Origin of the sequence: Porphyromonas sp. COT-239 OH1446, assembly GCF_000768875.1 — a bacterium.
Lineage (GTDB): Bacteria > Bacteroidota > Bacteroidia > Bacteroidales > Porphyromonadaceae > Porphyromonas.
Genome location: NZ_JRAO01000030.1, coordinates 57672 through 115342 on the forward strand (window position 1 = coordinate 57672; position 57671 = coordinate 115342).

A 57671-nucleotide genomic window follows, 5' to 3' on the forward strand; every position below is an offset into this window, starting at 1 on the left:
GCAAAGAGGGTGTTGTGAACGACCGTTCACAACACCCTCTTTGTTTCTTCTCGTTTTATAGGCCGAAGTGCTCTCGTACTCGGTCTACATAGTCGAGCTTCTCCCAGGTGAAGAGCTCCACCTCCCGCTCGATGATGCCCTGGTGATATGAGGGGTAATGCTTCACGACCGTCTGAGGCTCACGCCCGAAGTGTCCGTAGGCAGCCGTCTCCTCATAGATCGGGTTGCGCAGTTTGAGACGCTGCTCGATGGCGAAGGGACGCAGGTCAAAGAGTTCGCCGATCTTGCGGGCGATCTCTCCATCGCTCAGACCACACTTGCCAGAGCCATGTGTATTGACGAAGATGTTGATGGGCTGTGCCACCCCGATGGCGTAGGAGAGCTGTACGAGCAGCTCGTCCGCTACGCCTGCGGCTACGAGGTTCTTGGCGATGTGGCGGGCAGCATAGGCGGCCGAGCGGTCTACTTTGCTCGGGTCCTTGCCCGAGAATGCCCCTCCGCCGTGAGAAGCCCTACCACCATAGGTGTCGACGATGATCTTGCGTCCGGTGAGGCCCGTGTCGCCGTGAGGCCCACCGATGACGAACTTACCCGTAGGGTTCACCAGTAGCTTGAGTTCGGCGTCGAAGAGCTTGCTCACCTCTTCGGAGTAGGCTGCCAGGGTGCGGGGTAGGAGGATCTCCCGTACATCTCTCAAGATCTGTGCTTGCATGGCCTCCTCTGCACGGGCAATGGCCTCCGAGCTATCGTTCTCCGCCCGGACGAACTCGTCGTGCTGTGTACTAATGACGATCGTATCGATGCGTAGAGGCTTGCCATCGTTGTTGTACTCGATGGTTACCTGACTCTTGGCATCGGGTCGTAGGTAAGGCATCAGATGGGGTTCGCTCTTGCGGATGGCAGCTAGCTCTCGCAGCAGGGCATGTGCCAGGTCGATGGCCAGTGGCATATAGCTGGGGGTCTCACGACAGGCATAGCCGAACATGATCCCTTGGTCGCCTGCCCCCTGATCCTCGGCGCAGGCACGCTCGACACCTCGGTTGATATCTGCGCTCTGCTCGTGGATAGCCGAGAGGATGCCGCAGCTGTCGGCGTCGAAGCAGTATTCACTCTTCGTATAGCCCACACGACGGATAACCTCACGTGCGGTGCTCTGTACGTCTACATAGCTATTGCTTTTGACCTCGCCAGCCAGGATCACTTGCCCCGTGGTGGTGAGGGTTTCGCAGGCGACCTTGCTCGATGGGTCAAAGGCCATGAAGCGGTCGAGGACGGCATCCGAGATCTGGTCGGCCAGTTTGTCGGGATGTCCTTCGGAGACGGACTCCGAGGTGAAGAAGTAACTCATCTTATTCTGAATGTTGTTTGTTAAGTTGAATGATACAAAAAAATAAAGCCCTTGGTCTACCTCGACGGATAGAGCAAGAGCGCAATCGGGGAGAGAATGTCTGCTAAGCTATGAGAGCTGTTCGGGAGCTGCTCCACTTAGTGGAGGCTCGTGCTGCCTAGGCAGGCAGTCGAGGACGAACGGTTTAGCATTTTTTCTCGTGGTTGCAATCATCACAAATCTATCCACGGGGTTGATCCTCGGATCGGCTGCAAAGGTACATATAAACCCTGTACGGGCCAAATTACCCTTCCCCTTCTCTGCCTCGCTGCTCCTTGGCTCATTCATAGGGCGAGCCTGACTGCCTCTGTCTCGAGAGTCCTCGAGCGATCCTCGACGGAGGTTTTGGCAGGGCTGCACTTGAGATGCGAGTAGAGGGGCAGCTGAGGCCTCGGTAGGATCTCTCTCGAGGCATCAGTAGGCATCCATTCGAGATCTAAGTAGGATCGCAATAGAGGCATAAGTAGGACTTCTCCTGAGATCCTATTTGAGTCTCATCTGCGATCCTACTTATACTTCAATTGTATTTCTACTTGAGTCTCATCTGAGAGTCTATCTATACTTCCTGATCGGGAGGTGATGGGATTGCGGTCTAGGGCCTATCTCGACCAAAACAAAGAGCCCGATAGCCCTCCCATTGGGGAGACTATCGGGAGCGAAGGCAAAGATTGTCCGTGGGGAGGGCTCTATGCCGATCGGTTAATCGTCCATATCTCGAGAGAGCAGGCGACGGCTCTCTCGCTCAACCTCGTCATAGTCATAGCCTCGGTAGAGCCCGAAGCGCATGAGCCGCTCATAGGCCTTGCGCTCATCGAGCCCGGCTGGCAGGCTACGCAGCTTGCGCTCGAGGATCTCGGAGAGCTTGTCCCGAGCGGAGAACTCCTCCTGGACAGCCTGCAGGGCATCGGCGACCTCTTGACTCGAGAGCTGACGCAGGCGAAGTTCCTGCTCGATACGCCTCCAGCCCCAGCCGCCGAAGCGATGGCGATCTCGGGCGAAGGCCTCCGCATAGCGACGGTGATCGAGGTAATGCTCTCGTCGTAGATGCTCGAGGATTGCTTCGCCATCCTCCGAGCTGACCTGCCAGGAGGTGAACTTGCGCCTCAGTTCCCAGGCACAGCGTTCGGCCGCTGCACAGTAACGCATTGCTCGTCCTAGGGCTTGCTGATACTCCATCATGATCGGGCTTGTGTGTCTAAGATGATCCGAACGAAGCGTTGCTTGCCGCTCAAGTCTCTGAGCAATTCGCCTCGAGGTGAACGCTCGCTGAGGAGCTCTTGCATGACGGAGAGCGTTTCTTCGGCATAGAGAGGGTTGAGCTCCGCCCAGATCTCCCCTTCTAGGGCTGACCAACCCTCACGGGCCATCTGGGCAAGAGCCCTGTAGAAGACGAGCGGATCTGTCTCGGGAGCGAAGAGGGCCATCGAGGGCTCGTGTCCCAGTACCTGCGGGGTCATCTGCTCTGCCTCTCGTGGGTGGATGTAGGGGGGGTTGCTCACGATCAGATCGTATGGTGCACCCGAGGGCGGCCCTTGGCAGAGGGAGAGCACGTCGCCTCGGTGCAGCTGGACGTGTCGTCCATAGAGCCTTGTTAGGTCGTCGAAGTTAGCCCGAGCGACCCCGAGAGCCTCCTCGGAGAGCTCAAGAGCCTCGACACAAGCCCTCGGCTCGAGCCCTGCCGAGAGGGCGTAGGCGATGCAGCCACTTCCCGTCCCCACATCCAGTGCTCGAGGGGCGAGGCGATCGCTCCACTCCTCGAGTATGAGGGCTACGAGCTCCTCCGTCTCGGGGCGAGGGATGAGTACCCCAGGGGCAACCCTCAGCTCATACTGTGCGAAGGGGGCTAGCCCCAGGGCATACTGTAGAGGGACGCCCGAGAGGAGCTTTTCCTCTAGTCGTTGTAGGTCCGCCTCCTGCTCAGGGGACAAAAGCGTATCTTTGTCCACCATAAGCAGGCGGCTGTGCGACAGCCCCAGTACTTGCTCCAGGACAATACGCCCGATGGCATGGGCCTCGGAGGGTTCGTAGAGCCCCTCTAGACCAAGCCTTAGGGCTTGTTCTGCCTCGAAGATTGTAGTCATGCTGCAAAGGTAGTCAAACGTAAATGAAACAGATCCAAGACGAACGCTATATGCGCCGAGCCCTCGAACTCGCCTCCATCGGCCAGGGGCAGGCCCATCCTAATCCTATGGTCGGTGCTGTTATCGTGCACGAGGGCCGCATCATTGGCGAGGGGTATCATCATCGGCACGGTGAGGCCCATGCCGAGGTTATGGCCGTACGTTCGGTACGAGAGCCGAGCCTCTTGCCCCACTCAACCCTCTATGTCAGCCTCGAGCCCTGCTCGCACTATGGCAAGACACCCCCCTGTGCCTCGCTCATCCTCCAGTGTCGCATTCCCCGTGTCGTGATCGCTATGCAAGATCCCTATCCCGAGGTGGCAGGGAGAGGCATTCGCCTCCTGCGTGAAGCTGGTGTAGAGGTCGAGGTTGGCCTGCTCGAGGCAGAGGCTCAGGCTCTGAATGCCCCCTTCATCTATCAGCACACTATGGGGCGACCTTGGGTTACGCTCAAGTGGGCTCAGAGCAGTGATGGCTTCATGGATCGGCTGCGTCAGAGTAGCGACGAAGCCCCCATGCTCTTCTCCGCCCCCCTGCAGCTGCGACAGGTACATCGGGAGCGGATGCAGCACGATGCGATCCTCGTAGGCTATCGGACAGCTCTCTTGGACAATCCCTCTCTGACCAATCGCTTCTTTTATGGTCGCACCCCTATCCGTATTGTATTAGATCCCAAGCTCAGTCTGCCTGCTAACCTTAAGCTCTTCATAGACCGAGGGGCAGACACCTGGATCATTCACAACCCAGAGGTCTGCCCCCCGACGGAGCGTAGCAGCGCACATATTCGTTATATAGCGGTTAGCTCCTCGGGCGAGGAGTTTATCGCCTCGTTGCTTTCGAGGCTCTCAGAGCTGGGCATTCAATCCCTGCTCGTCGAGGGCGGAGGGGCTACGCTACAGCGATTTATCGACCGAGGCCTCTACGACAGCATCCTCATCGAGCGCAGCCCGATCCTCCTAGGCTCGGGGGTATTAGCACCCAAGCTCTAGCATCGCCCAGCGGTTACGCTCCCTCTTGGAGCATAGGTGTAGGCCGAGCGTCTCAGCCCTTTGGGAGAGCAGGTCAATGTCCTCGAGGTAGAAACCACTCAAGATCAACCTTCCTCCAGGGCGCAGACAGCGGGCATAGGCGGGCATATCCTCGAGGAGGATGTTGCGGGTGATATTGGCCAGGATCAGGTCGTATTCCCCTGTCTTTGCCTCCAGTGCTCGAGCATCCGAACAGATCACCTCGTCGATATGTACCCCATTGAGCGAGGCATTCTCCTGTACATTTTGGTAGGCCCATTCGTCGATGTCGATAGCACTCAGATGGCTTGCCCCCCGCTTAAGGGCCAGGATGCCGAGGATGCCTGTCCCGCAACCCATATCGAGTACCGACTTGCCCCTTAGATCCTGCTCCATTAGGTAGGCGATCACCAGCGAGGTGGTCTCGTGATTGCCCGTGCCGAAGGCCATCTTCGGACTGATGATGAGCTCCATCTCTGCTTCTTTTGCGGGTGTGTGAAAGGGGGCTCTGATGACGCATGCTCCATCGTTGAGGCTGATCGGTTGGAAGTAGTTCTTCTCCCACTCCTCGTTCCAGTTCACCTCAGGCAGTATCTCCTTTTCATAGTCGAAGGTAACGCCCTCTAGGGGGAAGTTTGCTAGCATCGCCTCGAGCGAAGCCTCATTGGTGAGCTCGAGGGGAATATAGGCCTTGAGCCCCCCTCTCTCATACTCGAAGGAGTCGAAGCCTAGAGTGACCAGGCTGTCGGAGAGGATGTCGCAGAGGTCTTCATGGGCAAGCCCTTCCCCTGCCGATCCTTCGGCTTGGAGGGCAAAGCGATATACTACGTACTGCATCGTTGTCTAGAGTGTTCGGGGTTAGTGTCCTAGAGCCTCTTCGAGGGCCAGGATCATAGCCTGAGCGGTGCGCTCATAGTCCTCTCGGCTGTGCGCCATCGAGAGGAAGATACATTCGAACTGAGAGGGGGGCAGATAGATCCCCTCCTGCAGCATTCGGCGGAAGAAGCGAGCATATTGCTCTGTATTGGCCTGCTTGGCCTCGGCATTGCTGTGCACACCCCCAGGGCGGAAGAAGAGCGTTGCGAGCGATCCCGACCGATTGAAGGACAGGTGCTCACTATAGCGGTCGATCACTGGGCGGATCAAGCTCTCGAAGAGACGACCCTGCTCCTCAAGCTGTTCGTAGAAGCCCTCTCTAGAGAGCTCTCGGAGCATCGCAATGCCAGCCGAGAGAGCTAGAGGATTGCCCGAGAGGGTCCCAGCCTGATAGACATCGCCTAGGGGGGCTAGGTGCTGCATGATGTCTCTCCTTCCTCCAAATGCACCTACGGGCAGACCTCCCCCGATGATCTTCCCTAGGCAAGTCAGATCGGGTGTGATGCCATAGAGCTCCTGAGCACCTCCTCGAGCCGCACGGAAGCCGCTGATCACCTCGTCAAATATGAGCAGTACACCCCTCTCTTGGGTGAGGGCTCTTAGGCTAGATAGGAAGCCCTCTTCGGGTAGGATGAGGCCCATATTGCCCATGACAGGCTCTAGGATTACGGCTGCAACCTCGTTGGGGTAGCGCTCAAGCAGGTGGCGCACGCTCTCTAGATCGTTGTATGTGGCCACGAGGGTGTCTACAGCAGTCTCGGGGGTGATGCCTGCACTACCCGCCTGCCCATAGGTCGCTAGCCCCGAACCCGCCTGGATGAGGAAGCTGTCGGCATGACCATGATAGCAGCCCTCGAATTTGATGATTTTATTTCGTCCTGTGAAGCCTCTCGCTAGCCGAACGGCACTCATTGTGGCCTCAGTGCCCGAATTAACCATGCGCACCATCTCGATCGAGGGGAAGAAGCTGGTGATGAGCTCCGCCATCTCGATCTCTCGGGCATTACAAGCTCCATAGCTTGTCCCCCGCTTGAGCTCCTCGGCAATAGCCTGCTGCACGGGTGGGTAAGCATGTCCCAGGAGGAGGGGACCCCAGGAGCTGATGTAGTCAATATATTCGTTGCCATCCACGTCGAAGACATGCCCTCCGACCCCGTGGTCTATGTAGAGGGGGCTTAGCCCCACCGAGCGGAAGGCTCTCACGGGGCTATTGACCCCGCCAGGGATTAGCTTCGTGGCACGGGCAAAAAGCTCTTGCGATTTGTCAAACTGTCTCATCTCGATCTTATCCTAATGATTGTGCGGGCAAAGTTAGCCAAAATTAAGCTGCTCCGCCCTCGAGGGGTAAAGGCTCGGGGCATGATGATCCTAAGATCATCATGCCCCGATAGATAGGTTGTGCCCTGGTGAGCCGGGCTCGAAGGATTGGTCTTAGCGTAGGGCCTCCTCGGGCGAGGATAGACGCTTGAGCTGACCATCCTTGATGAGGAAGAAGGCGGGGAGCTCCTGCACATTGTACACCTGAAGGCTCATCCCTTCTGGATCATTGACGCTGATCCAGGGTAGGGTGCGGGCTGCATTCTCCCAGTAGTACGAGTCTCCATCGATTGAGACCTCGTAGATATGGAGCTTGCCCGGCTCGTCATGTATCTTGCGCATCAGAGAGACGAGCATGGGAGACCACTGAGCCGAATAGGCTGTGAAGCTCAGTAGCACGGGGCCCTTGCGAGAGAGCTCGGTGAGTGAACGCTCGATGCCCTTGTTGTCCCGCTTGCGGATCTCGGGGAAGGCAATAGTCTCGATGCGCTTGCCTATCGAAGCCGCCTCGCTAGAGCGTGCCCAATTGCGCCGAGCACGACTGCGAGCGATAGCCCTAAGGGCCATGTCCTTGAGGAATGGGGTGTAGGGGGCATCGGCATAGTATGAGTCGTAGGCTGTCGCCACGGCCGCAAAGGCTCGTTCGTCGCCCTCATCCTCGGCGGAGAAGTAAGCCCCCTCGCCCTTGCGCTGGAAGAGGGCAAAGTAAGAGGCTGGGCTTTTGGGATCTACATAGATATAGTGCGAGGTCATGGCGTGCTTGAAGTCGATACACACCGAGTCGACAGAGTCTCTTACGGCCTGTAGGCTAAGGTGTCCGGCCATGTGTTCGGAGACGAGGCTATCGATCCTCCTATCCGTCCTTTGGCGCAGGAGGTTGATGTCTCGGATCTGATGATTGTAGGGATCTCCTTCGTTGATAGTATACCCCCCGGAGAAGTTATCCGTGCCTGTTGTGATGGATATACGAGTAGCCGAGTCTGCTGCGAAGGGGATAGAAGCTCCATTCTGCAAGCGTAGACGATAAAACATGGGGTAGGTCGTCCCGTCGTGGACGAAGCGAAACTGACACAGGTCGTTGATGACCACGGAGTCGAGGGCCAGGACGTTGCCTGTGCCCACCTCCTCGAGATAGAGCTTCTGCCCCTGGGCACCGTAGATCGTCCCCTCGGCGATGAACTGCTTGGGGCTCTTGTCCTGGCAACCTGCCAATGCACCCGCCAGTGTGAGGGTGGCAGCTAGTATAGCTAGTCTATTCATGTATCTGTCAAACGAATGTATTGTCTGCCTAGGGCTTTCGAGCCCGTCAGACGAATGTTCTCTTTGCACTTATGTGGATGCTAAGTTAGCCCTTTTTCTGCAATAGCCCTAATCCTCCGCTTACGAACGACTCGGGGGCTCGGCATCATGGACGCCGAGCCCCCGAGTTGGACGCCGAGCCCCCGAGTGTCTTGAGGGTTATGGATTAGGCAGAAGCCTCATTAGGCGATCTGCTTAGCCTCTCGGCGGCGAGCCACTTCGTAGGCAATAGGGGTCGCTACGAAGAGGGTGCAGAACGTACCTAACACGACACCCAAGAGCAGGGTAAAGGTGAAGCTACGCATCGAAGCACCACCGAAGGCGAATACGATAGCCATCACGAGGAAGGTCGTAAACGAAGTGTTGAGCGTACGAGCCAGCGTAGCATTGAGGGCCTTGTTGATGACTATGAAGCGGTCAGCCTTGGGGTGTAGTCCAACCTCCTCGCGGATACGGTCGAAGACGATCACCACGTCGTTGATCGCATAACCGATAACGGCTAGGATGGCGGCGATGAAGTTCTGGTCGATCTCCATGGTGAAGGGCATCACCTTCCACAGGAGGCTATACAGGGCGATGATCATCAGCGTGGTTACCGTTACCGAGGCAAAGGCTCCGATGGAGAAGGCTACATTGCGGAAGCGGATCAGGATGTACAGAGCCATGAAGATCAGAGAGAGGGTTACTGCGATCAGGGCTCCCTGCTTGATGTCGGCAGACATGCTGGGGCTTACCTTCTGCGAGCTAACAATCTGCTCGGTTACGAAGTCTTCATAGCTAGGAGCTGTGGTGTAGAAGCCCTGGAGACCGTCGTAGATCTTGCGAGAGATTTCCTCCTCGATAGCCTCACCCTCCTGATCAATCTTGTAGTTGGTGGAGATACGGATCTGATCGCCATCCGTTCCGATAGAGGTCAGGACGAGCTTCTGATCGAGGGCAGGGGCGAGAGCAGAGCGCAGCTTGTCATTGTCTACCTTGTTGTCGAACTTAACGATGTAGTTGCGACCTCCTGAGAACTCGATACCGTTGTTGAGCCCGATGGTGAAGAGGCTCACAACGCCTGCGATGAGTAGGGCGGCAACGAAGCTGTAGCCACGCTTGCTAGAGCCGAGGATGTTGAAGTTGTTGTCCACGAGCAGGTTCTTCGTCATCGAAGTGGTGAAGGTAACCTTGCTGAGCTTGCCCTTAGCCTCGAGAGCCTCGAAGATCATACGAGTCAAGAACACAGCTGTGATGAAGGAGGCTACTAGACCGATGATGAGCGTCGTGGCAAAGCCTCTGATGGGCCCTGTGCCAAAGTAGAAGAGTACGACGCCAGTGATGATGGTCGTTAGGTTCGAGTCGAAGATAGCACTGAAGGCATTGCCATAACCATCGGCTATCGCACGGGCCATAGCCTTACCTGCACGGAGCTCCTCCTTGATACGTTCGTTGATCAGCACGTTAGCATCCACGGCCATCCCGAGAGTGAGCACAAGACCCGCAATGCCAGAGAGGGTGAGCACAGCGTGGAAGGAGGCTAAGATTCCCATCGTAAAGAAGCTATTAATGATCAGTGCCGTATTGGCCACAAGGCCAGGGATGAGGCCGTAGGCCAGGCACATGTAGATCATCAGCAGCACGAGGGCGATGGCGAAAGAGATAATCCCTGAGCGAATAGACTGCTGTCCGAGGGTTGGCCCTACGACATTCTCCTGTTCGATCACGATGCTGGTCTCCATTTTACCCGAGTTGAGCACGTTGGCCAGGTCGCTGGCTTCGTCTACGGAGAAGTTGCCCGAGATGCGACTCTGACCATTGGGGATCTCACCCTCCACGTTGGGGGCAGAGTAGACAACGTTGTCGAGGATTACGGCGATAGAGCGACCGATATTCTCCTTCGTCAGGCGTGCCCACTTCTGTGCGCCTTCGTTATTCATGCTCATATTCACCGTAACGGCTGTGTGGCCGTGCTCATTGGTGATTTCGTAGCGCGCATTGGTTACGAGTTCGCCATTGAGGTCGGGCGTCATGCTGCGGTTGGTGTGGATGGCGTAGAGTTCATAGAGGCCGAGAGGCTTTTTGGTCTGAGGATCTTCGAGCTCCTTAGCTCCCCACATGAGGGTGAGATCTTCTCTGAGGATGCGACGCTCCTTGGCCTGCGCGAGTATCTCATCGACCTTGGCCATGTCGGCCTTACGGGCAATCCCGACAGTAGCACCGCCACGACTGCCTACCTGTACGAGACTGAAGAAGCTCTGCTGCTGTGCCTGTTGGCGAGCAGCTTCGTGCTCTGCCATGCGCTGGGCGCTGGTAGCACTGTCGAGGCCTGTGAGGTCAGGGGCCTCAATCGAGGCTATGAGCTCCTGAGAGAAGTTGTTTAGGGATACCAAATCCTCCTGAATCTCCTGGATGTTGTAGGTACGCCAAAACTGTAGGTTCGCATTGCGAGAGAGAAGCTCTCGTACACGTTTGGGCTCCTTGATACCAGGTAGCTCGACGAGGATGCGTCCCTGTCCCTCGAGGCGTTGCAGGTTGGGGGCAACGACACCGAAGCGGTCGATACGAGTACGCAGTACGTTGAATGATGCGTCTACGGCACTGCTATACTTCTCTTTGAGCAGGGCGATGATGTCGCCCTCGGTGCTGCGTGTAGTGATCTGATCTCGCAGCGTACCTGAGCCGAAGAGGGCGTTGAGGTTGGCATCGGGGGCGAGCTTCTTGTACTGAGCGATGAACACATCTACATAGTCTCCCTCGGCCGAGCTCTGGCTCGCCAGCTCGATGGCCTTATTGAAGTTGGCATCCTCTGGGTGGTTAGCCAATGAACGGATGAGGTCTCCAGCGTTGAGCTTGAGCACGACATTCATCCCCCCCTTGAGGTCAAGACCGAGGCCGATCTGCTGATTACGAGCTTCCTTGAGGGTGTAGTTGAACATCACAGGTTCGTTCTCCATGGAGTCGAGATAGGCGCGACCTGCCTCTTCGCCCATGGCCTCGGCTTTCTTCTCGTAATGGTTGGTTACGAAAGAGAACGAGATGTAGAGCGCACAGATCAAGGCCAAGCTCACTGTAACGAACGTTACAAATCCTTTGTTTTGCATCTTGTACTGAGTTAGTATTTTGTATATTGATTTAGTCTAAAAATAGCACGGGCGCAAAGTTAGCTTTTTTTCTGCAAACCCCTGCGCTCCTCTAAGTGCGGCGGTCTGTAGCCTCCTCGGCATTCTTTGTAGGCCTGCTATCAAGCCTCTGGTAGGAGCTTGATCGAGCTCCTGGGAAGGCCTCTCCTATGCTCCTACTTATATCCCAGTTGCTTCCCTATTGATACCTCTATTGAGATCCTATCTAGACCTCTATCGAGATCCTACTTGGGTCTCATCTTCGATCCTACTTATATCTCGAGTGAGGCCCTATCTATATCTCCGTTATGATCCTATCTTATACTTCAGCTGCATTCCTACTGATGCCTCGATCAAGATCCTAATTGTATCGCTCGATAGGGATTACCTGTATCTCTGCGAGCCTGTGCCTGGATCGTAGGAGAGGCTCATACGCAGGCGCAGTCGAGAGGGCTCAAGGGACTTCGATCGAGCTCCGCCCTATTGTTCAGATTTCATATCTTTGTAGCCAATCCTTTAGTCGCCCTTGGTGGGCGAAGGAGCTGCTATCAATGTTTTTCGATCAGAAGCTGCATCGTTATATCTATCCCCTCGGGGTCATCTGCCTGCTCGCCCTCTCTGCCTGTTTCCCTCGCAGAGACCGATCTGTCGTGGATGAGCCTCAGTCGCCTATCTTAGTGGCTCGAGAGGAGTTGCAGGCCGATAGCTTGCGCTTGCCCGTGCTCGCTCCTGTGATGGATAGCCTTCGAGAGCCGAATTCACCACTGGTGCAGCCCGCTTCTGTGATGGATAGCCCCTCAAGGGACAGCATTGCGGAGGATAGTCTCTCGGTGCTGGTAGATACCCTTGCTGGAGCACGCTCTCTAGAGAGTCTCGACACACTGGGCGTAGATACGCTCTCCAGGCAGATAGACCCTAGCCTCAATGCCTTCGACGACATCATCGAATACAAGGCACAAGACTCTATGGTACTCCTAGGGCGCAGTATGGCTTACCTCTTCGGCCCCAGCACGGTCGATTATAAGGATAAGGGGATGGAGGCGAACTTCATGCGCCTGAACCTAGACAGCAACTTAATTTACGCTCATTATATCCTAGATAGTACGGGGCAGGCAAGCTCCTACCCCAAGTTCAAGGATGGCTCAGAGAACTACGAAGCCAAGAGCATGAGCTATAACCTAAAGACCGCCAAGGGCTTCATCACGGGCGTGGTAACCCAGCAGGGCGAGGGCTACGTAACAGCCGAGCGAACGAAGAAGGCCGACGAGAGCTGTATGTATATGGAGGGCGGTCGCTATACGACCTGTAGCGATCATGATCATCCGCACTTCTACTTCAAGATCACACGGGGCAAGATGCGTCAGAGCAAGAACATCGTTACGGGGCCGGTCTATCTCGTCTTTGCCGATGTGCCGCTGCCGATCGGTTTGCCCTTCGGCTTCTTCCCCTTTTCCAGTACCTATTCTTCAGGGATCATTATGCCGAGCTACGGGGAGGAGGCTAGCCGAGGCTTATATCTCAAAGGTGGAGGATACTATTGGGCCATCAATGACTATGTCGATCTTGCAGCCACGGGGGATTGGTACTCTCGCGGGTCTTGGGGTGTTAATCTGCGTTCGAATTATCGTAAGCGTTACCGCTATGGTGGCTCGCTGAACATCAACTACCTCGTAACCAAGACGGGAGATAAGGATGTCGCGGGAGACTTCTCTTCGAGCAAGGACTTCCGTATTAGTTGGACACATACCCAAGATCCCAAGGCTAGCCCCTCGAGCTCCTTCTCGGCGAGTGTCAATTTCTCGACCAGTAGCTACAATCACAACTCGCTCAATACCCTCTATAACCCGATGATCTCGGGGCAAAATACCAAGAGCTCGTCGATCAGTTACAGCAAGACTTTTGTTGGGACTCCCTTTCGCCTCTCAGCCTCGATGGATGTGTCGCAGAACTCTGTAGATAGCATGATCTCGCTTAGTCTGCCGAATATATCTTTGAGTATGAGTCGACTACAACCCTTCAAACGCAAGAAGCGAGTGGGGAGCGAACGTTGGTACGAGCGCATCAGCCTCAGTTACTCCGGACAGTTCCGAAACTCCATTCATACCAAAGAGCACAAGCTCCTGGGGAGCAATCTGGTCAAGGACTGGAACAATGGCTTCAGCCACAGTATACCGGTCTCTGCCTCCTACAAGCTATTCGACTATATCGACCTGACTCTAGGGGCTAGCTATACCGAGCGATGGTATAGCTACAAGACTTTGCAGAGCTATGATCCAGCTACGGACAAGATCGTCAAGGAGCGTCAGTATGGTTTCAACCGAGCTTATAACTTCGGTACCTCACTCTCGCTCAATACGACTCTCTATGGCTTCTTCAAGCCTTGGCGTATCTTCGGAGATAAGCTACAGATGATTCGGCATCGCATGACCCCGAGCATTGGGATCAGTTATACCCCTGACTTCGGCGATCCGAAGTGGGGCAATTGGCGGAGGCTACACTATGTGGACAAGGAGGGCCGAGCACGAGTACTCGACTATTCACTCTATGAAGGGCAGGTATTCGGTGCTCCAGGAAGAGGCAAGTCCGCCTCGATCAACTTCAGCCTCGACAACAATATCGAGGCGAAGCTGCGGGTCAAGAGCGACACGACTGAGACCTTCGAGAAGGTCAGCATCATCGACAACTTTGCCCTCAGCTCGAGCTACAATATGGCGGCAGACTCGTTTCAACTCAGTGACATCAATGCTCGTATCGCCCTCAAACTACCAGGCAATATCAACCTCAACCTTAGTGGGAGCTTCGATCCCTATCTCTATGGGCATACAGTTGGCCCTCAGGGACAGATCAATGTGCATCGAGTCAATAAGTTGCGTATCCTCTCGGGCAAAGGCTTCGGGAGTCTGAGAGGTACAGGGACTTCGTTCAGCTATGCTCTCAACAATGATAGCTTTGTCAAACTTATTCGCCTCTTCTCTGGCAAGAAGGACAAGGGCGAGGAAAACAAGCAGGAGGGCAAGGGGCAGAAGAATAAGCGAGATCCAATGGAGTCTCAGAAGTCCAATCGAGACACTTCGCTCGGACAGATGGCCTCGGAGAACAATCAAGATCGCCAGTCCTCTGGAGGCTCTCTCTATGATAAGAGTAGGCAGGATGAGGGAGAGTATGATGCTGATGGCTACCTTAAGAATAAGATCCCTTGGAATGTCTCCCTGAGCTACGGTGTCAATCTGAATCGAGCCTCCTTTGACCCTAAGCGAGATGAATACAACTATCGCTTGCAGCATAGCCTAATGTTCTCTGGTAACATTCAACCAACGAAGAACTGGACTTTCAACTTCAATGCTAGCTATGACTTCGAGCGAAACAAACTCGCTAATTTGACCATTGGTATTAGTCGAGATCTGCATTGTTGGTCGCTGACTGCTAGCCTTATCCCGATAGGGCCTTACAAGTCGTACAACATCACTATCGGGGTCAAGAGCTCTATGCTCAAGGATCTTAAGTGGGATAAGCACAGCTATCCCAATAGAGCAGCAGCCTGGTAGTAACTCTTGTGTCCCTCGTCCCTCAGGTTGGTAGGATAAAAGGTTTCGGGTGCAGAGAAGTCATGACTTCTCTGCACCCGAAACTTCTTTTAGAGGGATCTCTAGAGCTTGATAGAGCCTAGGCTAGACGGCGAGCTCCGTCCGAGATCACTACGTCGTAGAACTTCGGCTCTCTGCCATATTTGGCTGTATAGCGAGCCTTCACTTCGGCCTTGAACTTGTCGTAGAGCTCATCCTTGACGAGATTGATCGTGCAGCCACCGAAGCCGCCGCCCATCACTCGAGAGCCTGTTACTCCCATTTCCTTGGCCAGGTCGTTGAGGAAGTCAAGCTCTTCGCAGCTCACCTCATAGAGCTTGCTCATACCATGGTGTGTCTCATACATCTTCTGACCGACTGTCTCATAGTCGCCACGCTCTAGAGCATCGCACACATCGAGTACACGCTGAACCTCTTCGATGACGTACTCAGAGCGCATGTAATCCTCAGCTGTGATCTCGGCCTTGACCTCGTTGAGCTGGGCCATGGAGGCATCTCGCAGATACTTCACCTCTGGGTATTTCTTTGCAATTGCAGCCACGGCAGCCTCGCAGCTCTCACGACGCTTGTTGTAGGCCGAGCTTGCGAGCTCATGCTTGACGACAGAGTCTACGAGTAGAAGACGATAGCCCTCTGGCTTGAAGGGAAAATATTCATATTCGAGGCTTTTGCAGTCGAGACGGATCAGATGCCCCTCCTTGCCGAAGACTGAGGCGAACTGATCCATGATACCACACTTAACACCTACATAGTTGTGCTCAGTAGCCTGACCGATCTTCGCCAGCTCGAACTTGTCGATGCCGAGGTTGAAGAGCTCATTGAGTGCGAAGGCAAAGGTACTCTCTAGCGCAGCCGAAGAGCTCATTCCTGCGCCTAGGGGCACATCACCGGCAAACACCGTATCGAAGCCCGAGATCTTACCACCACGCTTGATAATCTCACGGCAGACGCCGAACACATATCGAGCCCAGCTCTGCTGGGGAGCATTGGCCTCCTCGAGACCGAACTCCGCACTCTCGCCCAGGTCGAGTGCGTAGGCACGCACACGGTCTGTGCCGTTGAGGCGGATCTCGGCATACATGGCTTTGTCTACAGCCCCAGGGAAGACGAAGGCTCCATTGTAGTCGGTGTGTTCACCAATGAGGTTGATGCGTCCAGGAGAGGTGAATAGGGCTCCTGCCTCGCCGTAGAGTTCGGCGAATTTGCTTCTAATCTTTGCTGTTTCCATTTGTTTATTTGTTGTTGGAAGTCTATCTATAAAGAGGCTGGCGGATGACTGAGTCCTCAGCCATCCGCCAGCTGCTTTTCTCTATTGGGTCTATCTAGAGGACTAAGGCAGTTGCTTTACCTTGTAACCCACGAGGGCGTAGTAGAGGAGGTAGAGCTCTGCGGCCACTACGATGATCCAAGTCCACTGCCAGCTACCGATGAAGTCTACTGCCATGGCCTGGATGAAAGGTAGGATAGCTCCCCCCACGACACCCATCATCAGCACTCCAGTACCAGCTGAGGTGTACTTGCCGAGCTTATCGATCGCCAGGGAGAAGATAGCAGGCCACATGATTGAGTGGAAGAGTCCTGCGCCGACCATGATCCAGGGGTTGTTCGTAAGCATACCAGCGGCCACCAGGATACCAGCAGCGGCGGAGGTAACGGCCAGCTGGGCATTGGCACTGATCTTGCTGAGGAAGCTGCCCAGCAGACGACCCACGAGCAGACCGCCCCAGTACATAGAGGTCATGGTCGCTGCCGAAGAAACGTCGAAGCCACTGTCCTTGGCGTAGAGGGTGATGTTTGCTCCGACAGCTACCTCAACGCCCACATACATGAAGATGGCCACGACACCGAGAGCAAGGTGAGAGAAGCTCCATACGCTCTTCTCGAGCACTTCGCCCTCCTTCTTCTCTGCACTAGCAATGCTGGGCAGATGGATCTTGCCGAGGGCGGCGATGATCAGGCCCACGAGGACAATCAGGGCGAGGATGGGTACATAGAGCGAAGTGATGTCGATGTCCAGTCCGCTCTTCTGCTGGAAGATCACATAGGCTACGAAGAGTGGGCCTACGGTAGTCATCAGCGAATTACCAGCCCCTGCGATGCTCTGACGCTGTACAGCGGATGTGCCCTTGACGTCGCAAGCTACGAGATAAGGGTTCACCACAGCCTGTAGGTAGGTTAGAGCCGTACCGGCGACGAAGGCAGCCACCAGGAATACATAGTAAGCTATGGGCACCTCAACAGCACCTGTGTACTTGAAGCTATCGCCTGCTGCCTTAGCCTCGGCGATGATCCCCTCGAAGTTAGCCTTGTCGAAGGTCTCGAAGACATAGGCTGAGAGCTCATAGAGGCCAAAGGCTGCGATGAGGATGAAGAGTCCGAAGGTCAGAGACTTCTTGTAACCATTCTTGTCCACATAACGATTGGTGAAAGGGCCCATCACTAGATAAGCCAAGAAGAAGGAGAAGTTGAGCAGGTTCGTCAGTGTGATGGTCATGCTGCCGCCCTTGATCAAGTAGGCTGCCTGCATAGGGCCTTGGAACTGCTGGTTCAGATTGGTAATCAATCCGATGAGCGACATCAGCACCACCATGATGACGAATGGCATGAAGTAGCTCTGCTGTTGTTTGATTTGGTTCATTGTTTTTTGAAACTACGTATTTGGGTTAAACTTAAACTGTTTCTACCAAAGGGCTCTATTGCTTCGTTTGGAAGGCGAAGACTGTGGTCGAGCGAAAGGTCTCGCCTGGCGAGAGGCGTGTCGAGGGATAATCAGGTCTATTAGGGCTATCGGGGAAGTGCTGCGTCTCGAGGCAGAGAGCTGCGCGGGCAGGGTAACGAGCATCGTGTTTGCCACGCATGTTGCCACTCATCCAGTTGCCCGTATAGAGCTGTACGCCTGGTTGGTCGGTGTAAACCTCCATGACGATGCCGGTCTTGGGCGATGAGCATCGGGCTGCGAAGCCGAGCTTACCCAAGGGTTTGTCCAGGATGAAGGTGTGGTCGTAGCCACGAGCCCAAAGGAGCTGGTCGACAGGAGTGTCAATGCGTTCGCCTATGGTGTGAGGGGTGCGGAAGTCGAAGGGCGTACCTTCTACCGCCTCAGCCTCCTTGTAAGGTATGGCAGTATTGTCCGTGGGCAGATACTTTTGGGCGTTGATCTCGAGCAGATGATCGTGCACGCTAGCATCGCCGTCGCCAGAGAGGTTGAAGTAGGCGTGATTCGTCAGGTTCAGCACCGTGGGCCTCGTCGTTGTGGCTTTGTAATCGATGCAGAGCTCGTTGTCGTCGCTCAGGGTGTAGGTAACCTCTACGCTGAGCTCTCCAGGATAGCCCTCCTCACCATCGGGCGAGGTGTAGCGCAGGCGGAGCTGGTTGGGAGCTAACTGTTCGGCATCCCAGATGACAGCGTTGAAGCCCTTGAGCCCTCCATGCAGGGCGTTGGGCCCGTTGTTGATTGCCAGGGTGTACTCCTCTGCATCGAGGCTAAATCGTCCCCGTGCAATGCGGTTGGCGTAGCGTCCACAGATAGCTCCGAAGTAGGCCTCCTCACTCTGCAAGTAATCTGTCGTGCTGTCGTGTCCGATGACTACGTCGGCCCAGCCGCCAGTCTTGGTGGGGACTACGAGGGAGACGAGCTTCGCTCCTTGGTTGATGAAGTGTGCTTCTGCTCCGTGCTTATTCTCTAGGGAATACAAACGTACTTGCTTGCCTTCCACAACGGCGTCGAATGCCTCGGGGTTGAGCCTTGCTTTGTTGTTGGCCATAGCTTGTCGGGGTATAAGGGTTCTTGTCTTTAGTTCGATGCTATTTCAGCGGGTCAAATATACAAAAACTTCAGTTTATTCTCTTTTTTCGCCCGAGCCTGCACTTTTTACTCCAGGTCGATCCTATTCTTCTCTTGAGCGAAGCTCTATCCTCTCCTCACTTAAGTTCTTACTGATGCCTCTGTGGGGTTCTATTTAGATCTCTATGGAGCTCCTATTTGGATCTCACTTGCGCTCCTATTTGTGCCTCTATTGAGGCCCTATTTAGATCTCTATGGAGCTCCTATTTGGATCTCATTTGCGCTCCTATTTGTGCCTCTATTGAGGCCCTATTTAGATCTCTATGGAGCTCCTATTTGGATCTCACTTGCGTTCCTACTTATGCCTCTATTGAGGCTCTATTTAGATCTCTATGGAGCTACTCCCCAGGCTCTTGTCTCCAGCACGATAGAGCCCCCCTCCGAGGGTAGCTCAGTACCCCATTCAGGGGCTTTGTGCAAATGCTGCGGTCTTAGTACCTTTGTGGGGTTGTATCCATAGGCTCGAGAAAGGCCTTGGAGCAACGTCTAGGGCTTGAAGATTAGAGATGTGGAAGTGGCAGTTTGACAAGCGAACCATCCGTGTACTCCGTGTAGTGACCATGATCATCGTCGCTGTATGGCTCTTGCTCTATATCCTGCCCTCTCTGTTGCTGCGCATCGACTGGGTGCAGCGAGAGGTCGGACGCTTCGCCTCCCGTGAGCTCAGCCAGCTCCTAGGAGCTGAAGTCGAGGTCGAGCGCATCGGTCTCTCTAGGGGCGATGTGATCGCCATCGACGGGATCAAGCTCAAGGACGAAGAGGGACGTCAAGTACTCAGAGCTCATCGCCTCCTGGGGACATTCAGCTGGAGAGAGCTCCTCATGGGGCAAGAGGCTCGGATCGCCTCGGCACGCCTCTTCGACCTAGAGATCGAGCTACAGCAAGACCCCGAGACTGGGCGACTCAACATCCAGCATATCATCGACCATCTCTCACAGGCCGACTCGACCTCTAACGAGACCCCGATAGTCCTCAATACGCTCCTCATTCGTGATGCCCATGTTCGCCTCCTGCGTGGTGCTGATACGCTCCTATGTGTCGAGAGGCTATCGACCAAGATCGATCTTCTGCGTGTCGCTGCAGACGAAGTCTCGGGCATCATCGATCAGCTCTCGGCCCAGCCTCAGTGGGCCAGTACGCTCGAGCATCTCTCGGCCCAGGTCGAGCTTCGGGCGGGGCGGCTGACCCTCTCCGACCTCATGCTGCGCCTTCCCCATAGCCATCTATTCGTTCCCTTACTCTCTATCGACACGCAGCGACCCCTATGGCGAGCCATCGAGAGGCTCGAGCTACACGAGCTCTCACTCTCCCCCCTGGACCTCATGCCTTGGCTGCCAAAGCTCGCCTCCGATCATGAGCCCCTGCGCTTAGAGCTGAGGGCAGAGGCAACCGAAGAGGGACTCAGCATCCGGGGGCTAGAGTCTAGCATCCAGGGCCGCTTCTACTGTACGCTGCCCGAGGGGCAGATGAGGCTCGATGCCGACGGCCATTACCTCGGGGTTGAGGCTCAAGCCCTAAGCTGGGGCATTCGCTCGCCCCTAGCATTACGACTCCTGGATCTCTTGGGGATTGAGGAGGCTTCTCCCCTTAGACGGCTCTCTAAGCTCAGTCAGCTACAGTTCTTAGGTCGTGTGGCCCACGAAGAGGGGCGTCGGGCAGAGCTCTCCGGACGTCTATCCTCATCTTTGGGCGAGCTGCGGGTGAGGCTCGACCTAGGTCTCTCCGGGGGGGAGCTTTCGAGCCTGTCATCCGAGTTGCAGACCGAGGGCTTGCAGCTCGGCCCAGTGCTCGAGGGCTTGATCCCTCTAGACTACCTGCGGGCTTCACTGCAGATCCATGCGCAGCAGCAGGGCGACCTCTGGAGCGGAGAGCTTGAGGCTGAGCTCCCCGAGTTCTCCTGGGCTGGGGAGAGCTATGGCGCACTAACGCTTCGGCTGAGCCCTGGGGCTTCATCTCGAGAGCATCATCTCTCTCTCGAGAGCCGAGACCCAAGAGCCCTAGGGCGGATCGAGGGGGACTTCTCCCTACTGGCGGGTGAACCCCGAGACCTCAGCCTCGAGATCAATATCCCCCATTTCGAGCCAGGTCGGTTAGGCCTCTGGGACGATCCCGAGGGACGGATCTATGAGCTCCTCAGCTCCATTCGCCTCGAGAGTCTAGGGCTCGAGACCCCATACGCACAGGTAGATCTACATCGATTGAGCAGCCGAAGCTCCATTGACACCCTAGAGCTCAAGGGCCTTAGGGCTACCCTCTCCTCCAAGCCAGAGGAGCGTAGCCTGAGCCTGGAGAGCTCCTGGCTCAACCTTAGAGCTCGAGGTTCGTATGACCTCGTGCGCCTGCCCGAGCAGCTCTGTAGCTCGTTGCTGGGCCGCCTGCCTTCGCTCGCTAAACTGAGGCAGCGACGAGCCCAGGGACAGACCAAGATCCATATAGAGGCTAGGGTCGAGCACCTACCGCTAGCCCTGACACGATTAGCCAGCCTCCCGCTCTCGCTCGAGCGTCCTCTTGATTTCTCAGCCCATTATGACGAGGTCGAGGGCCTCATACGCGCACAGCTGCGAGGGGATGGGCTCGGCTATGGAGGCTACCGCTTCGATCAGATACAGGCCCGACTAGAGGGCGATAGCCTAAGCCTGGAGAGCGACCTCACGCTGCCTGACGGCTCGACCCGCTACTTCGACACACGCCTCGACCTCAGCCTCGTGGGCGAAGAGCTTCGACTCGCACTAGCCCTTGGACGAGATGCCTCAGGGGAGTCGAACGGCTCCCTTAACCTCTCTGCACAGCTGGATACTGAGCCAGATATGCTCTCTAGCAGACCGAGGCTTCTCGGGGCGGATATCCGCCTCTCACCCTCGTTAGTGAAGGTGCATGGGCAGATGTGGGCCGTATCGCCCGCCTCGATCTCTGTCGGGGGCGACTCGATCATGGTACAGAACCTAAGCCTGCGCACCCAGGATCGATCCCTCAGCATCAACGGAGGGCTCGGCTCCGAGCCCGATGACCGTCTCTCGATCGAGCTCGAGCGGATCAACCTCGGGTATATACTCTCGGCCATAGGGGTAGACTTCAACCTAGTCGATCTCGATCTGACGGGTAGAGCCTCGGGACGCCTCGAGGGCACACGCTTCTTGGCCGAGGCAGAGCTGCGCAGCGATAGCCTCCTGCTCGATGGCTATCGGGTAGGGGAGATGGATGCTCGCCTCAAGTGGGATAGCCAGGAGATGAATATCTACCTCAATGGTCTCGTTCGCCAGGAGCATGGGGGGCAGACCAAGGTAGATGGTTACATCCGCCCTGCCGATGGGGCAGGCATAGACCTTCGTTTCGATGCTGATCGATTGGGGCTGGGCTTCACCTCCGTATTCCTCAGTGCCTTTTCCGATCATGTAGAGGGTCGTGGCACGGGAATGATGCGCCTCTTCGGTCTCTTCGACGAGGGGGTGTCGATCGAGGGCGAGGTGGACGTCGATGGTGGACAGCTCGGCATCATCCCTTTAGGGACACGCTATCGCTTCGATCATCGTCTGCGCTTCACACCCGAGCAGATGATTTTCGATGGGCTCGAGATCCGAGACGAAGGCAAAGGAAGGGCCCGTCTCGATGGGGTCATCCACCACCGCTATTTCGATGCGATGCAGCTAGACCTCAAGATCTCCGATGCACGGCAGATCAAGGTCTTGGAGAGTAATAGCCGTAGAGGAATGCCTGTCTATGGCTCGGCTTATGGGTCTGGCGAGGCACATCTCTATGGCTCGCTGGATCGCCTACGCATGGAAGTCGATCTCGTCAGCGAGGCGGGCACGGATGTCGTTTTGGACTTTGCACCGACCAAGGCCTCGAGGGATGACCATCTGATCACCTTTAGGCCGCTTAGGACTGAGGGCGAACGCTCCGTAGAGGATGAACTCATTCCTACTATTAGTCCCTCGGGAGCTATAGACATATTGCTGCGGCTGAAGGTAACGCCCGAGGCGAAGCAGACCCTCCGACTGGGCGATGGAGTGGGGAACGAGCTCAAGGGACGCACAGAGGGTAGCCTACAGATCCATCTGCCCTATCTTGGAGCATCGAGTGTGTATGGAGTGCTGAATGTTCTCGAAGGGAACTATGTCTTTCGTTTAGAGCAGTTGGCACACAAACGTTTCAACCTGCGTGAGGGCGGTCGTATCGACTTCAGAGGCGATCCCATGAGGGCCAATATTGATCTGCAAGCGATCTATGCCCTAACGGCCAATATCGCAGATCTAGACCAAGAGCTGGCGACAGAGGCTCGCCGAACCAACGTCCCTGTTCACTGCTTGCTCGAGCTCTCTGGTGAGTTGAGCAAGCCCGATATCGCCTTCGGTATCGAGCTCCCTGGAGCTGAGCGAGAGCTCGAGCGTCGGGTACGCTCGCTGCTACACTCGGAGGATGCGATCAATAGACAAATGCTCTACCTAATTGCTCTAGGGAAGTTCTCTCCCCGAGAAGATCGTCTCGAACAGTCGCAGAGTAGTACAACCTCGAACCTGGCTGCCGTGGCCTCGTCTGCCCTATCGGAGCAGTTGTCTTACCTGCTGGGCAATCTGTCGCAGAACGTCCGTATCGGGACGAGTATCAAGACCCGTAATGTCTACTTCGAGGACACTGACATTGAGCTCCTATTCTCGGGTAGCTGGTTCGACGACAGGCTCTCGATCCATGGCAATGTGGGCTATCATGACAATCCCTTCTTGCAAAATACATACATCGGTGAGTTTGACCTTGAGTATAAGCTCAATCGGTCAGGTTCGTTGCGTCTAAAGGCTTACAATCGCTACAACAACATGTATCAGTACCTGAGGCAGTCCTTGACGACACAGGGGCTGGGCCTCCTGCTGCGTCAGCGTTTCGATTCGCTCGGGGAGCTCTTCCCTTGGGCGAGGAGGAGAACATCCCCCAAGGACAGCCCCCTACCTCCTCCAGTCCAAGTAGAGGGCAAGTAACCACCTATTTACGTTTAACATCGGTAACGATTATGAATAAATGGCTTAAAAGAGGGCTTTGGCTTGCCCTTGTTTTGCTCATCGGCATTGTGGGGCTCTCGCACTATATGCTTGAGAGCTCACTGCGCCCCGCCCCTCGAGGTCGAGACCTTGAGGGTTCGTACGAATACATGTTCGATACCTATCCTCGCCTTGAGGGTTGGGTCGATAGCCTGCGGCGTGTCGGGGGGCTGCTCGATACGACTATCGTCGCGGATGATGGTGCTCGTCTGCACGCTCTTTATGTCCGGGCCTCGAGACCGACTACGGCCACGGCAGTCATCATCCACGGCTATACGGACAATGCCATCCGTATGCTCATGATCGGACAGATGTATCATGCCGATCTTGGCTATAACATTCTGTTGCCTGACCTGCGCAATGCAGGTCTGAGCGAGGGTGATTACTTTCAAATGGGTTGGCTAGACCGTTGGGATGCTCTGCGTTGGATGGGAGTGGCTAACGAAATTTTTGGAGGCTCTACGCAGATGGTTGTCCATGGGATTTCAATGGGAGCGTCTACGACAATGATGCTCTCGGGCGAGCGACAGGCGGACTATGTGCGCTGCTTCGTCGAGGATTGTGGCTATACGAGCGTATGGGAGGAGTTCGCTTATCAGCTGGGTCTGATGTACGGCTTGCCCTCCTTCCCTCTGATGGATGTAGCGAACTTGATCTGCCGCTGGAGGTATGGCTGGGCGTTGGACGAAGCTTCGGCCCTCGAGCAGCTACGTCGTGCTCGTCTGCCGATGCTTTTCATCCATGGCGACCAAGACCACTTCGTCCCCACGTCCATGGTGTATCCGCTTTTCGAGGCCAAGGCAGAGCCCAAGGAACTGTGGATTGTGCCCGAGGCTGCGCATGCCATGAGCTACCGAGATCACCCTGATGAATACACTGCTCGGGTGGGTGCCTTTGTCTCTCGCTACATCTCCCGCTGATCGCTCGAGGAGCTCAGGAGCAGTCCTACGGAGATCCTATTTAGACCTTGACGAAGGGGGTAGATGAGTCTTCGAATGGAATCTCGGTAGAGCCTCACTCGAGGTATAAGTAGGACTTCGATCGAGCTCCTATTTATGTCTCATCTGCGATCCTACTTGGGTCTCACTTGTGGCCCTATCTATACCTCCATCGAGGCCCTATCGAGATCTTGACTAGTATCCTATTTGTACCTCGCTCGAACCCTCGGAGGACGATCGAGCGAGTAGGGATGAGGGAGTGGTCGCTTGTCCTCGAGCACGGTCAATTTACCTCTCTTACAAGTCTCTAAGTTCTTCTGCTGTCGAATTACTATCTTTGTAGGGCTGGATAGGTACCAGTCGGAAAATCTTTTTACACAACATTTGATGGAATATATTGCTACGACCGAGATCATTCTGCTCATTGGCTCTCTGCTCATGCTCGCTGGTATTTTGGCTGGTAAGCTGGGCACTCGCTTTGGCGTACCTGCGCTTTTGCTCTTCTTGATCACGGGGATGCTCTTCGGTAGTTCGGGTCTTGGGCTCGAGTATAGCGATACGGGGGCAACACAGTTCTTCGGCACTGTGGCCCTCTCGGTCATCCTCTTCTTCGGGGGGATGGAGACTAAGATTAGTGATATTCGGCCTGTGCTTGGCCCAGGGATTGCCCTCTCGACGGTGGGTGTATTGTTGACGACTTTCTTTTTCGGGGGCTTCCTCTATTGGATGGGGACGTTTAGCTACTTCTCGATCCATTTGAGTTTTCCTATCGCTCTGCTGCTGGCCGCTACGATGTCGAGCACAGACTCAGCCTCGGTCTTCGCTCTGCTGCGCTCGAACAATATGCATCTGAAGGAGGGCATCAAGCCCATTCTCGAGCTAGAGAGTGGAAGTAATGACCCGATGGCTTATATGCTCACCATTGCCCTCATTCAATTCGTTACAGGCGGCAGCGATGGCTCATGGTGGAACATCCTCTTGACCTTCGTCCTCCAGTTTAGTGTTGGTGCAGGTGTGGGTTTCCTTTTTGGACGCATTGCTGTACTCTTCCTTAATCGGATCAATATTGACAACGGGGCTCTCTATCCGATTTCACTACTCTGCGCTGTCTTCCTAACCTATTCGATTGCTAGCCTTCTACTAGGTAATGGCTATCTTGCTGTTTACATCATGGGAATTATCCTTGGCAGGTACAAGATTGTGCATAAGAAGAGTATCCTGACCTTCTTTGATGGGATTACTTGGCTACTCCAGATTGTTCTCTTCATCCTTCTTGGTCTGCTTGTCAATGCCGAAGATCTCATTGTTGTTGCTCCCTTCGCTCTGTTGGCAGGGCTCTTTATGATCTTCGTGGCTCGTCCGCTAGCTGTACATCTGAGCCTCTTGCCTTTCTCCTCGATTAGCTACCGTGCCAAGTCATTCCTCTCATGGGTCGGTCTGCGTGGGGCTGTGCCTATCATCTTTGCTACTTATCCGCTGATGAACAATGTCGAGGGGGCCGATACGCTCTTCAACATCGTCTTCTTCATCACTCTGCTCTCTCTGCTCATACAGGGGAGCTCCCTGCCACAGGTAGCTCGTTGGCTTGGCCTCGATGATGAGGTCTATGAGCATGTAAGTCTCTTCGGTGTCGAGATCCCCCAGCATACTGGGGCGCAGATGGAGGAGAGGCTCGTGGAGCACCAAATGCTCGCCTCAGGAAACAAGCTTATGGAGCTGGATCTAAGAGAAGAGGAGCTAGTCATTCTAGTACGCCGTGGAGAGGATTATATGGTTCCTAAGGGCAAGCTCGAGATTCATGTGGGGGATGTGCTGCTTATCGTATCGGCGCGTGATCCTTCTGACCAACACCATTAACTATATTACCTCATTAAATGAATAAAAATATTACTCGTATCGCCCTGACAGGAGGCCCCTGTGCAGGTAAGACTACGGCATTGGCCAAGATCATCGAACGCTTCAGCGACTTGGGCTACTTGGTCTATGCCCTGCCCGAGACCCCAACGCTCTTCAGCAATGCCTCGATCAACTTTGCTACGCCCGACAAGCATTACTTCTACAATATAGAGAAGGCTGTGCTGAGGTTTCAGCTCCAAATGGAGGATGTTTTCATGGATCTAGCACGACAGGCGAAGCAGCCTGTGATCATCATTGCCGACCGAGGCACGATGGATATATCCGCCTACATGGAGCCTACGATCTGGCAGGCCATGCTCGACGAGCTTGGTCTATCTGAGGTTAAGCTCCGCGATGCTCGCTACGATGCCGTGATCCACATGGTAACGGCAGCTATCGGTGCGGAGGAGTTCTACACGACCGAGAATAATAATGCTCGCCACGAGAGCGTCGAGGAGGCTCGAGAGCTCGATAGTCGCATCCTCAAGGCTTGGACGGGACATCCTGAGCTGCATATCGTCGAGAATAACGTAGACTTCGACCTGAAGATCAAGCAGACCCTCAAGGCCATCCGCTCCATCCTCGGCGAGGAGGATGGCAGCACGGGGGCAGAGCAGCGGCGTAAGTTTCTCGTCCGAGTGGTGGGCGAGATCCCCTATGGTGTCGAGGCCGAGATCTATCAGACTTATATCACCGAGGAGGATGGTAGTAGTATTCGCCTGCGCAAGCGAGGTCTCCGAGGCAATTACGTTTACTTCCTTAGCCAAAAGCATCGCTTGAGCCAAGCCTCCAAGAGTATCATCACCGAGCGTCAGATTAGCCCCGACGAGTATCTCAACCGTATGAATCTCATCAGCGCGCAGGCACAGGTAACCTCGCATCATCTCTTGCGCAAGAGCTTCATCTGGGCCAAGCAGTACTTCGAGCTCGATCAAGTCCTCGAGCCTCTCATGCAGGAGTATGTCCTCGAGGTCAAGATGGCTCGAGGCCTTGAGGTCAAGCTCCCCCCCTTCCTCGAGCTGATCCGAGAGGTTACAGGCGATGCCGATTACGCTCGTCTCTAGAGCCCTAAGAGGGCAAACGAAAGATCCCGTCCCTAGAGAGCTCTAGGAACGGGATCTACTAGTACCCGGAGCCGGAATCGAACCGGCACGAACTTGCATTCATTGGTGTTTGAGACCAACGCGTCTACCAATTCCGCCATCCGGGCTTGGCTTAGCGAGGGCAAAGATATGTATTTCGGTTCGTTTTCCAAAGTATCAGTCCCTCTTTACCTCTTTTCTCCCTCTTGGTTCATCTCCCGAGGGGGTCAAGGCTTCGCTCGTGAAGGTTATTTCGTATCTATCAAACGAGCAGTTCGCAGGAGAATGTGTTTGGAGTTTAGGGAAGAAATCACTACCTTTGCGCTCCAAAGTGTCAACGACCTAGAGAGTAATAAGTAAATCAAAATAATAATCGAGATGAAGAGAACGTTCCAACCATCCAACCGCAAGAGAAAGAATAAGCACGGTTTCCGCTCACGCATGGCCACTGCCAATGGTCGTCGTGTGCTGGCTGCTCGTCGTGCCAAGGGTCGTGCTAAGCTGACCGTTTCTGACGAGTATGTAGGCTAGGCCAAAGCTCATCCCCCCTCGCCCTAGCTCTCGCAATAGCGGCATCATCCTAGAGCCAAGGCCGAGATCGAGCGACACAAAACAGATGAGAGCTGTGCGATGGAACGACAAGGATCGTTCCATCGCACAGCTCTCTCTTTCTTTATCCCCATAGTCTCTCTCTGCCGAGGCATCCCCAGGGAGAATAAAACTGAGGCTTGGCATTCTCTTGCACAAAATGATTACCTTTGTGCCAAATAAACGAGTATTCACTCAAAGCAAAACGAATTATCATGGCTTATAATCTACTCAAGGGCAAGAAGGGGATCATCTTCGGAGCCCTCAACGAACAGTCTATCGCTTGGAAGGTTGCCGAGCGTGCCGTAGAAGAGGGTGCAGAGATCATCCTGACCAATACCGCCGTAGCTGTACGCATGGGACAGCTCAACGAACTGGGCGAGAAGCTCGGTGCTAAGATCGTCCCCGCAGACGCTACCAGCGAGGCTGACCTCGAGGTGGTATTCCAAACGGCAATGGATACCTTCGGTGGGCAGGTAGACTTCGTCCTACACTCTATCGGCATGAGCCCCAATGTGCGCAAGGGTCGTAGCTACGACAATCTCGACTACAAGATGCTGCAGTCCACGCTCGATATTTCTGCCATCTCGTTCCACAAGATGCTACAGACGGCCAAGCGTCTCGACGCTATTGCTCGTGGAGGCTCAGTTGTCGCTCTGACCTACATTGCTGCACAGCGCATCTTCTTGGGTTATGGAGACATGGCTGATGCTAAGAGCTTGCTCGAGTCCATCGCCCGTAGCTTCGGCTACTACTATGGCCGTGAGAAGGGGGTACGCATCAATACCGTGTCTCAGTCCCCCACCATGACGACGGCTGGCAGCGGTGTCAAGGGGATGACAGACCTACTCAACTTCGCAGAGGACATCTCGCCCCTAGGCAATGCCGATGCCGACGACTGCGCCGACTACTGCATCACCCTATTCAGTGATCTTACGCGCAAGATTACGATGCAGAACCTCTTCAACGACGGGGGGTTCAGCTCCATGGCTATGAGCTACGAGGCTATGGAGGCCTATGCTGCTGGTCGTGAGCAGAGAGAGGCTGTCAAGCAGTAATTCCCGTCCCCTCTCCCCTCTGCCTAGCGCAGGCGCAGCACCAGCCATAGCTGCTGCTCTCTAGCAGATAGCCTACCTCTCTCGAGGTGGGCTATCTTTGCTTTGCTTCTAAATGCAATTTCATTGTGGAATTGGGATAAAATACTTTCCTTTGCATGTGTGTTGGTCGGAGAGCGTTTGCATACATCAAATATGTACAAATCATGAAAAAAATAGCCATCATTACTGCCCGGTCTGGATCGAAGGGTTTGCGTAATAAGAATATGCTCATGGTTGATGGTAAGCCAGTTTTGGCTTACTCCATAGAGGCAGCTCTAGACTCTGGTATCTTTGACAAGATTATTTTGACAACAGACTCACAGGAGTATATCGATTTCCTTTCATACTACCCAATAGATTTCGTTAAGCGTGCCCCTCACCTGGCCACAGATAAGGCCTCCAGTTATCAGGTTCTAGAGGATGTTCTCCTGCGCTACTCCTGGTATGACTATGACTATTTTGCCCTACTACAGCCTACTACTCCGATGCGTACTGCGCAGCACTGCATCGATGTCTGCAGAGCCTTCGAGGAGCGTTATGAGGACTTCGACTTCCTGGCCTCAGTAACTGAAGCCTCTAAGCCCACGGTCTTGACCCATGTCATCGATGAGGACTTGTCGATGAAGCATTGGTCGATCGATTATTCTAACTACTATAGGCAGATGTATCCAACTGAGTACTCGGCCAATGGAGTCTTCTATATTGCCAAACCTGAGGCATATCTTCAGCAGAAGCACTTCTATGGAGCCCGCAGTATGGCCTACAAGATGGATAAGTTTGTTTCCGTAGACATAGATACCCGACATGATTTCGAGTACTTCTATTTCTTGATGCAGCAAAGCAAGAGAGAGGAGCTCCTGCTTGCTCAGGCCAAAAGAGAAATAAAACTCAAGGATGCCTGCTTCGGACTTCTGGCCGACGTTTCTTTACTTGGAGGATCTCTTTTGGCTCTTTTCGATCACTCTGAGTACACCTCACTTCGGATTCAGAATCTAGCTATAACTGCAGCTCTAGCAGATCCTTATAGGAGTCTTGTTTTACAGCGAGAGGATCTTACCCTGGCCAAGAAAGTTGTCCTAGACCTTGGTCGTGATGACTTGCGTAAGGGCAAAGGAAGCCCAAAAGAGATTGCTCATCGTGTAGAGGGAGTGCTAGAATTGCTGCTGCAGAGAGACTCAGAGATAAAGGTTTGCCTACTGGAGTGCCTCAAGGGTCTGTTCCGTGTAGACTATGACAATACTCAGGTACAGGTGCTTAATGAATTGCTCCAGGCAATCTCTCAAAAATATGAGCGAGTGCATTGGGTGTCGCTCAACGAGCACTTCGTGGACTCCTACGGGAAGCTCTCGCGCATTTATACCAGTGATGGGCTGAATCTGAACACACAAGGGTATGATCGGTTATATGAAATCCTCTCCCCAATCCTGAAGCCCTGAGTATGAATTTGATTATTTGTTGTACACCACTTCAGGTTTTGATTGCGGAGCGCATCATAGATCTTTTCCCTGATGAAGATTTCATGGGGGTGATGTACTCCCTTACATGGAATAAAAAGTATGCCTACTATGCTCAAAGGCTAGAGGCCAAGTGCAGTAGATTTATCAGGGTCAAAGGCCTTGCATGCGATTCGAAGCAGCTGCGCAATAGGCCTTTGGCCTATTGGCAAACCCTGAAGCTTCTGCGACAAGGATTCAAGATGAGGGGGGGGCGCAAGGTCTTCCTCGCCAACATTGGAATCAATGACCTGAAGTTTCTTCTGCATCAATGCCGAGAGGCGACTTTCTATTCTTATGATGACGGAACCTTGAATCTTTCCAAGAAAGCCTTTCAAGCCGCTTTTCTTTTGGCATCGCAGGAGGATGGCGGTTACGAGAGACTTCTAAGGAAATTCTTCTGGCTTCCTCGTGCTCCAGAGCTTGTAGCCCGATTTGCCCATCACTATACGATCTACAAGCTTGAGAATGTCTTCGAGCCGAATACATACGTCGGGTTGTTCTCCTCAAGCGACAGACCTTCGATTGCACAAGCAAAAGAGGTCTCAGTTTTCCTCGGTCAGCCCGTCTATGAATTCGAGGACGTTACAGGAGAGAAGGATAAGAGGGTTACTAAGGTGATTTTAGAGCGATATAATATTCCTTATTATCTACCCCATCCTCGAGAGGGCTATCATGTCGATGGAGTTCAGTATATAGATACCCCGCTCATTGCGGAGGACTATTTCCTCTCGAGGCTTAAGGAGGACTCCTCGCTCTGCTTCAAGGTCTTCACTTACTGTAGTACAACGGCTGTCAATCTAGGAGAGAATCCTCGTGTTCGCTTTGTAGCCATTAAGCCAGAGGATCTCCCGAACAATCTATTGGAGACTTACGAGATCATTGAAAGAGCTGGTACTCCGATAGAATCTCTCCCCTCTGCCTAGCGCAGGCGCAGCACCAGCCATAGCTGCTGCTCTCTAGCAGATAGCCTACCTCTCTCGAGGTGGGCTATCTTTGGCCTAGCCTATTGGCTATGCGCCACTTGACCCCTAGGGTCAGACGCCAACCTTTGCCCCAAACGAAGTGCGGGGTATAGTCGAAGCTTGTACGAGGTTCATAGCTGTAGAGGCGTGTCTGCCAAAGGGGAGCATCGAAGTAGAGGCCACTGATCCACCAGTGAGTGCCGCTGTCTATTTGACCGCTTAGTCGAGCGTCGAAGGCCCACGCCCTTTGGTTTGATTGTCTCTTAGTCCTGTGGCCTATATTCAGGAGTGTTGTTCCTAGGCGAAGGGTAGCTTCGCTGGAGGAGAAGGTAGCGGCGAGCCTAATGCGCTGCCTCTTCGTCCCTTCGGGGCGTTGGTGGTGTCTAATCAGGAGCGTGAGCGCGAGAGAGGGTTGAGGGTGATAGAGCAGGTCTAGAGCGAGCAGATGAGCTCTGCTCTGCTTCGGCTCGGAGGCACGGCCTACGGCTCGGTATAGATCTACGGCAGCCCCGAGCTCAAGGCCTCGAGAGAGCTCGACCCTCTCGAGCGAGAGCCTGACCCCCTCTTCGTCTCGTGGTCTCGGGCGCATCCCAACGCCTGCGCTGTAGTAGGCCCAGTAGAGGGGCGAGAAGTATCTCAGTTCGAGGGCGAGGTCGCCCACTCCCTCGAAGCGATGCCAAAGCTGCTGTACCACGGCCCAAGACCCGAGTGCCGAGCGGGCAAGCTCGCCCGAGAGCTGCGTAGCTCCTGAGCCTGAGAGCCAAAGATAGGAGAGGGAGCTATTGCCATGGCCTGACAGATGGCTTAGCTGCTCTATCCCCATCGCTCCCTGTGCTGTTGCCAGGCGATAGCCCGCCCATCGGTAGGATAGATGCTGGAGTGCAAGCCGTAGCTGAGTGGTGCTGTATCCCAGTCGTAGGCCCCAGGCCGACATCGGTATCTGTGCCCGACGCCTCCACTCGGCAGCACTGCGATGTAGGCCGCTCTCGCTGAGGCCATAGATCACCCCCTGCTCGTCGATGCGTCCATCGAGCCACCTCTTGGAGAGGAAGGCTGAGAGCTGCCACGGGCCCTCCTCCCATTCGAGAGCTAGGCCTCGTAGCTTATTCCCCTCGGCAGTGCCTGAGACTGGGGTGAGGCCTCGTCCGGGGCGGGGGCGCAGAGGTCGCCCCAGGCTCGAGAGCATGTAGCCCTGGCTGAGGACCAAGCCCAGCCCCCAAGCGGCTCGATAGTCTCCGAGGACGATCCGCCTAAGACTGCCCAGGCGGGTGATGCTCAAGTGGCCGCTGTAGGCGTCGAAGCCCTTGTACCCCTCGTAGCTCCAGGGCTCTCCCTGGTCTTGCGCGGCGGCGAAGAAGGCGGAGAGGCCTCCTCGGGTGTGGTACTGCCAGCGGATCGAAGTCGCTAGAGGCCCTCCGAGAGCTTCCCTGAGGGGGCGATTGCTCCAGGAGGAAGTTAGAGCTGCACTCGAAGCTCCGCCCTCGAGGAGACGAGGCCGAGGCTTCGCCCTTGGGACTACCCGAACGAAGGGCATGAGGCGACGTAGGAGTCGCTCGTCCCAACCTTGGACGAGCTTGAGGTCATAGATAGAGCCGAAGAAGCCCCCTCGGTCGGTGCGAGCCTTGATGAGATGATAAATTTGATACTCGGAGAGTAGGGCGAACTGCCTCAGCTCCTCGCTCGAGGCTGTGTTGAGGTCTAGTGGTTCGGCAAGCCAGTGCTCAAGGAGCTCGAGCTGGGCCTGGCTCTGCTCAGGCGAGATCAATCCCTCGGCAAGGAGCTGCTCGAGGCTCTCGAGGGCAAGAGCCTTGATCTGCTCCACTTCGAGGCTCTGAGCCCTGAGGGGCGAGAGGAGGAGAGGAAGGAGGAGGAGGGTGATGTAGCAGGCTCTCAGAGGTCTCATGATGCTGTGGGCTAGGGAGGCGTTCTCCTAGCGAAGTTAGGCAAATAAGCCCAATGTCCATCGGACGAATACAAAGCCTAGGGGGAGGCCATGCGACTCTGCATGGCCTCCCCCTAGGTTTATCTGTTCCTCGACGGATCTCTCTAGAGATGATCCTTGAGGTACTGCACCATCTTGGTGTAGATGTGCTTGGAGGTATTGCCCCCTCGGATGCTGTGATCTCGGTCGGGGTAGATCATCAGATCGAACTGCTTGTCGGCTCGGACAAACTGCTCGATGAGGTCTAGGCTATTCTGCACGTGGACGTTGTCGTCTGCACTGCCGTGGATCAAGAGCAGCCTGCCCTGTAAGCCTGAGGCGGCCTCGAGGACGGAGGAGATCTTGTACCCCTTGGGGTTCTCCTTAGGGGTGCGCATATAACGCTCGGTGTAGATGGTGTCGTAATAACGCCAGTCGGTTACTGGAGCGACGGCGATCCCCACCTTGAAAGTCCCAGCCCCGTGGCAGAGGCTCATGAGCGTGTTGTAGCCTCCGAAGCTCCAACCCCAAATTGCCATGCGTGCCCCATCGACGAAAGGCAGGCGGGCAAGGGACTGGGCGGCCTCGATCTGCCCTTGGCTCTCACGTACCCCAAGCTCGAGGTAGGTCTGCTTGCGCCACTGCTCGCCCCGAGCCCCTGTGCCTGGCCCGTCTACGCAGACGACGATGAAGCCCTCATGCGATAGATGGTACTCCCAACCGAAGCTGTAGCGGTCGAGTACCTGCTGCGAATTGGGCCCGCTGTACTGTACCATGACGACGGGGTAGCGACGATTGGGGTCGAAGTTCACGGGCTTGAGCATCCAGCCGTTGAGCTTGCCGAAGCTCTTCGTATCGACCTGGATGAACTCCTTCTCGGCAAAGCGATACTCCGAGAGCCGCTGCTTGAGGACGGAGTTGTCCTGTAGGGTACGCAGAGCCTGATTGCCCTGGGTACGATAGAGGGCCGTGTGCATCGGGCTATTGAGACTGGTGTGTGAGCCGATGAAGTAGGTGAAGCCCTTGCTGAAGACGGCTCGGTTCGTCCCGCCAGCCTGACCGAGGAGCTGCTTGCGCCCCTTGGGGTCTATGCGGTAGATGGTGCGCTCCATGGGGCTGGTCTCGGCACTCTGATAGTAGAGGTTGCCCGAGCGATCTACCCCGTAGAAGGCTGTTACGTCGTAAGCCCCTCGAGTGGCTTGTCTCTGGAGCACGCCCTTGTCTGAGAAGAGGTAGAGGTGTGCATAGCCATCTCGCTCGCTCAGGTAGGCAAAGCCCGTGGGGGTAAAGGCGAGCGACTGTACATTGTCGCTGTCTATGTAGGCCTCCTCCTGCTCCTGGAAGACGAGCTTGGGCACGAGCGTCTTGCTGTGGACGTAGAAGAGGCGCAGGTGGTTCTGCTGCCGGTTGAGGGTGAAGATGGCCAGCGAACGCCCCCTGCCTACATACTCGAGACGAGGGATGTAGTAGTCCGTCCCCTCGGGCAGGGTGATACGCTGCTCGGAGCGATCCTTGACGTTGTACACATGCACCGAGAGGCGGCTATTGTCCATCCCGGCCTTGGGGTACTTGTAGACGTAGTCCTCGGGGTAAGTCTGCCCCCGATACATGGGCATCTCGTACTGCTTGACGGCACTCTCGTCGGTCTTAGCGAAGGCGAGGAACTCGCTATCCTCACTCCAGCTCATCAGCTGCGTGGTGGTGAACTCCTCCTCGTACACCCAGTCCGTCGTCCCATTCATGATCGCATTGGCTCTGCCATCTCGGGTAACCTGCACCTCGGTGTCGAAGTCAAACTTCTTGATGAAGATGTTCCCCTCTCGCACGAAAGCCACCATACGACCATCGGGGCTGAAGGTCGGGATCATCACCTTGCCCGGGCTGCTGCTCAGCGGCTCGACCCGATTGCGTCGCACGTCGTAGTGCCAGACGAGGCTGCGGGACGAGCGGCGGTAGATGGGTTCGGTCTCTGTCATCAGGAGGATGTGGCGGCCATCCTCCGAGAGGATGTAGTCGTCGAACTGTTTGAAGTTGCAGTCTCGAGCCCGAGAGGTACTGAAGAGGGTGTCTATTGCCTCCCCCGTGGCGAAGCTGTAGCGGACGATCGCACCCCGCTCTGGGGTGATGAGCGTGTAGTGCTCGCCATCGGGCAGCGAACGTACGCCATAGCCTGCACCATGGGCGGCGAAGTGTCCCTGGACGATAGCTCCGAGCTCAGGCGTTCGAGAGCCGTGCTGTGCCACCAAAGTCAGGGGGCTAAGGCCCGTGATGAGCCCCAGCAGCAGAGGAAGTACTTTCATTGATACGGATGTCTATACGGTGGTGGTTAGGGGTTAGAAACTAAATGATGCACCTACCTTGAGTACAGAGATCCCAGTGCCGACCTCGCCGAAGATCCCGAAGCCTGGAGAGAGCGCATAGCGTATCCCCACGGTGAAGTAGGGCATGAAGCCCACCTTGCTCTTGGTGTCATTGTCCACGAAACGGGTCTGATAGTGGAAGCCTGCATGAGCTGCGATATAGGTGTCAAGGTTGTCTACGAACTCATAATGGAAGGAGGCACGAGGGCCAATAAAGATAGCACTACCGTTGAGCGAACCCTGTGTGTAGCCTCGAAACTCGATGACACCTCCGAGACCGAATGAGCCTCGCTGGATCAGTCTATCGGCTACTGAACGCTCGTAAGTAATCGAGAGTGGAGGGAAGGTGGTCTCATACGTGGAGCTCGATAGGCCTACACCCACGCTGAGGACTTGGTCGTCGTGTGAGAAGACGTCCTGCGCTGCTGCTTGATGCGTTGCTGCTCCGAGGAGGGTGAGGGAGCAGAGGGCTGAGAGAATGAACTTTTTCATAACGGTGATCGCTTGCTTTGATTGTGAATAATGAGATGCTTTGCCTCTAGGTGAATGTGGTATATGGGCTGCTTGTGTGAGCAGGCTTTGAGTAAATTTCCATCGGGGTACACCATAACCAATGTAAATACCTAGGACAAAGGCAAAGATAATCATTGTTTACAGTTTTTGCTCATCCTCGGCACACTTTGTCGTCGTTGGCTCTTGAGAGGCTCTCTCTGTCCTCATCATGCCCCCTCTTCGAGGGGCACTCGATGGGGCTTGGGCTTCGCTGGGGTTGGGGTGGGGAGAGGCCCTCTGTCCCTCTGTGCAGAGAACTCCTGGGGACATCTCTCCCGAGCTCTCGATAGGCTCTCTCCTGAGCTCTCGTCTAGCTCCTCGCCTGCGCTCTCGTCTAGCTCCTCGCCTGCGCTCTCGGATGGAGCTCACTAGAGACCCAAGTAGGATCTCCATCGAGACTCAAATAGGATCTCAACAGAGACCCAAGTAGGATCAATAGGCAGGGACGAACTTACGGCCTATCCCACTACAGATCAGAGTTCAAAATCTGTTGTAATAGCTCAGGTGTAGGACGTTTCTCTCTCTTGGTGTATTGGCTGATATGACTGGTAAATAACACAAATGTGCCGATAAGAGCAGTTTCTGTAATCTCTGGAGCGATACGCTCTGGAGAATCTATAAGCCCAGTAATCCTCCATAGCTCCCCACAAGGCAGACTCTCACAAATAGGCTCAAATGTATATCCCATCCATATCCAGCCCTTTTCTTGAGCATATCTGCCAAAGTATGCCCAAGACTCTTTATTCTTCACAATGATCAGCTTAGGCTTAATAATTTCCTCTATAATATGCATCGTGAGATTGAGCTGCTCAGCAACAAATCGAATGCCTTCGGGCTTAGAAAGCAATTGGGATCGAAGGAAAGTCTGATCTTTTTCTCGGAAATAGAAGATATCGAGATAGCTTGCTCTCGCACGCAAATCAATGCCATTCCCATGTAAAATCTTCCTTATAGGAGACCAATAAACATCATACTTCCTCTCGTTCTCATTCTTCTCGGGATACCAGGTTTGCTCCATATTCCATTGAAGTACTCCTTCGCTTTCTCCATTCCTAAATGAAGGGTTAATCCCAGTAATCAGAATGTCTTTCTGATCTTGATTATGAGCAAATGCATACCGACGCTTTCTAATCAACGTGCTAATCGAAGAGGGTAAGTTGTTGATATAATCTGAGTTCCAAATCTCTTCCAGTCTTTGTGTTATATCCATGCTTTGTATCCTATTATTTGAGATGAATGACCCCGCTTAGAGAGGGTTTTGTTTGTTTTTAGTTTGTGTTCTGACTTTGTGCGAAGTTAATCTTCTTAGGCAATATATTACTATACGTGAGTTCGGAATAAGCTTAGGTAACTAGGTCTTGACTATCAATGTGTTCTAGATTAAGAGCAGGCTTCTTCTCGAGTGTTTGCAAGGCAATAAGCCCAGCCAGGGGGCGGGATGCAGCTGTGATGAATGCCCACCTCAAGGGAGCTCGGGCATCCATCGCTCTGTGGGTGAGTTGAACCTTTTACCTGCCTGGCATCACCTTGATTGGGGGCGTCTTAGCTAGGTGGTTGTTTAGAGACCCCTCTCTCTCGCTCTGAGATCTAGCGGCTTAATTTTCCTGCTAATACTCCTATATATTAGATCATTGTAGCCCTCTAAGGGCCCCCCTCTAGAGCCCCCTCCTCTTGCATAGGTGGAGAAAATCGCCTTACTTTGCACCCACGGATTGGGCCTCTAGGACTACTCAGGGCGCATTATATTCCCCACGCCAGGAGATCTCTGAGGGCTACCCCTCGCTTGTTTATTCACCTATATACTTACGATCTCTATGGAAACTCCATCTCGTCGCCCTGGGCGGGCGACACCAGCGACTCACCTGCTAGAGTATCGCTGCTATGGCTTCAAGGAGCTGGCTGTGCTCTTCTATCCAGGTGTTTCGCCTCGCTCGGCGAGCCGTTCATTCAGGTACTTGATCCACCACGACCCTGAGTTGCTCTCGCAGCTCCTGGGCAGGGGGTATCGGCCTACTTGTCGACAGCTTAGTCCCGCTCTTGTTTCGTGCATCCTGCAGTATTTGGGTTCGCCCCATTCATTTTACGAGATTCAGCAGCGTATTGACTAAGCGACCTCTGTGCTCCTCCCCCACCATGCGTCCCGAGAGGCGATGGTGCTATGACTTGCCTCAGTCCCCTCTCTGTCTATAAAAGACCGAGGGATGAGATATAAACATTAATTTAATTCAATTCAAAAAATGAAGAAAGTATCATTTGTACTCGCTCTTGCACTTGCTCTCGTGGTTAGTGCTTGTAACTCAAACAAGCAGGCTACTGCTACAAGCGAAGAGGCTACCAAGACTTGCGTATGCCAGGACTCTTGTGCTTGCACGCCCGACAACTTCTGCTCAGATGCCTGTGCTGTAGCTGAGAAGAAGGATTGCTGCGCTGGTGAGGCTCAGGGCGAAGGCTCTTGCGAAGAAGGCAAGGGTTGCGAGGAAGGTAAGGGCTGCGACAAGGCCAAGGGTTGTGAAGAAGCCAAGGGCTCCGCAGAGGCTAAGGCTAACTAAGCCTCAGGTATTTGTACATAGACCTTAAACAAGAGCGGTGGAGGCCCTGGGCCTCCACCGCTCTCTCTTTGCTAGGCTCGATGTGTGGGGCTACCCCCTTATCCTGATTGGCCTAGCTTCTTGGCCTGCCCCTAGCCCCTATAGGTAGGTGCGGATCGCTTCGGCCCAATGCTCATAGGCTGGTCGGAGTAGGTGTAGACCGTCGTTGGTGAACTCCTCCCTGAGCCTTCCAGACCCATCCGTCATACGGCTATGTAGGTCGATGTAGGTGTACCGACGCTGGGCGGCATTTTCCTCTAGGACTTGATTGACTAGCGGTATGAGGGAGGCCCTCTTCATCACCCCAGGGAACTTGGTGAACCGATCGTTTACGGGCAAGATGCTCTGCACATAGATCTGAGTCTCTGGTGAGCCCTCCTGGATGTGCTCTAGGATGGTGAAGATGTTGTGGCAGATAGCCTCCACGCTTGCTCCTCGGGCGATGTCGTTGATACCGATGAGGAGGAAGATCTTCTTGGGCTGGTGGCGTATAACCTCGTCTAGGCGGTCGAGCACACCCGCAGAGGTATCGCCACTGATGCCTCGATTCAGTACCTTTTTGGGGGAGAATAGCTCCCCCCATTCAGCTCCGTCCGTGATGCTATCTCCGAGGAAGATGACACACTTTTTCTTGGCCGGTAGCGAGCGGAAGTGGCTCACACGCTGCTCGTAGTAGGTCGAGTGTGTGGCTTGCCTCTCCTGAGCCACAAGCATGTTGCTGCTCAGTAGGCTTAGAGCTAAGCAATAGCAAATTAATTTCTTCATTTTGAGCTTGTTTGAGTTATAGAGAAGTGATACCATGCTAGAAGACCCATGCCCCCTTGCTGGAAGGCTGCTAGTACAGAGACAAATACGGCTTACCAGGCTCATGCTCTGTTACCATGCCCACTATAGCTGCCTCGGGGTGTAGCCCCGAAGCCCTTAGATCTGCCACCAAAGCCTCTGCCACAGAGGCATCTACCGCCATCAACAGCCCCCCGGAGGTCTGTGCGTCGGCCATCAGCATCTTGTGAGCCAGCGAGCAATGCACGGCTAGATCGTCGCCTGCGAAGCGAATGTTGCGAAAGGCTGCCCCGGGGATGCAGCCCTCGTCTAGAAGCTGTCGCACCCCTGGCAGTGCGGGCACGGCGGCCGTGTCTATATCCATGCTTACCTGAGAGGCCTGGGCCATACCTAGGGCATGCCCCACGAGGCCAAAGCCTGTAACGTCCGTTGCCCCCCTGACGCCATATTGCTGCATCAGCTCAGCCCCAGTCTTGTTGAGTAGCTGCATGCTCCTGAGTGCCGCCTCGTAGTCGTCAGGGGCGATCATCCCCAGGCGATGGGCTGCGATGGCAACGCCAGTACCCAACGGCTTGGACAGAACGAGTACCTGCCCAGCCCTTGCGCCTGCATTCGTAATCAGCTTGTTGGGGTGCACACGCCCCACTACGGCTAGGCCATATTTGGGCGGCGCATCATCTATCGTATGGCCGCCCATGGTGAGGGCTCCGCTCTCGTTGATAGCATCCTGCCCCCCACGCAAAATATCGGCCAATACCTCTAGGGGAATGTCCTTGCTCGGGAAGAGGGTGAGGTTGAGTGCCAGTAGTGGTATCCCCCCCATGGCGTAGACATCCGAGAGGGCATTCACAGCGGCTATCCTGCCGAAGGTATAGGCATCGGAGCATACCGGTGGGAAGAAGTCGGTGGTTACGATCAGGGCCTCCTCCTCACTAATGCGGTACACACCAGCATCGTCGTGGGTCGTTACATCCACCATCACCCGCTCATCGTGCAGGAGGGGGAGGCCTCGGAGTAGCTCCTTGAGCTTGAGAGGGTCTAGCTTGGCCGAACAGCCACCATACTCCACAGTATCGAGGAGGTCAAAGGTCTGAGTACTCATCTTATTGCTCACTAATAATTTGATATTCTATTTGCTCGTGCTCTAGAGCGGTCTTTAGGGCCGCCAGCATCTCGGCATCGTGTTCTATCTCGAGGCACATGCCACATTGGTGGGTGATGTGCGTGGGCACAGCCCTCACCCTGTGGGGGATGGAGGCGGCCTTGGCGGCCTTCATCCCTCGGATAAATGTTCGAGTCGTGGGGAAGAGGATGTAATTAGTCATGCAGCACTTGCCTCAGAGCATTCGTAAGATAGTCCCAATCCTCCAAGGTCTGATAAGGGGAGATAGAGATGCGCAGTGCTCCGCCCACCTCGAGTGTGCCCAGCGTCTTATGAGCCAAGGGGGCGCAGTGCAGACCAGAGCGCACGATGATGCCGAAGCGATGGTGTAGCCTCGTGGCCAGCTCTGAGGGGCTCAGACACTCGTGCGTGAGGGAGAAGAGGTAGCCCTGGTGCTCGGCCTCTAGAGCGTGGTAGAGCCGTATGCTCGGCAGCTTGTCCCACTCTCTGAGTGCCTCCCACCACATTGAGGGCGAGATCGAATAGCTCGGGATCTGCTCCATAGCAGCAGCCCAAGCGGTAAGCCCCAGGAGGTTAGGCGTGCCAGCTAAGAAGCGGTCGGGCATCTCCCTTGTCGCCAGGAGGCTCTCGGAGTGATGACCATTGCCCCCCAGCGTGAGTGGCTCTACCTCCTCTGGTCTACGGATATAGTACCCTCCTGTCCCCGAAGGCCCGAGCAGGCCTTTGTGTCCCGTAAAGGCGACGAAGTCTACCCCCCACTCATCGATCTGTAGAGGCATAGACCCTGCACACTGTGTCGCATCGCACAGGAGGGGTATGCCCCATCGGTGCATGGCAGCAGCGATCTGAGCCATCGGCTGGATGACCCCATTCACATTGCTCTCTATATTCACGATGGCTAGGGCTGGGAGGGTAGCTCGAGGCAGTGTGCTGAGACGCTCCACATCCACTCGCCCATCGGGTAGGTGGGGCATCACCTCGTAGCGTAATCCATACTGAGTGCCTAGAGCTGCTAGGGGGCGCATCACAGCATTATGCTCCATCGGGCTGATCCAAACCCAGGCATCGTGCTGTCTGAGGGGGGCATAGCCTCGCAAGATGGTGTTGAGGCCAAAGGTGGCATTCTCGCACAGCACCACCCGATCGGCATCCTCGACCCCGAGCCAGCAGGCCAGGGCGTCTCTGAGCTGCTCGACCTGTAGGGTAGCCTGCATGGTGACCTCATCTAGGCTACGGCCATAGCTGCCTATCGGCTGGTCGTAGAAGGAGGCCAATGCCTCTCGCAGTACAGGAGGCTTGGGGTAGGAGGTTGTAGCGTTGTCGAAGTAGAGTAGGGGCATACCGAGCGTAGATCTGATGGGTCTAGGGACGCAAAATGCGGCTCACTCGGCTCTGTATCTCCATGATGGTGTACATGTTGCTTATTCGCCCCACCTGGAGGTCGCCCTGTAGACCATAGTAATCGACACAGGTGCCGCAGCAGACTATGTCTACCCCCCTCTCCCTCTTCATCCGCTCCAGTGTTTGGGCGGTGTCTGTCTGCCTCGTAGCGAGGTAGACCCCACGATTGTAGAGGATGACAAACTGAGGCATGTGGGGCATCTCTATGAGGGCATTGACGAAGGCTCGCATCAGTATCTTACCCAGCTCCGAGTCTCCACCGCCCATCTCATCTGAGTCGATAATTACTCCATAGGGTGTCTCAGCACTAGGCATCGTGGGGCAAGAGGGTTCGGCTGCCTGGGCTGTGGCTCCGTTGATGGTCTCGGGTGTTGAGAAGTGTAGCTCGGTGTAAGTCTCTCCATTGGAGTTCGTTACCTCCTCTTGTTGGATCTCGGCCCGTAGCTCATGCAGGTAGTCATTGAGGTTGGCACAGGCTGTTGCGTTGTCGGTGAGCACGCAGATCTCCTCGCCAGTGCGACACTCAGCGAGCCCTTTCTTGAGCATAATCAATGGGATGGGGCATAGCTTGCCCCTTGTATCGATCGTCTTCATAACATATTCTGATGGTTATTGATTTAGATGTTTCTGCACCTCCTCGAGCAATAGGCGGGCGGTCTGGGAGGGGCAGTCCTCGTGGACAGAGAGGGTGAGCATCGGAGTGCCCCAGTCCTTGGCTAGGGAGCGGCTGTAGGCCTTGTCGTAATAGCCCAAAGCGATGACTACGGCAGTCCTGAGGTCTCCCGAGAGGAGAGCCTCCTGGGCACGCTGCTTCTGCTCCCCTCCAAGCCGCTTGGCTATGCGCTCGAAGGGGGGCATGAGCTCGGCGATAGGGGCTGTGCCATACTCTGCTACAATATGTTCTGCTCGTACCTCTAGCGGAATATCCAGGAGCACCATGGGCGCACGGCATACAGCTCCCCACAAGGTGTCGGGGATAAATACCCGACCGATGAGCTTGCTCTCGCTCTCTAGCCAGATCCTTCTCGTGGGGTCTAGCATCGTAAGCTCACGGTAGAGCAGGTTGATGAACTGTTCGGTGGTGGGCTGAGGAGGCTGTCCGATCGCTCCAAAGACCGAGCCCTTGTGATGTGCCAGGGCCTCTAGGTCTAGGACTTGCTCGCCAAGGTGCTGCAGCTCACGGAGAATAGGGGTTTTCCCACTCCCAGTAGCTCCGCCCAGTACGACAAACGGCCATGGGGTGTTGGCTATCAGAGCTTCGCCATAGCGACGAAAGGCCTTATATCCCCCTTTGAGCCTACTCACCTTCATCCCCCCCATACCGAGGAGCCATGCTACAAATTCGCTGCGCATCCCTCCTCGCCAGCAGTACACAGAGAGCGGCCTACCCGAGGCTATGGTACGAGCCTCGGACACATACTCCCACAGCCGAGGGCCTAGGAGGCGTATGCCTTCGTCCACGGCCCTCTGCCGCCCCTCCTGTACATAGAACGTGCCTATGACCACCCGCTCTGCATCGCTGAAGAGGGGCAAATTCACTGCATGAGGGATATGCCCCTGGGCAAACTCGGCAGGTGTGCGTACATCCAGCAGCACACTATTTGTTCTTTGTTTGAGCCACTGGCTCACCTCTATATCCATAGTATACAAAGGTACGACTTTCCTGGCACTGCCATCGATTATTGACCTATAAAGCCTTGGTCGTATAGGACTATTTACACTCAACGTAAGGCAAGAGCGGTGGAGGCCCTGGGCCTCCACCGCTCTCTCTCTCTGGTATCGCTTGTGTCTCCGATGGGGCTATGCCTTGGGTGTGATGTGCTTCTGCCAAGCCCAAGCCGAGCGTAGGGTGTCGGCGAGGCTCTCCTCTGCCTTCCAGCCGAGGACTTCGTTGGCATGCTTAGGATCGGCCCATACCTGCTCGATGTCGCCCTCTCTGCGGCCGACGATCTTGTGAGGCACGGGGACGCCGGTTACCTGCTCGAAGGTTCGGATCAGCTCCAGCACACTGACCCCACGACCCGTCCCTACGTTGAAGGTCTCTAGGGCTGGGCTACCGAGCTCGGGGTTAAGAATGCGCTCGATCGCCTTGACATGGGCTTTGGCCAGGTCTACTACGTTGATGTAGTCTCGGATGCAAGAGCCGTCAGGCGTATTGTAGTCGTCGCCGAAGACACTGAGCTCCCTGCGAATGCCTGCAGCCGTCTGCGTGAGGTAGGGGATGAGGTTTTGGGGGACGCCGAGGGGTAGCTCTCCGATGAGGGCCGAGGGATGTGCCCCGATGGGGTTGAAGTAGCGTAGGAGGATTGCCTTGAAGGGTGCTCCTGCATGGATCGTATCACGCACGATCTCTTCGTTGATCTGCTTCGTATTGCCGTAGGGCGAGAGGGCTTCCTGGATAGGGGCTTGCTCGGTAACGGGTAGCTGCTCGGGCTGGCCATAGACAGTGCAGGAGGAGGAGAAGACGATCCCCTTCGTCCCATGACGCTGCATGGCCTCGAGCATCACGATGAGCGAGAGTAGGTTGTTGCGGTAGTAGAGTAGGGGCTTCTGTACAGACTCGCCCACAGCCTTGCTGGCTGCGAAGTGGATCAGCCCACAAATATCAGGGTGTGCCGAGAAGATACGCTCGACAGCAGCCTCGTCGTTGCAGTCTGCCTCGTAGAAAGTGGGGCATACGCCTGTAATGGCCTCGATACCTTTGAGAACCTCGACGTTGGAGTTGGAGAGATTGTCCATGATCACCACCTGATAGCCCGAGTTGATGAGCTCGACAGTGGTGTGCGAACCGATATAACCAGTCCCACCGGTTACTAGAATTGTTCCTTTCATACGTTAGATATAGAATTAGATGTATTGATCTCGTCAATGTAGTCGAGCAGCTCCTCTCGGCCGAGCTTCGCCTCGGATGAGGTGATGAAGATCGGGGGAAGCTCTTCCCAGCTCTCGAGTAGTCGCTCTCGGTAGCCCTCTATGTTTGCTATGAGGCGACCTCGGCTGAGCTTGTCCGCCTTGGTAAAGACCAGGGCAAAGGGGATGCCCTCCTGCCCAGCCCACTGGATGAACTCCAGGTCGATGCGCTGGGGCTCGTGGCGGCAGTCTATGAGGATGAAGAGTGAGGTTAGCTGTCTGCGCTCTAGGATATAACCCTCGATCAGCCTGCGTAGCCCCTCTCGGGCACTCTGCCCTAGACGAGCGTAGCCATAGCCTGGCAGATCGACTAGATGCCAAGCCTCGTTGATGAGGAAGTGGTTGATGAGTTGTGTCTTGCCAGGCTTCTGCGAGGTCATGGCCAGTCCCTTGTGCCCGGTGAGCATATTGATCAGAGAGGATTTGCCTACATTGGAGCGACCTATGAAGGCATACTCGGGCAGATCGCTCTCAGGGCACTTGCGGACATCTGTATTGCTGACGACGAACTTTGCCGATTTGATGATCATAGGATCGATGTATGAGCCGAATTAGTTTTACCTTTGTGCTCTGCAAAAGTAAATTAAATTAGTCATATAGATGGTATCAGCCGCCTCTACCTCGCCCCTAAGTCTCGGATGCGAGAGCTCTGTCTCCGGTGCTGCCGTCGCCCTTAGATCTCCGACTATGCTTAGATCCTATTCCGTCCCGATGATCCTCTCCCTAGCGATCGCCCTCCTCTCCTGCTCTGGCTCTCAGACGGGGAAGGCCCAGGGCGGCGAAGCCCCCGAGGCTACGACCGAGCTGCTCAGTGCCCCTTTCGATGCCGATAGTGCTTATAGCTATGTCGCCCAACAGGTGGCCTTCGGCCCTCGTACGCCTGGCTCCGAGGGGCATAAGCTCTGTGGCGACTGGATCGTCAGCCTGCTCAAGGGGTGGGGCTATGAGGTGCAGGAGCAGACCTTCCCCTCGCAGGACTACCATGGGCGTCGGGTCAAGGGGCGCAATATCATCGCCTCTCGCTCGGGGGCTTCGCCCGATAGGGTGCTGCTCATGGCCCACTGGGACACTCGCCCCGTGGCAGACCATGATCCCATCGCCTCACGTCAGTCTAGCCCGATCCTCGGGGCAGATGATGGGGGGAGCGGTGTGGCCGTCCTACTTGAGCTCGCCCGCCAGTATGCCTTGGGCGGGAGTCCTGTCGGGGTAGACTTCCTCTTCTTTGACCTAGAGGATGGCGGTTCAATGGGCGATGACGAGACCTGGTGTCTAGGCTCTCAGTACTGGGCACAGCACCCCCACGCCCCACAGGATCGAACGAAGTACGGCATCCTGGTCGATATGGTGGGCGCACGAGGGGCCCGCTTCTACTACGAGGGGTATTCGAAGGCCTACGCTGCTCCGCTCCTGCGTGAGCTTTGGTCTACAGCCGCTCGGCTGGGATGGGGAGCTTACTTCAAACCCAGCGAGGGGGGGGCACTCATCGATGACCATGTGCCTGTGATCAAGCACCTGCGTATCCCCTGCGTAGACATCGTGCATTACAACCCTAGCAACGACAAGGGCTTCGGAGATCATTGGCATACTCATGCTGATGACCTTGAGATCATCGACCGAGAGACCCTGCTCGCTGTCGGGCAGACTGTGGCCACGACCATCGCCCAGAGACATTGATGCCGTCGGACGACACCTCAAACGACATGAACCTATGACAATCAACCAAATACAAGACGAGATCATCGAGGAGTTCAGTGCCCTGGATGATTGGATGGATCGCTATGCCCTAATCATCGAGATGGGCAATGCCCTCCCCCCGATGAGGGCAGAGGATAAGACACCCCAAAACATCATCGAGGGCTGTCAGAGCCGAGTATGGATCACAGCCCAGCTCTTGCCCGATGGGCGAGTACACTTCGAGGGCGAGAGCGATGCCATCATCGTTCGGGGCATCGTTAGCCTGCTGCTCAGGGTATTGGGCGATCAGCCTGCCTCGGACATCGTGGCAGCGGATCTCTACTTCATCCGAGAGATTGGTCTCTCTGACCACCTCTCCCCCACACGCTCCAATGGCCTCGTCTCGATGCTGCGACAGATGAAGCTCTTCGCTGCCGCCTTCGTCGCTCAGTCGAGCTAAAGCTAAGCCTCTCGCTCTATCTAGCAGGGTCGGCTCAGCCTCCCAAAGATCATGATTTGGACAGAGATGCACCTTTGTTCAACTAAGTCTCTCTATCCCGATATCTAGGTTTCGCAATATTCGTATATTTGCGGATATAAACCCCTTTCATGTTCGGGATGAAAACACGATTGTACCTTCTCCTCCTCGGGGCTCTCCTCCTTGTCCCCGAGTTGCTCTGGGCTCAGACCTTGCTCTCAGGCCGGGTGCGGGACACCTCCGGTCGAGGACTGCCCTTCGCCTCTGTGCGGGTGCTCCATCCTCGAGACAGTAGTCTCGTCTCCGGGATGACTACGACCGAGCAGGGGGCATACCGCTTCGACCAGCTCCCCCAGGGAAGCTACCTCGTACGCACCAGCTTCACCGGCTACGAGACCGAGATCCGACGGGTGATGCTCTTCCGCTCTCGCCCCGTCGTCCTGGACTTCACTCTCAGGGAGGAGGGGCGAGAGCTCCGAGAGCTTGTCGTGCGAGCTCAGGGAGTTCGGGTCAAGGGCGATACGACGATCTACAGTCCCAGCTTCTACCGCAAGGGTGGCGAGCGCAACCTCGGCGAGCTACTCGAGACCTTGCCAGGCGTGCGGGTCGATCATGAGCAGAGCACCCTAACGATCAATGGCAAGCCGATACGCAAGATCCTCATGGAGAGCCACGACATCTTCCAGGGTAATACGGCCGTGCCTCTGAAGAACCTCTCGGCCGATGGTGTCCAGAGCATCGAGGTCATAGACAATTACTCTGAGTATAGCATCCTCGACGGCTTCCGTACCAGCAACGAGACGGTAGTCAATCTGCGTATGGATGACAAGATGCGTGGACGTATCCGTGGCGAGACAGAGCTCTTGGGAGGGCTGAGCAGCAAGTATCAGCTCAAGGGTAATGGCCTACTCATCGGGCGCAAGGCCATGATCTCGAGCATCCTCTCGGGCAATAATATCGGTAGACAAGTCCTCACCACCTCCGACGTGATCAATATGAACGGGGGGCTCAGCTCGATCATCTCGGGCGAGAACCCTCGTGAAGCCATGCAGCGCACCCTCTCCAGTTACCAGGCCTTTCTGGATGCACGAAGCAATGTCTATCAGAGGGACAATGGCCTGCTCTCACTCAATAGCTCGATCAATCCTTCGCCTAAGATCCGGCTACAGTGGAGCGGCCTCTTTGGCCTCGAGGCCTATCGCCTTCGTAGCCGAGACCGCTACGACTACCTCTCGGGGCTGAGCTATGAGGACTCCATGCGAGAGCGGCAGAGGCGTAGGCATCTGATGACAGGCCTGAGGCTCTCGCTACAGCCCTCGTCCCTCTTCAATCTCATCTATTCGGGGCGTCTCTACCTTGGGGGCAGTCGGCAGAACCTCTCTTCGAGCATCTTCTCCAATCCCCTCAAGGTGCGGGACGATGACGACCTATTGACCACCGAGCATAGCCTCGTAGGCATTCGTCGTATAGGCAAGCATAGCCTCAATCTAGCCCTCGAGAGTAGCTATACGGGGACGAAGTCGGACTATGGCTTCAGTCCCGAACGACCCTTCTATTCAGGTCTTATGGGGCTACCCGAGGGCTATCGTTATGCCCAGAGGCAGCAGCTACAGCACCACACGGCTCGTTTGTCATGGTTGTATCGCCTTAGTCCTAGCTACTTCGTTCGCCTCGCCCTCGGGGCGGGCTACGATGCCAGCTGCCTCGAGGCTTCGCTAGACCCTCGTGCTCAGAGTGCGGAGGGGGGCTCTTTTGATCAGCAGCATTGGCTCGAGCATCGCTCTCTCGAGGCCGGGCTACAGCTCCACCGAGATCGCGGAGCTCTGACCTTTACCCTCGGGGCACGGCTACAGAGGCTGCTGCCCGAGGGCAAGCTCTCACGGCCCTTACCCTCGGGGCGAGAGACGGCTTTGCTGCCTACCCTCAAGCTCAACTATCGCCTCTCGACCACCCACTTTGCCCTTCTCGAGCATGATCATGCCCTCGAGATATACGCTGCCGACCAGCTGGCTGGGGGCTATCGTATCAATAGTTACAAGAGTCTCTCGAGTAGCTCTGTCGATCGCCTCTATGCCCGCAGCTCCCGTACGATGCTCATCCATGTGCTCATGTATCCCCTCTATGGATTTCAGATCACGAACGTCCTCTCATGGGAGCAGTCGAAGCACAGCCTCGTCGATGACTACCGGCAGCAGGGTTTAGTCTCTATCATCGACAGGCGCACGGCTTCGGGGGCGTATAGCCTGAGCTGGATGTCGGCCCTTGAGCAAAAGTTCCTCTTCATGCCTCTGAATGCTAAGCTCGAGGGGATGTATATGCGTCGTCATACCCCTTACTATCAGACCCAGCGGCTCTCGAGCCTCGACGTCGATCTCCTGAGGTTTAAGGGCCGTCTGACAACCTTCTACAAACATGGGCTCAACGCAGACCTCTCCGTCGAGCACCTGCGCACGGCTTATCGCAATGTCTCCGTCAAGAGTGAGGTCTATAGCACCGACTATCGGGCGGCTCTCTCTTGGCGTTCGCCTAAGCTGCATGCCGAGGCTGCCCTGCGCTACAGAGACTTCCGACAGAGTAGTCTGCACACCAAGCAGATCTACTACGACTGTACCTTGCGCTACGAGCTGAGCTCCAAGCTAAGCCTCGAGCTCGTCGGGCAAGATATTCTCCATACCAACGAGCGGGTACAGACCGACATCCACATCGGCCCCTACCTGACCTCTACCCGAACGATGTACTATATGCCTGGGCATCTTATGCTTGGGCTTAAGGTCAAATATTAGTGTTCATCCTCCAATCCTCCAATGATTATGAAACGCCTCATCACCCTCAGCCTCGCCCTATGGGCACTCTTTTTCTCGAGCCACAACCTCTCAGCTCAGGAGCTTAGCGTACGCTATAGTGTACGCTTCAATACCGATTCGCCCACGCTTTTTGCTCAGTCTAATCTGCCCGAGCAGATGCGCAAGTCGCTTGTCTATGCCTATCGCAATGTTGTCTTCAACTACAGCCTGGTCTATGTCAATGGAGAGAGCGAACTGCGCCTCATCCCCTCCAAGGAGCGGCAGGAGATCGAGTTCATGGGGCAGAAGATTGATGTCAATGCCAGCCTCGGCGAGCAGGCCAAGAACATGACCTACAAGAACCATACGACTGGAGAGAGCCTCAGCCAGGTCAATGCCTTTGGCAAGGTCTATCTCATCACTGAGCGGATCAATAGCATAGAGTTCGACATCCTACCCGATGAGAAGAAGGAGATCCTTGGCTATGAATGCAAGAAGGCCGTCTCGAAGGACAAGAAGCAGACTGTTTGGTTCACCGAACATATCCCCATCGCCGAGGGCCCTATCAATGCCAATGTACCTGGGCTCATCCTCGAGGCTGTGCTCGAGGATAATATCTTCCAAGCCGTAGAGATCCTCACCTCGGTCGATCGTAAGATCTCTGCCCCTACCGAGGGGAAGCGTATGGAGCGAGAGGCCTTCAAGAAAATGGTCCAGGAGCGTGTCGAGATGCTGCGCCGCGGCTCGGGTAATTCGATCTTTGGCGAATAAAGCCTTCGTCTGAGTGGATATGACCGGTAGAGTCTCTCTTCGTCTGCTGCTTCTGTGCCTCCTTCTGCTTGATGGGCTCGGTAAGGCTGAGCTGAGAGCTCAGTCGTGGCGAGCAAACTGGGGTGAGGGACGACATCCTTCCTCTCCTGAGTGGAGATATGATCTCGAGGCTTTCGAGATCCAGGAGGGTTGGCTCTCGCTTTCTGCCCACGAGGGGTTGGCTAATGCTCAGAGTACGCTCATGACCTCTGTTACTCTGCCCCCTAAGGTGCGCTGGAGGGGGCGAGTACGCCTAGATCTACCGCTCAGCAAGCGCAATCATAGCTACATCCTCCTGGCCTGCTTCGCTGCCAATACGACACTCAAGCAGTATGATTATGTTGCCCTTAGCCTCGGGGGAGGCGATCGGTCGAATGCCTCCCTGGTGAGCCTTCGACTGAGTCCTCGAGGTTTAGGTTCTGGAGCTCGCTTCTCCCTATCTCACGAGCGGATACTCATCTCGGGGAGGGGCTTTTCGATGACCTCTGCTCTAGAGCTACGCTATGACGTTCGCTACGAGGAGGGGCACTGGAGGCTCTATCTCCAGCGTGTCGGAGAGGCTCAGGCCTTTCAGCTGATTGGGCAGACGGAGGAGGAGCTACGCCTCTCCGATCTGCGCAATACCTTCGGCTTCGTCTGTCTCTCGACCCCTCGCTACCGCTCGGCTACACACTTCACCGATATAGAGTTCGATGACAAGGTCGACGAGGGGATGGAGATGCCTCAGCCCTCACCCGAGGATGACCCCTCTTCCTCGTATCTCCTCCTGACCGAGATCATGGCGCATCCCGAGCCAGGAGGGGAGGAGTATATTGAGATCCATAATCCTACTTCTCGAGAGATTTCTACCGATGGGGTTGGTTTGCTCATTGGTAAAAATTCAGAGCAGGCGAAGTATTATCCTCTGCCTAAGTCCGTGGTTATCCCTCCCGAGACTTACCTTGTGCTGACGAAGTCCCCCTCGGCTGTGCAGATGACGCATCCGAATGTGTATGTGGAGGATATTATACAAGCCCCTCTGCCTCGCTTGAACAATTCGGGTTGCTACATTGGCCTCTATCGGGCAGGTGTTGGGGTTATCGATGACGTCCTCTATCTGCCTCGGCTCAAGGAAGAGGGGCTTCGCAGCCGGGCGGGTGTCGCGCTGGAGCGTATCCGCCTCTCCGACAGATCCCGATACCCTAACAATACTGGCAATTGGACCTCGGCTCTCTCCTCGGGAGGCTTTGCCTCACCCACACGGCCCAATACCCGCTTGAGAGACCCCTTCGGCCGAGACTCGCAGGGGGAGGGGGGAGAGCGTATCGCTCGGCTTGTCGATCTGTTGCAAGAGCTGCGGAGTGATCCCCAGGCTTCGGTACTCCTGATGCTGTACGATCTCTCGGGCTGTCGCCTCGTCGAGATGAGGGGCGAGAGGGCTATCGGCTGGCTGGAGACGCTGACGAGCCATGCTCCGAGTGCTTTGGAGGCCCTACCGACAATACATCGAGGAGTGATGATCCTGCAACTAGTTGTCCGCTCGCGTGAGCGGGGGGTGCAGACCTATTCTCTATCCTTTCTCCGCCCTTAGCTCCTCTCCCCATCCACTTTTTCAGTACACATTAGTTTTTTGTACCTTAGCAGGCAATTTGACTGTTGCATCAAACCAAACTACACTATCTATATGAATAGAATCAATGCTGCCATCACGGCTGTCGGGGGGTATCTGCCCGAGGACAAGCTGACCAATGCCGACCTGGAGAAGATGGTCGATACCAACGACGAGTGGATTATGACCCGTGTGGGAATCAAGGAGCGTCGCATCCTCAAGGATCCCAACAAGGGCGCATCTTTCCTTGCTATTCAGGCTGTTAAGGATCTGCTCGGGCGCAGCCAGATCGATCCCGCTAGCATCGACGGATTGATCTTAGCCACTAATACTCAAGACTATCACTTCCCTACGACGGCCTCGATTGTGGCTCATGAGACGGGTTGTGTGAATGCCTTTACTTTTGACCTGATCTCGGCCTGTCCTAGCTTCCTCTACGCTCTAGAGACGGGGGCGAACTACATCCGTTCGGGCCGCTATCAGCGTCTGCTCATCGTGGCTACGGAGAAGATGTCTGCAGCTATCGACTATACCGATAGGGCGACTTGCCCTCTCTTTGGGGATGGATCTGGCTGTGTCCTGCTTGAGCCTACAACGGAGGAGCTTGGGGTGATGGATGCCCACTTCCGCACCGATGGTTCGGGCCGTGATCACCTCATCTGCAAGGCTGGGGGCTCGGCTCGTCCTGCTAGCCATGAGACGGTGGATAGGCGTGAGCACTATGTTTACCAGGAGGGAGCAGCGGTCTTCAAGCATGCTGTGCGGGCCATGGCCTCTAGCTGCCGAGTGGTGATGGAGCGCAATAACCTGCGTTACGAGGATATCAACTGGGTCGTTCCTCATCAGGCGAACCAGCGCATTATCGATGCTGTTGCCCGTGAGATGGAGGCCCCTATGGAGCGTGTCATGGTCAATATCCAGTACTGCGGCAATACGAGCTCGGCCACGATCCCCATCCTCCTATGGGAGCGTGAGCGAGACCTCAAGAAGGGCGACAACCTCATCCTAACGAGCTTCGGGGCTGGCTTCACTTGGGGAGCCATTTATCTCAAGTGGGCTTACGATCCCAAGTAATTTGCTTCTCAACACTATCGAGCGACCTCGTCTCTCCCTCCTCATCGGAGGGGAGTGATGGGGTCGCTTCTTCATTTTATCTTGACACCTATGTCTGTGGATGTTACTGCTGAGGGCCTACTCGAGGCTTTTGTACGCTATATGGCATATGAGCGCAATGCTTCGGAGCAGACCCTGGTGGGCTATCGAGGAGATCTCGAGGCCTATATCGCTTACTGTCGGGAGCGTTTGGGTGAGGAGTTTGCGCCCAGTGCAGGCGATCTTGACCTTGTGCGAGGCTGGCTCTCGGGGATGATGGATCGGGGGGGGAAGGCCAGTTCGGTGGCTCGGCGTCTATCCTCGGCGAAGAGCTGGTATCGATACCTCGTTAAGGTGGGTTATCTCTCCAGCTCCCCCATCGTCTCGCTCAAGGCTCCTCGGCAGGAGCGGCCTTTGCCAGCCTATGTGCCTACGAGCGAGCTGGAGCGCATCCTCGAGCCTGTGGAGTCCCCCTCGTTGCGAGAGGTGCGAGATCGGCTCGTTGTGGCCACGCTCTACGAATGTGGCCTAAGACGAAGCGAGCTGGCTGCTCTGCGCACGATTGATGTAGACCTGGAGCGTCGTAGCCTCAAGGTTGTGGGCAAGGGCGATAAGGAGCGCATTGTCCCCTTTGGGATCTCTTTGGCTCAGATGATGCAGCAGTGGAGTGAAATCAGGGATCGTGAATTTGGTGGTTCTGATTCTTTTTTTTTAACTTTGAAGGGAAAGCCTATGAAAGGGAGCGATGTCTACTCCATCGTAAGGGCGCAGCTAGCCTCTGTCCCCAATCTCGCTCGCCGTGGGGCGCATACGCTGAGGCATTCGTTTGCCACGGATATGCTCAACTCGGGAGCTGATCTGCTCAAGCTCAAGGAGCTTATGGGACACAGCTCTGTCGCCACGACTGTACAGTACACGCACACTTCCTTCAGACAGCTACAACAGGTGTATCACGCTCATCCTAGAGCACAAAACAACACAACGATTATGGACATCAGAATTCAAGCCTTGCATTTCGATGCAACCGAGCAGCTCAAAGAGTTTATCCGTAAGAAGCTCGACAAGCTCAACCGCTTTGCCGACGATATTCAGGCGGCAGAGGTATTGCTCAAGGTGGTTAAGCCCGAGGTCTCCGAAAATAAAGAAGCGTCTGTTAAGCTGCTCATCAGCGGTAATGATCTATTCGTGGACAAGGTCGCAGACACCTTCGAGGAGGCAATAGACCTCTGTGTAGATGTCCTCAAGAGGGGATTGGAGAAGCGCAAGGAGGCACATAAGTAGATTCTCCCCTCTCGCCTTATTAAAGCAAATCCCCCAGTAGTGCTCTTGAGCACTACTGGGGGATTTGCTTTGTGCGGCTCTCAAGAGGAGCTCTAGGACTGGGCTGCCGAGGGGACTCTCGAGAGTTTGAGCGGACGGATGCGGCGGTAGACCTCGAACATGTACCGCTCTGTCCCCTCGATCTTGTATCGGAGGATGAAGTGCTCGTCGTCGTAGCGATAGGTGCGGATCTTGGAGCTTCGCCCCTTCATCTCTGGGGAGGTCAGATGCTGTGTGATGTGCTCGGTATGGATACCCTCCTCGGGGGAGAACTCGTACGTCCCCTCCTGGATGATGAGTGGCGTAGGGTAGATGCTGTTCATATTGAGGGTGAAGTAGCGACCTGGCTCGATGGATTTGTAGAAGAAGGTTGGCGTCCCCTGCTTGATGGCCTCGGAGTAGTCCTTGAGCCCTGACTTGGGAATGATGCTCTGCCAAATACCATAGTAGAACTCAACGGGCACAACTTGATCGCCCGAGAGGGCACGAGGCTGATCCCCACTCTGTGCCCAGGCCTGGCTGGTGCTGAGGGTGAAGAGAAGCAGCAGTGAGACGAGCGAACGCATACAGCGAATGATCATATACATGTCAATAGGATATTTGCAGGTGAATTATTTACTGGGTGAAGTCTTCTCCTTGAAAAAGCCCTTGGCCACGAGCTCCTTGAGATAGTATTCTTCGGGCCTATCGACGAACTTAACTCGTCTCATCAGCTCTCGGCCGACGATCCCATCCTGGGTCTCGTAGGTGAGTAGGAAGTGATCCTGGTCGATGATCTTCGTCTGTATCTTCGAGCTCTGCCCGACCATCTTGGGCTCTGCCGTGTGCCCTAAAATTCGTTCCTGGATGATATTGCCCTCTTTGTCCTGACGGTAGGTGCCGTAGTGCGAGTAGAAGAGATGAACGGGAGAGAAGGCAATGTAGTTTGTAAACGAGCCATTGGCATCATACCGCTTGTAGTGCCCCGATCGAGAGTTGGGGAGAGCGTATTGTGCCTGCTTGAGTTCGTCGTTCTCATAGCTTTGCCGAGGAGCAACCTCGACCCAAAGGCCGTGGAAGTAGTTGGATCGAGGGGTGAGCTCTTGCTTGGGTTTGGCCGAGGCCTGGGCGATCCTTTGAGTACTGCACCCGGCTAGGGCCAGTACTCCCGAGAGGAGGAGTAGGGTAGGGAATACCTTCATTGTTTCGTGAGGTTGTTGTGTAAATTATGAATTGGATGCGCTTTGTGGGCGGCTCATCCGTGTGAGAAACTTTCAGTGAGTGCAAATGTACGTAAACTTTTCTGCTCTCGGACCCCATCATGCAGGAAAATACTCCCCCTGATGGAGACCTCAATAGGTCGACCTCGAGGTCTAAATAGGATTATTTTTGAGATCTAAATAAGGCCTTCGTTGAGGGTCTTATTAGGGTTGTCGTTGAGGCATAAGTAGGAGTTCGGTTGCGCTCCTACTTATGCCTCGATCGAGATCCTATCTATGTCTCAGTCGAGATCTTTACAAGATCTCATCTGTAGCTCCACCGTTAATTTTGCGAGTTTTTCATTTAACTTCTAGCCATAAGACCATGAGCTATCCCTCACTTTGTAAGTGAAAATACTCTTGGATTAGTCTTCATAGCATCCTCGATGATCTCGAAATGATCATGTTTATTCTGATTGTTTTTACTATTAGTCCTTTTTCCTTCTTGTGTTCATGAACTGATACGGTTTTTTTAGTGTTACTTTTTCCTTTATCTTTGCCTCTGACGTTTAGGTAGGCTCTTTGAAATATGTCAATAGAGACGTTGTGTTTTGCTTCCCCCATTTTGGTGCGAAATAAGGGGGGTGGAGTGGTTGGAAGAGATTCGATGAGCGACAGAGATAATATGATTGTTCCCTATACTGATGAGTGTGGGTGTAGGTGCTTCGTGTTTTTGTTTTGCTTTGGTTTACTCTAGAGTGGTCTTGCTTTTGGCTAGGTTGTTCACGCAGTTTCATGTCTTCATTATTTTATGATATAAATATATATCCATGGACTGAGAATACTAGAGACCTGTGGCATGCTTTGTGGGTCATCTTTGCAATGCTGTTGATGTCGGGCGAACTAATCCCTCCTCTTATGTGTTAGTGGAGAGGCTTTGCTCTACTCCTTTTCGTCGCTGTCTTATTGTTCTGTACGCGAAGCTCAGTTTGTATATTGAGGAGGTAGAGTATTGTACTAATTTTTAATATAAAGAAAATAAGCTATTTATGAAGGATATTTGTCTATTTGGCCATCTGTCTCAAAAGGAGGGTGGCGGTGGCATCTTAGTCAAGATATGCTATCCCATCATTGGGAGGGTTTCGGCTTTCTTTCTATTCGTTTTGTTGCTTCTTGCATCTTGCAAAAAGAATGGAGAGCCAGAGAAGCCTAAACCGAATCCGATGCCTACGGAGGCAACGGTCGTTTCTGTGTCTTTGGATTTTGATGCAGTGCAAGATGTTTCTAAAGCCTTGATGTATCTCAGTGAGTCCAACGGCAATAAACTGAGTGCCCAGCTCGATACTAGCCCTACAGTGCCCGTCTGCATGGTCATTTGGAGTGATGATCTTGCTCAGCCCGTAACTTATCTGATCGAGGATTGGTATCGTGTGGATGATCGTCTTCTCCGATTCAATCCCAACAAGGATGTCCCAGGCAAACCTAA

44 protein-coding genes and 1 tRNA gene (1 of these 45 only partly in view) are annotated in these 57671 nt (G+C 54.9%); 20 read left to right on the forward strand and 25 right to left on the reverse strand.

Features of this window, described 5'->3' with window-relative positions; all coding sequences use genetic code 11:
• Positions 1–55: 55 nt before the first annotated feature.
• From metK to HQ37_RS06625, 3 genes are all read right to left on the reverse strand, one after another.
• The gene (metK, locus tag HQ37_RS06610; RefSeq protein ID WP_036881655.1) at positions 56–1348 is read right to left on the reverse strand and encodes a methionine adenosyltransferase; all 1293 of its coding nucleotides are present in this window, start codon (positions 1346–1348) and stop codon (positions 56–58) included.
• A 738-nt stretch (positions 1349–2086) separates the two neighbouring features.
• Positions 2087–2566, reverse strand: coding sequence for a regulatory protein RecX (locus HQ37_RS06620; protein ID WP_036881658.1), 480 nt, complete (start codon positions 2564–2566; stop codon positions 2087–2089).
• On the reverse strand, positions 2563–3468 hold the full coding sequence (locus HQ37_RS06625; RefSeq protein WP_036881659.1) for a HemK/PrmC family methyltransferase: 906 nt from the start codon (positions 3466–3468) through the stop codon (positions 2563–2565). The genes HQ37_RS06620 and HQ37_RS06625 overlap by 4 nt, the downstream gene beginning before the upstream one ends.
• Positions 3469–3491: 23 nt before the next feature.
• Between HQ37_RS06625 and ribD the strand changes: the two genes are divergently transcribed.
• Positions 3492–4496 carry a bifunctional diaminohydroxyphosphoribosylaminopyrimidine deaminase/5-amino-6-(5-phosphoribosylamino)uracil reductase RibD gene (ribD, locus tag HQ37_RS06630; RefSeq protein ID WP_036881660.1) on the forward strand — a complete coding sequence of 335 codons (1005 nt, stop codon included), beginning with the start codon at positions 3492–3494 and terminating at the stop codon, positions 4494–4496.
• Here the strand turns inward: ribD and prmA are convergent.
• The 4 genes from prmA to secDF form a co-directional block, all read right to left on the reverse strand.
• Positions 4479–5351 carry a 50S ribosomal protein L11 methyltransferase gene (gene prmA, locus HQ37_RS06635; protein WP_036881664.1) on the reverse strand — a complete coding sequence of 291 codons (873 nt, stop codon included), beginning with the start codon at positions 5349–5351 and terminating at the stop codon, positions 4479–4481. The two genes, ribD and prmA, sit on opposite strands and share 18 nt — an antisense overlap.
• 21 nt (positions 5352–5372) lie before the next feature.
• Positions 5373–6668, reverse strand: coding sequence for a glutamate-1-semialdehyde 2,1-aminomutase (hemL, locus tag HQ37_RS06640; RefSeq protein WP_036881665.1), 1296 nt, complete (start codon positions 6666–6668; stop codon positions 5373–5375).
• A 153-nt stretch (positions 6669–6821) separates the two neighbouring features.
• Entirely contained in the window at positions 6822–7967 is a 1146-nt protein-coding gene (locus HQ37_RS06645; RefSeq protein ID WP_036881666.1) for a DUF4369 domain-containing protein, read from the reverse strand.
• Positions 7968–8188: 221 nt separating this feature from the next.
• Entirely contained in the window at positions 8189–11089 is a 2901-nt protein-coding gene (secDF, locus tag HQ37_RS06650) for a protein translocase subunit SecDF (RefSeq protein ID WP_036881667.1), read from the reverse strand.
• Positions 11090–11658: 569 nt separating this feature from the next.
• Here secDF and HQ37_RS06655 point away from each other — a divergent pair.
• Positions 11659–14652 (forward strand): putative LPS assembly protein LptD, encoded by a 2994-nt coding sequence (locus HQ37_RS06655; protein WP_036881668.1) that lies wholly within the window; start codon positions 11659–11661, stop codon positions 14650–14652.
• 118 nt (positions 14653–14770) lie between these two features.
• Here the strand turns inward: HQ37_RS06655 and galK are convergent, their stop codons facing one another.
• From galK to HQ37_RS06670, 3 genes are all read right to left on the reverse strand, one after another.
• Entirely contained in the window at positions 14771–15919 is a 1149-nt protein-coding gene (gene galK / locus HQ37_RS06660) for a galactokinase (RefSeq protein ID WP_036881669.1), read from the reverse strand.
• Positions 15920–16021: 102 nt separating this feature from the next.
• Positions 16022–17329, reverse strand: a complete 1308-nt coding sequence (locus HQ37_RS06665; protein WP_036881671.1) for an MFS transporter — start codon at positions 17327–17329, stop codon at positions 16022–16024.
• Between the two features lie 55 nt (positions 17330–17384).
• Positions 17385–18455 carry an aldose epimerase family protein gene (locus tag HQ37_RS06670; RefSeq protein WP_036881673.1) on the reverse strand — a complete coding sequence of 357 codons (1071 nt, stop codon included), beginning with the start codon at positions 18453–18455 and terminating at the stop codon, positions 17385–17387.
• Between the two features lie 586 nt (positions 18456–19041).
• Between HQ37_RS06670 and HQ37_RS06675 the strand changes: the two genes are divergently transcribed.
• The 4 genes from HQ37_RS06675 (at position 19042) to HQ37_RS06690 (ending at position 27463) form a co-directional block, all read left to right on the forward strand.
• Positions 19042–23505, forward strand: coding sequence for a translocation/assembly module TamB (locus tag HQ37_RS06675; RefSeq protein ID WP_036881674.1), 4464 nt, complete (start codon positions 19042–19044; stop codon positions 23503–23505).
• A 32-nt stretch (positions 23506–23537) separates the two neighbouring features.
• Positions 23538–24485, forward strand: coding sequence for an alpha/beta hydrolase (locus HQ37_RS06680; protein WP_036881675.1), 948 nt, complete (start codon positions 23538–23540; stop codon positions 24483–24485).
• 405 nt (positions 24486–24890) lie between these two features.
• Positions 24891–26360 (forward strand): potassium/proton antiporter, encoded by a 1470-nt coding sequence (locus HQ37_RS06685; protein WP_036881676.1) that lies wholly within the window; start codon positions 24891–24893, stop codon positions 26358–26360.
• A 17-nt stretch (positions 26361–26377) separates the two neighbouring features.
• Positions 26378–27463, forward strand: coding sequence for an ATP-binding protein (locus HQ37_RS06690; protein ID WP_036881677.1), 1086 nt, complete (start codon positions 26378–26380; stop codon positions 27461–27463).
• A 62-nt stretch (positions 27464–27525) separates the two neighbouring features.
• Here HQ37_RS06690 and HQ37_RS06695 read toward each other — a convergent pair.
• A tRNA-Leu gene (locus HQ37_RS06695) sits at positions 27526–27609 on the reverse strand.
• A 250-nt stretch (positions 27610–27859) separates the two neighbouring features.
• Between HQ37_RS06695 and rpmH the strand changes: the two genes are divergently transcribed.
• The 4 genes from rpmH (at position 27860) to HQ37_RS06715 (ending at position 31585) form a co-directional block, all read left to right on the forward strand.
• A complete protein-coding gene (gene rpmH / locus HQ37_RS06700) occupies positions 27860–28012 on the forward strand; it encodes a 50S ribosomal protein L34 (protein ID WP_036881679.1) in 153 nt (50 codons plus the stop codon).
• Positions 28013–28284: 272 nt separating this feature from the next.
• On the forward strand, positions 28285–29127 hold the full coding sequence (locus HQ37_RS06705) for an enoyl-ACP reductase (protein WP_036881681.1): 843 nt from the start codon (positions 28285–28287) through the stop codon (positions 29125–29127).
• A gap of 203 nt (positions 29128–29330) precedes the next feature.
• Positions 29331–30602 (forward strand): cytidylyltransferase domain-containing protein, encoded by a 1272-nt coding sequence (locus HQ37_RS06710; RefSeq protein ID WP_036881683.1) that lies wholly within the window; start codon positions 29331–29333, stop codon positions 30600–30602.
• Positions 30603–30604: 2 nt separating this feature from the next.
• A complete protein-coding gene (locus HQ37_RS06715) occupies positions 30605–31585 on the forward strand; it encodes a glycosyltransferase family 52 (protein ID WP_081951798.1) in 981 nt (326 codons plus the stop codon).
• 64 nt (positions 31586–31649) lie between these two features.
• On the opposite strand, the gene HQ37_RS06720 is transcribed toward HQ37_RS06715, so the two are convergent.
• The 4 genes from HQ37_RS06720 to HQ37_RS06740 all read right to left on the reverse strand — a co-directional run bounded on the left by HQ37_RS06720 (position 31650) and on the right by HQ37_RS06740 (position 37667).
• Positions 31650–33527 carry a helix-hairpin-helix domain-containing protein gene (locus HQ37_RS06720; protein ID WP_036881688.1) on the reverse strand — a complete coding sequence of 626 codons (1878 nt, stop codon included), beginning with the start codon at positions 33525–33527 and terminating at the stop codon, positions 31650–31652.
• A 143-nt stretch (positions 33528–33670) separates the two neighbouring features.
• On the reverse strand, positions 33671–35845 hold the full coding sequence (locus HQ37_RS06725; RefSeq protein WP_036881691.1) for a S9 family peptidase: 2175 nt from the start codon (positions 35843–35845) through the stop codon (positions 33671–33673).
• 33 nt (positions 35846–35878) lie between these two features.
• Entirely contained in the window at positions 35879–36397 is a 519-nt protein-coding gene (locus HQ37_RS06730; protein WP_036881694.1) for a hypothetical protein, read from the reverse strand.
• 526 nt (positions 36398–36923) lie between these two features.
• Positions 36924–37667, reverse strand: a complete 744-nt coding sequence (locus HQ37_RS06740; RefSeq protein WP_036881697.1) for a hypothetical protein — start codon at positions 37665–37667, stop codon at positions 36924–36926.
• 604 nt (positions 37668–38271) lie between these two features.
• Here HQ37_RS06740 and HQ37_RS08240 point away from each other — a divergent pair.
• A complete protein-coding gene (locus tag HQ37_RS08240) occupies positions 38272–38565 on the forward strand; it encodes a DUF4248 domain-containing protein (RefSeq protein ID WP_081951799.1) in 294 nt (97 codons plus the stop codon).
• A gap of 129 nt (positions 38566–38694) precedes the next feature.
• Complete coding sequence (locus HQ37_RS06745) at positions 38695–39006, forward strand: hypothetical protein (RefSeq protein WP_036881698.1); 312 nt, start codon at positions 38695–38697, stop codon at positions 39004–39006.
• A gap of 138 nt (positions 39007–39144) precedes the next feature.
• Here HQ37_RS06745 and HQ37_RS06750 read toward each other — a convergent pair whose 3' ends face one another.
• From HQ37_RS06750 to yihA, 8 genes are all read right to left on the reverse strand, one after another.
• Entirely contained in the window at positions 39145–39810 is a 666-nt protein-coding gene (locus HQ37_RS06750) for a GDSL-type esterase/lipase family protein (protein WP_036881699.1), read from the reverse strand.
• A 70-nt stretch (positions 39811–39880) separates the two neighbouring features.
• The gene (gene selD, locus HQ37_RS06755) at positions 39881–40930 is read right to left on the reverse strand and encodes a selenide, water dikinase SelD (protein ID WP_036881701.1); all 1050 of its coding nucleotides are present in this window, start codon (positions 40928–40930) and stop codon (positions 39881–39883) included.
• Position 40931: 1 nt separating this feature from the next.
• Complete coding sequence (locus HQ37_RS06760) at positions 40932–41153, reverse strand: DUF3343 domain-containing protein (protein ID WP_052080831.1); 222 nt, start codon at positions 41151–41153, stop codon at positions 40932–40934.
• The gene (locus tag HQ37_RS06765; RefSeq protein WP_036881703.1) at positions 41146–42291 is read right to left on the reverse strand and encodes an aminotransferase class V-fold PLP-dependent enzyme; all 1146 of its coding nucleotides are present in this window, start codon (positions 42289–42291) and stop codon (positions 41146–41148) included. The genes HQ37_RS06760 and HQ37_RS06765 overlap by 8 nt, the downstream gene beginning before the upstream one ends.
• A 22-nt stretch (positions 42292–42313) precedes the next feature.
• The gene (gene yedF / locus HQ37_RS06770) at positions 42314–42946 is read right to left on the reverse strand and encodes a sulfurtransferase-like selenium metabolism protein YedF (RefSeq protein WP_036881704.1); all 633 of its coding nucleotides are present in this window, start codon (positions 42944–42946) and stop codon (positions 42314–42316) included.
• Between the two features lie 15 nt (positions 42947–42961).
• On the reverse strand, positions 42962–43993 hold the full coding sequence (gene mnmH, locus HQ37_RS06775) for a tRNA 2-selenouridine(34) synthase MnmH (RefSeq protein WP_036881706.1): 1032 nt from the start codon (positions 43991–43993) through the stop codon (positions 42962–42964).
• A gap of 159 nt (positions 43994–44152) precedes the next feature.
• Positions 44153–45184: a UDP-glucose 4-epimerase GalE gene (gene galE, locus HQ37_RS06780; RefSeq protein ID WP_036881707.1), complete on the reverse strand. Its 1032-nt coding sequence runs from the start codon at positions 45182–45184 to the stop codon at positions 44153–44155.
• Complete coding sequence (gene yihA, locus HQ37_RS06785) at positions 45181–45792, reverse strand: ribosome biogenesis GTP-binding protein YihA/YsxC (protein ID WP_036881709.1); 612 nt, start codon at positions 45790–45792, stop codon at positions 45181–45183. The genes galE and yihA overlap by 4 nt, the downstream gene beginning before the upstream one ends.
• A gap of 157 nt (positions 45793–45949) precedes the next feature.
• On the opposite strand from yihA, the gene HQ37_RS06790 reads away from it, so the two are divergent.
• The 7 genes from HQ37_RS06790 (at position 45950) to HQ37_RS06820 (ending at position 54968) form a co-directional block, all read left to right on the forward strand.
• Positions 45950–46936 carry a M28 family peptidase gene (locus HQ37_RS06790; RefSeq protein ID WP_052080834.1) on the forward strand — a complete coding sequence of 329 codons (987 nt, stop codon included), beginning with the start codon at positions 45950–45952 and terminating at the stop codon, positions 46934–46936.
• Between the two features lie 34 nt (positions 46937–46970).
• A complete protein-coding gene (locus tag HQ37_RS06795) occupies positions 46971–47396 on the forward strand; it encodes a SufE family protein (RefSeq protein WP_036881711.1) in 426 nt (141 codons plus the stop codon).
• 158 nt (positions 47397–47554) lie between these two features.
• Positions 47555–50197 carry a carboxypeptidase-like regulatory domain-containing protein gene (locus HQ37_RS06800; protein WP_160215073.1) on the forward strand — a complete coding sequence of 881 codons (2643 nt, stop codon included), beginning with the start codon at positions 47555–47557 and terminating at the stop codon, positions 50195–50197.
• A 27-nt stretch (positions 50198–50224) separates the two neighbouring features.
• Positions 50225–50968, forward strand: a complete 744-nt coding sequence (locus HQ37_RS06805; protein WP_036881746.1) for a GLPGLI family protein — start codon at positions 50225–50227, stop codon at positions 50966–50968.
• 19 nt (positions 50969–50987) lie between these two features.
• Positions 50988–52577, forward strand: a complete 1590-nt coding sequence (locus HQ37_RS06810; protein WP_036881713.1) for a lamin tail domain-containing protein — start codon at positions 50988–50990, stop codon at positions 52575–52577.
• A gap of 93 nt (positions 52578–52670) precedes the next feature.
• Positions 52671–53669, forward strand: a complete 999-nt coding sequence (locus tag HQ37_RS06815) for a beta-ketoacyl-ACP synthase III (protein ID WP_036881715.1) — start codon at positions 52671–52673, stop codon at positions 53667–53669.
• A gap of 90 nt (positions 53670–53759) precedes the next feature.
• On the forward strand, positions 53760–54968 hold the full coding sequence (locus HQ37_RS06820) for a tyrosine-type recombinase/integrase (protein ID WP_036881717.1): 1209 nt from the start codon (positions 53760–53762) through the stop codon (positions 54966–54968).
• A gap of 92 nt (positions 54969–55060) precedes the next feature.
• Here the strand turns inward: HQ37_RS06820 and HQ37_RS06825 are convergent, their stop codons facing one another.
• Positions 55061–55594 (reverse strand): DUF4488 domain-containing protein, encoded by a 534-nt coding sequence (locus HQ37_RS06825; RefSeq protein ID WP_036881719.1) that lies wholly within the window; start codon positions 55592–55594, stop codon positions 55061–55063.
• A gap of 24 nt (positions 55595–55618) precedes the next feature.
• Positions 55619–56188: a DUF4488 domain-containing protein gene (locus tag HQ37_RS06830; protein ID WP_036881721.1), complete on the reverse strand. Its 570-nt coding sequence runs from the start codon at positions 56186–56188 to the stop codon at positions 55619–55621.
• A 1220-nt stretch (positions 56189–57408) separates the two neighbouring features.
• Between HQ37_RS06830 and HQ37_RS06835 the strand changes: the two genes are divergently transcribed.
• Positions 57409–57671, forward strand: the 5' portion of a protein-coding gene (locus HQ37_RS06835) for a hypothetical protein (protein WP_036881722.1). The gene runs 1957 nt beyond the window's last position; 263 of the gene's 2220 nt are visible here — the first part of the coding sequence; its start codon is at positions 57409–57411; its stop codon lies off the right edge, out of view.

Bases quoted from the DNA above. Each gene is read 5' to 3' on its own strand.
- metK (WP_036881655.1), bottom strand. From the start codon at position 1,348: ATGAGTTACTTCTTCACCTCGGAGTCCGTCTCCGAAGGACATCCCGAC.
- HQ37_RS06620 (WP_036881658.1), bottom strand. From the start codon at position 2,566: ATGATGGAGTATCAGCAAGCCCTAGGACGAGCAATGCGTTACTGTGCA.
- HQ37_RS06625 (WP_036881659.1), bottom strand. From the start codon at position 3,468: ATGACTACAATCTTCGAGGCAGAACAAGCCCTAAGGCTTGGTCTAGAG.
- ribD (WP_036881660.1), top strand. From the start codon at position 3,492: ATGAAACAGATCCAAGACGAACGCTATATGCGCCGAGCCCTCGAACTC.
- prmA (WP_036881664.1), bottom strand. From the start codon at position 5,351: ATGCAGTACGTAGTATATCGCTTTGCCCTCCAAGCCGAAGGATCGGCA.
- hemL (WP_036881665.1), bottom strand. From the start codon at position 6,668: ATGAGACAGTTTGACAAATCGCAAGAGCTTTTTGCCCGTGCCACGAAG.
- HQ37_RS06645 (WP_036881666.1), bottom strand. From the start codon at position 7,967: ATGAATAGACTAGCTATACTAGCTGCCACCCTCACACTGGCGGGTGCA.
- secDF (WP_036881667.1), bottom strand. From the start codon at position 11,089: ATGCAAAACAAAGGATTTGTAACGTTCGTTACAGTGAGCTTGGCCTTG.
- HQ37_RS06655 (WP_036881668.1), top strand. From the start codon at position 11,659: ATGTTTTTCGATCAGAAGCTGCATCGTTATATCTATCCCCTCGGGGTC.
- galK (WP_036881669.1), bottom strand. From the start codon at position 15,919: ATGGAAACAGCAAAGATTAGAAGCAAATTCGCCGAACTCTACGGCGAG.
- HQ37_RS06665 (WP_036881671.1), bottom strand. From the start codon at position 17,329: ATGAACCAAATCAAACAACAGCAGAGCTACTTCATGCCATTCGTCATC.
- HQ37_RS06670 (WP_036881673.1), bottom strand. From the start codon at position 18,455: ATGGCCAACAACAAAGCAAGGCTCAACCCCGAGGCATTCGACGCCGTT.
- HQ37_RS06675 (WP_036881674.1), top strand. From the start codon at position 19,042: ATGTGGAAGTGGCAGTTTGACAAGCGAACCATCCGTGTACTCCGTGTA.
- HQ37_RS06680 (WP_036881675.1), top strand. From the start codon at position 23,538: ATGAATAAATGGCTTAAAAGAGGGCTTTGGCTTGCCCTTGTTTTGCTC.
- HQ37_RS06685 (WP_036881676.1), top strand. From the start codon at position 24,891: ATGGAATATATTGCTACGACCGAGATCATTCTGCTCATTGGCTCTCTG.
- HQ37_RS06690 (WP_036881677.1), top strand. From the start codon at position 26,378: ATGAATAAAAATATTACTCGTATCGCCCTGACAGGAGGCCCCTGTGCA.
- rpmH (WP_036881679.1), top strand. From the start codon at position 27,860: ATGAAGAGAACGTTCCAACCATCCAACCGCAAGAGAAAGAATAAGCAC.
- HQ37_RS06705 (WP_036881681.1), top strand. From the start codon at position 28,285: ATGGCTTATAATCTACTCAAGGGCAAGAAGGGGATCATCTTCGGAGCC.
- HQ37_RS06710 (WP_036881683.1), top strand. From the start codon at position 29,331: ATGAAAAAAATAGCCATCATTACTGCCCGGTCTGGATCGAAGGGTTTG.
- HQ37_RS06715 (WP_081951798.1), top strand. From the start codon at position 30,605: ATGAATTTGATTATTTGTTGTACACCACTTCAGGTTTTGATTGCGGAG.
- HQ37_RS06720 (WP_036881688.1), bottom strand. From the start codon at position 33,527: ATGAGACCTCTGAGAGCCTGCTACATCACCCTCCTCCTCCTTCCTCTC.
- HQ37_RS06725 (WP_036881691.1), bottom strand. From the start codon at position 35,845: ATGAAAGTACTTCCTCTGCTGCTGGGGCTCATCACGGGCCTTAGCCCC.
- HQ37_RS06730 (WP_036881694.1), bottom strand. From the start codon at position 36,397: ATGAAAAAGTTCATTCTCTCAGCCCTCTGCTCCCTCACCCTCCTCGGA.
- HQ37_RS06740 (WP_036881697.1), bottom strand. From the start codon at position 37,667: ATGGATATAACACAAAGACTGGAAGAGATTTGGAACTCAGATTATATC.
- HQ37_RS08240 (WP_081951799.1), top strand. From the start codon at position 38,272: ATGGAAACTCCATCTCGTCGCCCTGGGCGGGCGACACCAGCGACTCAC.
- HQ37_RS06745 (WP_036881698.1), top strand. From the start codon at position 38,695: ATGAAGAAAGTATCATTTGTACTCGCTCTTGCACTTGCTCTCGTGGTT.
- HQ37_RS06750 (WP_036881699.1), bottom strand. From the start codon at position 39,810: ATGAAGAAATTAATTTGCTATTGCTTAGCTCTAAGCCTACTGAGCAGC.
- selD (WP_036881701.1), bottom strand. From the start codon at position 40,930: ATGAGTACTCAGACCTTTGACCTCCTCGATACTGTGGAGTATGGTGGC.
- HQ37_RS06760 (WP_052080831.1), bottom strand. From the start codon at position 41,153: ATGACTAATTACATCCTCTTCCCCACGACTCGAACATTTATCCGAGGG.
- HQ37_RS06765 (WP_036881703.1), bottom strand. From the start codon at position 42,291: ATGCCCCTACTCTACTTCGACAACGCTACAACCTCCTACCCCAAGCCT.
- yedF (WP_036881704.1), bottom strand. From the start codon at position 42,946: ATGAAGACGATCGATACAAGGGGCAAGCTATGCCCCATCCCATTGATT.
- mnmH (WP_036881706.1), bottom strand. From the start codon at position 43,993: ATGGATATAGAGGTGAGCCAGTGGCTCAAACAAAGAACAAATAGTGTG.
- galE (WP_036881707.1), bottom strand. From the start codon at position 45,184: ATGAAAGGAACAATTCTAGTAACCGGTGGGACTGGTTATATCGGTTCG.
- yihA (WP_036881709.1), bottom strand. From the start codon at position 45,792: ATGATCATCAAATCGGCAAAGTTCGTCGTCAGCAATACAGATGTCCGC.
- HQ37_RS06790 (WP_052080834.1), top strand. From the start codon at position 45,950: ATGCTTAGATCCTATTCCGTCCCGATGATCCTCTCCCTAGCGATCGCC.
- HQ37_RS06795 (WP_036881711.1), top strand. From the start codon at position 46,971: ATGACAATCAACCAAATACAAGACGAGATCATCGAGGAGTTCAGTGCC.
- HQ37_RS06800 (WP_160215073.1), top strand. From the start codon at position 47,555: ATGAAAACACGATTGTACCTTCTCCTCCTCGGGGCTCTCCTCCTTGTC.
- HQ37_RS06805 (WP_036881746.1), top strand. From the start codon at position 50,225: ATGAAACGCCTCATCACCCTCAGCCTCGCCCTATGGGCACTCTTTTTC.
- HQ37_RS06810 (WP_036881713.1), top strand. From the start codon at position 50,988: ATGACCGGTAGAGTCTCTCTTCGTCTGCTGCTTCTGTGCCTCCTTCTG.
- HQ37_RS06815 (WP_036881715.1), top strand. From the start codon at position 52,671: ATGAATAGAATCAATGCTGCCATCACGGCTGTCGGGGGGTATCTGCCC.
- HQ37_RS06820 (WP_036881717.1), top strand. From the start codon at position 53,760: ATGTCTGTGGATGTTACTGCTGAGGGCCTACTCGAGGCTTTTGTACGC.
- HQ37_RS06825 (WP_036881719.1), bottom strand. From the start codon at position 55,594: ATGTATATGATCATTCGCTGTATGCGTTCGCTCGTCTCACTGCTGCTT.
- HQ37_RS06830 (WP_036881721.1), bottom strand. From the start codon at position 56,188: ATGAAGGTATTCCCTACCCTACTCCTCCTCTCGGGAGTACTGGCCCTA.